Source organism: Bradyrhizobium sp. Kon58, from assembly GCF_055807455.1.
Genome location: NZ_JBVVOT010000006.1, coordinates 171,170 through 227,440 on the forward strand (window position 1 = coordinate 171,170; position 56,271 = coordinate 227,440).

At 64.2% G+C, this 56,271-nt stretch carries 52 protein-coding genes (2 of these 52 only partly in view); 19 read left to right on the top strand and 33 right to left on the bottom strand.

Translation table 11 applies throughout. From position 1 onward, the window contains the following. Nucleotides 1-1,004, top strand: the 3' portion of a protein-coding gene (locus tag AC0L20_RS13720; protein ID WP_473288944.1) for an MFS transporter. The gene continues 268 nt to the left of window position 1, outside the view; only the last 1,004 of its 1,272 coding nucleotides appear in the window; its start codon lies beyond the left edge, outside the window; the stop codon is at nt 1,002-1,004. Nucleotides 1,005-1,201: 197 nt separating this feature from the next. On the opposite strand, the gene AC0L20_RS13725 is transcribed toward AC0L20_RS13720, so the two are convergent. Further along, nucleotides 1,202-2,026 carry an NAD-dependent epimerase/dehydratase family protein gene (locus AC0L20_RS13725; RefSeq protein WP_473288945.1) on the bottom strand — a complete coding sequence of 275 codons (825 nt, stop codon included), beginning with the start codon at nt 2,024-2,026 and terminating at the stop codon, nt 1,202-1,204. 89 nt (nt 2,027-2,115) lie between these two features. Between AC0L20_RS13725 and AC0L20_RS13730 the strand changes: the two genes are divergently transcribed. Next, entirely contained in the window at nt 2,116-3,084 is a 969-nt protein-coding gene (locus AC0L20_RS13730) for an SMP-30/gluconolactonase/LRE family protein (protein ID WP_473288946.1), read from the top strand. 176 nt (nt 3,085-3,260) lie between these two features. Here the strand turns inward: AC0L20_RS13730 and AC0L20_RS13735 are convergent, their stop codons facing one another. Beyond that, nucleotides 3,261-4,691 carry an aldehyde dehydrogenase family protein gene (locus tag AC0L20_RS13735; RefSeq protein WP_018457078.1) on the bottom strand — a complete coding sequence of 477 codons (1,431 nt, stop codon included), beginning with the start codon at nt 4,689-4,691 and terminating at the stop codon, nt 3,261-3,263. A gap of 281 nt (nt 4,692-4,972) precedes the next feature. Beyond that, a complete protein-coding gene (locus AC0L20_RS13740; protein ID WP_473288947.1) occupies nt 4,973-7,336 on the bottom strand; it encodes a transketolase in 2,364 nt (787 codons plus the stop codon). 133 nt (nt 7,337-7,469) lie between these two features. On the opposite strand from AC0L20_RS13740, the gene AC0L20_RS13745 reads away from it, so the two are divergent. Beyond that, the gene (locus tag AC0L20_RS13745; protein WP_473288948.1) at nt 7,470-7,931 is read left to right on the top strand and encodes an Lrp/AsnC family transcriptional regulator; all 462 of its coding nucleotides are present in this window, start codon (nt 7,470-7,472) and stop codon (nt 7,929-7,931) included. Between the two features lie 4 nt (nt 7,932-7,935). Here the strand turns inward: AC0L20_RS13745 and AC0L20_RS13750 are convergent, their stop codons facing one another. The 11 genes from AC0L20_RS13750 to AC0L20_RS13800 form a co-directional block, all read right to left on the bottom strand. After that, nucleotides 7,936-9,015, bottom strand: a complete 1,080-nt coding sequence (locus AC0L20_RS13750; protein ID WP_473288949.1) for a zinc-binding dehydrogenase — start codon at nt 9,013-9,015, stop codon at nt 7,936-7,938. Between the two features lie 58 nt (nt 9,016-9,073). After that, nucleotides 9,074-10,015, bottom strand: coding sequence for a DMT family transporter (locus AC0L20_RS13755; protein WP_473288950.1), 942 nt, complete (start codon nt 10,013-10,015; stop codon nt 9,074-9,076). Between the two features lie 185 nt (nt 10,016-10,200). After that, entirely contained in the window at nt 10,201-11,040 is an 840-nt protein-coding gene (locus tag AC0L20_RS13760; protein WP_473288951.1) for an aldo/keto reductase, read from the bottom strand. Between the two features lie 45 nt (nt 11,041-11,085). Then, on the bottom strand, nt 11,086-11,988 hold the full coding sequence (locus AC0L20_RS13765) for an SMP-30/gluconolactonase/LRE family protein (protein ID WP_473289057.1): 903 nt from the start codon (nt 11,986-11,988) through the stop codon (nt 11,086-11,088). Between the two features lie 234 nt (nt 11,989-12,222). Then, entirely contained in the window at nt 12,223-14,928 is a 2,706-nt protein-coding gene (locus AC0L20_RS13770; protein WP_473288952.1) for a nitrate reductase, read from the bottom strand. A 15-nt stretch (nt 14,929-14,943) separates the two neighbouring features. Next, nucleotides 14,944-16,161: an NAD(P)/FAD-dependent oxidoreductase gene (locus AC0L20_RS13775; RefSeq protein WP_473288953.1), complete on the bottom strand. Its 1,218-nt coding sequence runs from the start codon at nt 16,159-16,161 to the stop codon at nt 14,944-14,946. Nucleotides 16,162-16,171: 10 nt separating this feature from the next. Further along, nucleotides 16,172-16,600, bottom strand: a complete 429-nt coding sequence (locus AC0L20_RS13780; RefSeq protein ID WP_106942933.1) for a globin family protein — start codon at nt 16,598-16,600, stop codon at nt 16,172-16,174. 119 nt (nt 16,601-16,719) lie between these two features. Beyond that, nucleotides 16,720-18,099 carry an MFS transporter gene (locus tag AC0L20_RS13785; protein WP_473288954.1) on the bottom strand — a complete coding sequence of 460 codons (1,380 nt, stop codon included), beginning with the start codon at nt 18,097-18,099 and terminating at the stop codon, nt 16,720-16,722. Nucleotides 18,100-18,436: 337 nt separating this feature from the next. Then, nucleotides 18,437-19,231, bottom strand: a complete 795-nt coding sequence (locus tag AC0L20_RS13790; protein WP_473288955.1) for an ABC transporter ATP-binding protein — start codon at nt 19,229-19,231, stop codon at nt 18,437-18,439. Nucleotides 19,232-19,242: 11 nt separating this feature from the next. Continuing rightward, entirely contained in the window at nt 19,243-20,139 is an 897-nt protein-coding gene (gene ntrB, locus AC0L20_RS13795; protein WP_473288956.1) for a nitrate ABC transporter permease, read from the bottom strand. A 60-nt stretch (nt 20,140-20,199) separates the two neighbouring features. After that, nucleotides 20,200-21,519 (bottom strand): CmpA/NrtA family ABC transporter substrate-binding protein, encoded by a 1,320-nt coding sequence (locus AC0L20_RS13800; protein ID WP_473288957.1) that lies wholly within the window; start codon nt 21,517-21,519, stop codon nt 20,200-20,202. A gap of 670 nt (nt 21,520-22,189) precedes the next feature. Here AC0L20_RS13800 and AC0L20_RS13805 point away from each other — a divergent pair. Then, nucleotides 22,190-23,029 carry a formate/nitrite transporter family protein gene (locus tag AC0L20_RS13805; RefSeq protein ID WP_354163151.1) on the top strand — a complete coding sequence of 280 codons (840 nt, stop codon included), beginning with the start codon at nt 22,190-22,192 and terminating at the stop codon, nt 23,027-23,029. Nucleotides 23,030-23,084: 55 nt separating this feature from the next. Next, nucleotides 23,085-24,821, top strand: a complete 1,737-nt coding sequence (locus tag AC0L20_RS13810; RefSeq protein WP_473288958.1) for a bifunctional protein-serine/threonine kinase/phosphatase — start codon at nt 23,085-23,087, stop codon at nt 24,819-24,821. 23 nt (nt 24,822-24,844) lie between these two features. Here the strand turns inward: AC0L20_RS13810 and AC0L20_RS13815 are convergent, their stop codons facing one another. Together AC0L20_RS13815 and AC0L20_RS13820 are read right to left on the bottom strand one after the other, a co-directional pair. After that, the gene (locus tag AC0L20_RS13815; RefSeq protein ID WP_473288959.1) at nt 24,845-25,519 is read right to left on the bottom strand and encodes an NAD(P)-dependent oxidoreductase; all 675 of its coding nucleotides are present in this window, start codon (nt 25,517-25,519) and stop codon (nt 24,845-24,847) included. Nucleotides 25,520-25,558: 39 nt separating this feature from the next. After that, nucleotides 25,559-26,428, bottom strand: coding sequence for an SDR family oxidoreductase (locus tag AC0L20_RS13820; protein WP_473288960.1), 870 nt, complete (start codon nt 26,426-26,428; stop codon nt 25,559-25,561). A gap of 102 nt (nt 26,429-26,530) precedes the next feature. Here AC0L20_RS13820 and AC0L20_RS13825 point away from each other — a divergent pair, with 102 nt between their 5' ends. Then, nucleotides 26,531-27,424: a LysR family transcriptional regulator gene (locus tag AC0L20_RS13825; RefSeq protein ID WP_473289058.1), complete on the top strand. Its 894-nt coding sequence runs from the start codon at nt 26,531-26,533 to the stop codon at nt 27,422-27,424. Between the two features lie 30 nt (nt 27,425-27,454). On the opposite strand, the gene AC0L20_RS13830 is transcribed toward AC0L20_RS13825, so the two are convergent. Beyond that, complete coding sequence (locus tag AC0L20_RS13830; RefSeq protein ID WP_473288961.1) at nt 27,455-28,372, bottom strand: intradiol ring-cleavage dioxygenase; 918 nt, start codon at nt 28,370-28,372, stop codon at nt 27,455-27,457. A 171-nt stretch (nt 28,373-28,543) separates the two neighbouring features. On the opposite strand from AC0L20_RS13830, the gene AC0L20_RS13835 reads away from it, so the two are divergent. After that, complete coding sequence (locus AC0L20_RS13835; protein ID WP_456765373.1) at nt 28,544-29,818, top strand: serine hydrolase domain-containing protein; 1,275 nt, start codon at nt 28,544-28,546, stop codon at nt 29,816-29,818. 49 nt (nt 29,819-29,867) lie between these two features. On the opposite strand, the gene AC0L20_RS13840 is transcribed toward AC0L20_RS13835, so the two are convergent. The 4 genes from AC0L20_RS13840 to AC0L20_RS13855 form a co-directional block, all read right to left on the bottom strand. After that, complete coding sequence (locus AC0L20_RS13840) at nt 29,868-31,187, bottom strand: TRAP transporter large permease (RefSeq protein WP_473288962.1); 1,320 nt, start codon at nt 31,185-31,187, stop codon at nt 29,868-29,870. Further along, nucleotides 31,184-31,699, bottom strand: coding sequence for a TRAP transporter small permease (locus tag AC0L20_RS13845; protein ID WP_456765374.1), 516 nt, complete (start codon nt 31,697-31,699; stop codon nt 31,184-31,186). Before AC0L20_RS13845 ends, AC0L20_RS13840 begins: the two co-directional genes overlap by 4 nt. An 84-nt stretch (nt 31,700-31,783) precedes the next feature. Next, the gene (locus AC0L20_RS13850; RefSeq protein ID WP_473288963.1) at nt 31,784-32,782 is read right to left on the bottom strand and encodes a TRAP transporter substrate-binding protein; all 999 of its coding nucleotides are present in this window, start codon (nt 32,780-32,782) and stop codon (nt 31,784-31,786) included. 369 nt (nt 32,783-33,151) lie between these two features. Continuing rightward, nucleotides 33,152-33,385, bottom strand: a complete 234-nt coding sequence (locus AC0L20_RS13855) for a hypothetical protein (RefSeq protein ID WP_007607722.1) — start codon at nt 33,383-33,385, stop codon at nt 33,152-33,154. Between the two features lie 138 nt (nt 33,386-33,523). On the opposite strand from AC0L20_RS13855, the gene AC0L20_RS13860 reads away from it, so the two are divergent. The 3 genes from AC0L20_RS13860 (at nt 33,524) to AC0L20_RS13870 (ending at nt 36,823) form a co-directional block, all read left to right on the top strand. Continuing rightward, the gene (locus tag AC0L20_RS13860; RefSeq protein ID WP_027568825.1) at nt 33,524-33,868 is read left to right on the top strand and encodes a DUF1236 domain-containing protein; all 345 of its coding nucleotides are present in this window, start codon (nt 33,524-33,526) and stop codon (nt 33,866-33,868) included. Between the two features lie 347 nt (nt 33,869-34,215). Continuing rightward, on the top strand, nt 34,216-35,673 hold the full coding sequence (locus tag AC0L20_RS13865) for a sensor histidine kinase (RefSeq protein ID WP_473289059.1): 1,458 nt from the start codon (nt 34,216-34,218) through the stop codon (nt 35,671-35,673). Nucleotides 35,674-35,686: 13 nt separating this feature from the next. Then, entirely contained in the window at nt 35,687-36,823 is a 1,137-nt protein-coding gene (locus tag AC0L20_RS13870) for a mandelate racemase/muconate lactonizing enzyme family protein (protein WP_473288964.1), read from the top strand. Here AC0L20_RS13870 and AC0L20_RS13875 read toward each other — a convergent pair. Further along, nucleotides 36,820-37,551: a cytochrome c biogenesis CcdA family protein gene (locus tag AC0L20_RS13875; protein WP_473288965.1), complete on the bottom strand. Its 732-nt coding sequence runs from the start codon at nt 37,549-37,551 to the stop codon at nt 36,820-36,822. The two genes, AC0L20_RS13870 and AC0L20_RS13875, sit on opposite strands and share 4 nt — an antisense overlap. A gap of 206 nt (nt 37,552-37,757) precedes the next feature. Continuing rightward, nucleotides 37,758-38,024, bottom strand: coding sequence for a hypothetical protein (locus AC0L20_RS13880; RefSeq protein ID WP_007593979.1), 267 nt, complete (start codon nt 38,022-38,024; stop codon nt 37,758-37,760). Between the two features lie 520 nt (nt 38,025-38,544). Between AC0L20_RS13880 and AC0L20_RS13885 the strand changes: the two genes are divergently transcribed. From AC0L20_RS13885 to AC0L20_RS13905, 5 genes are all read left to right on the top strand, one after another. Further along, complete coding sequence (locus AC0L20_RS13885; protein WP_473288966.1) at nt 38,545-39,591, top strand: LysR family transcriptional regulator; 1,047 nt, start codon at nt 38,545-38,547, stop codon at nt 39,589-39,591. Nucleotides 39,592-39,620: 29 nt separating this feature from the next. Then, a complete protein-coding gene (locus AC0L20_RS13890) occupies nt 39,621-39,992 on the top strand; it encodes a helix-turn-helix domain-containing protein (RefSeq protein ID WP_026233304.1) in 372 nt (123 codons plus the stop codon). A gap of 373 nt (nt 39,993-40,365) precedes the next feature. Beyond that, the gene (locus tag AC0L20_RS13895; RefSeq protein WP_473288967.1) at nt 40,366-41,715 is read left to right on the top strand and encodes a L,D-transpeptidase family protein; all 1,350 of its coding nucleotides are present in this window, start codon (nt 40,366-40,368) and stop codon (nt 41,713-41,715) included. Between the two features lie 111 nt (nt 41,716-41,826). After that, a complete protein-coding gene (locus AC0L20_RS13900) occupies nt 41,827-42,648 on the top strand; it encodes an enoyl-CoA hydratase (protein WP_473288968.1) in 822 nt (273 codons plus the stop codon). 144 nt (nt 42,649-42,792) lie between these two features. Continuing rightward, a complete protein-coding gene (locus AC0L20_RS13905; RefSeq protein ID WP_456765382.1) occupies nt 42,793-43,077 on the top strand; it encodes a hypothetical protein in 285 nt (94 codons plus the stop codon). A 33-nt stretch (nt 43,078-43,110) separates the two neighbouring features. Here AC0L20_RS13905 and AC0L20_RS13910 read toward each other — a convergent pair whose 3' ends face one another. The 3 genes from AC0L20_RS13910 to AC0L20_RS13920 all read right to left on the bottom strand — a co-directional run bounded on the left by AC0L20_RS13910 (nt 43,111) and on the right by AC0L20_RS13920 (nt 46,749). After that, a complete protein-coding gene (locus tag AC0L20_RS13910) occupies nt 43,111-44,190 on the bottom strand; it encodes an isocitrate/isopropylmalate dehydrogenase family protein (RefSeq protein WP_473288969.1) in 1,080 nt (359 codons plus the stop codon). Between the two features lie 135 nt (nt 44,191-44,325). After that, on the bottom strand, nt 44,326-45,393 hold the full coding sequence (locus AC0L20_RS13915) for an alcohol dehydrogenase (RefSeq protein WP_473288970.1): 1,068 nt from the start codon (nt 45,391-45,393) through the stop codon (nt 44,326-44,328). A 159-nt stretch (nt 45,394-45,552) separates the two neighbouring features. Then, entirely contained in the window at nt 45,553-46,749 is a 1,197-nt protein-coding gene (locus tag AC0L20_RS13920; protein ID WP_473288971.1) for a CaiB/BaiF CoA transferase family protein, read from the bottom strand. A gap of 196 nt (nt 46,750-46,945) precedes the next feature. Here AC0L20_RS13920 and glgA point away from each other — a divergent pair, with 196 nt between their 5' ends. After that, complete coding sequence (gene glgA, locus AC0L20_RS13925) at nt 46,946-48,361, top strand: glycogen synthase GlgA (RefSeq protein WP_473288972.1); 1,416 nt, start codon at nt 46,946-46,948, stop codon at nt 48,359-48,361. A gap of 129 nt (nt 48,362-48,490) precedes the next feature. On the opposite strand, the gene AC0L20_RS13930 is transcribed toward glgA, so the two are convergent. From AC0L20_RS13930 to AC0L20_RS13940, 3 genes are all read right to left on the bottom strand, one after another. Next, nucleotides 48,491-49,441 carry an oxygenase MpaB family protein gene (locus AC0L20_RS13930; RefSeq protein WP_473288973.1) on the bottom strand — a complete coding sequence of 317 codons (951 nt, stop codon included), beginning with the start codon at nt 49,439-49,441 and terminating at the stop codon, nt 48,491-48,493. Nucleotides 49,442-49,535: 94 nt separating this feature from the next. Beyond that, nucleotides 49,536-50,681 (bottom strand): patatin-like phospholipase family protein, encoded by a 1,146-nt coding sequence (locus tag AC0L20_RS13935; RefSeq protein ID WP_473288974.1) that lies wholly within the window; start codon nt 50,679-50,681, stop codon nt 49,536-49,538. Between the two features lie 69 nt (nt 50,682-50,750). After that, nucleotides 50,751-51,566 (bottom strand): 3-hydroxybutyrate dehydrogenase, encoded by an 816-nt coding sequence (locus AC0L20_RS13940; protein ID WP_473289060.1) that lies wholly within the window; start codon nt 51,564-51,566, stop codon nt 50,751-50,753. A 179-nt stretch (nt 51,567-51,745) separates the two neighbouring features. Here AC0L20_RS13940 and AC0L20_RS13945 point away from each other — a divergent pair, with 179 nt between their 5' ends. Further along, entirely contained in the window at nt 51,746-52,633 is an 888-nt protein-coding gene (locus tag AC0L20_RS13945) for a LysR family transcriptional regulator (protein ID WP_473288975.1), read from the top strand. A gap of 24 nt (nt 52,634-52,657) precedes the next feature. Here the strand turns inward: AC0L20_RS13945 and AC0L20_RS13950 are convergent, their stop codons facing one another. Together AC0L20_RS13950 and AC0L20_RS13955 are read right to left on the bottom strand one after the other, a co-directional pair. Continuing rightward, nucleotides 52,658-53,374: a peroxiredoxin-like family protein gene (locus AC0L20_RS13950; protein ID WP_473288976.1), complete on the bottom strand. Its 717-nt coding sequence runs from the start codon at nt 53,372-53,374 to the stop codon at nt 52,658-52,660. An 80-nt stretch (nt 53,375-53,454) separates the two neighbouring features. After that, nucleotides 53,455-53,739 carry a hypothetical protein gene (locus tag AC0L20_RS13955; protein ID WP_211397066.1) on the bottom strand — a complete coding sequence of 95 codons (285 nt, stop codon included), beginning with the start codon at nt 53,737-53,739 and terminating at the stop codon, nt 53,455-53,457. 242 nt (nt 53,740-53,981) lie between these two features. Between AC0L20_RS13955 and AC0L20_RS13960 the strand changes: the two genes are divergently transcribed. Together AC0L20_RS13960 and AC0L20_RS13965 are read left to right on the top strand one after the other, a co-directional pair. Continuing rightward, complete coding sequence (locus AC0L20_RS13960; protein ID WP_473288977.1) at nt 53,982-54,464, top strand: cupin domain-containing protein; 483 nt, start codon at nt 53,982-53,984, stop codon at nt 54,462-54,464. 99 nt (nt 54,465-54,563) lie between these two features. Then, on the top strand, nt 54,564-55,766 hold the full coding sequence (locus tag AC0L20_RS13965) for an MFS transporter (RefSeq protein ID WP_473288978.1): 1,203 nt from the start codon (nt 54,564-54,566) through the stop codon (nt 55,764-55,766). On the opposite strand, the gene ccoS is transcribed toward AC0L20_RS13965, so the two are convergent. Next, nucleotides 55,763-55,930 (bottom strand): cbb3-type cytochrome oxidase assembly protein CcoS, encoded by a 168-nt coding sequence (gene ccoS, locus AC0L20_RS13970; protein ID WP_007607689.1) that lies wholly within the window; start codon nt 55,928-55,930, stop codon nt 55,763-55,765. The genes AC0L20_RS13965 and ccoS overlap by 4 nt on opposite strands. After that, a protein-coding gene (locus tag AC0L20_RS13975; protein WP_473288979.1) for a cation-translocating P-type ATPase crosses the window boundary here: on the bottom strand, nt 55,930-56,271 show its final stretch. The gene runs 1,851 nt beyond the window's last position; the window shows 342 of its 2,193 coding nt (coding positions 1,852-2,193); its start codon lies beyond the right edge, outside the window — the gene reads right to left on this strand; the stop codon is at nt 55,930-55,932. Before AC0L20_RS13975 ends, ccoS begins: the two co-directional genes overlap by 1 nt.

Here is a 56,271-nt window from a genome sequence, read left to right on the forward strand (position 1 = left end):
GCAAGCGGCTGCTGTTGTTCTTCTACGCCGGCTTCACCCTCGGCACGGCGCTGTGCGCGATCGCGCCCAACTATCATCTGTTGCTGCTGGGGCGGATCGTGACCGGCCTGTTCGGCGGCGTGATCGGCTCGGTCGTGCTCGCCATCGTCACCGATCTGTTCACGCTGCAATTGCGCGGCCGCGTCATGGGTTTCGTGCAAACCGCCTTCGCCGCGAGCCAGGTGCTGGGCATCCCGGCCGGGCTTTTCCTCGCCAACCAGTGGAACTGGCACATCGCGTTCGGCGCGCTGGTCGGCCTGTCGGTGATCGGCATGGCCGCCGTGATGTTCCTGATGAAGCCGGTGAACGGCCATCTCGGGCTGAAGCAGGATCGAAACCCGTTCCGGCATCTGATCGCAACGGTCTCGCAACCGCGTTATTGGATGGCGTTTTCGGTGACGACCCTGCTGGCGACCGGCGGCTACATGCTGATGCCGTTCGGCAGCGCCTACACCGTGCACAATCTCGGCATCGACATCGTGCATCTGCCGACGATCTATCTCGTCTCCGGCCTGTTCAGCATTGTCATCGGCCCGCTGGTGGGACGCGCGAGCGATGCCTTCGGCAAATACCCGACCTTCGTCTTCGGCAGCGCGATGTCTATCGTCATGGTGCTGATCTACACCCATCTCGGCGTGGTGAGCCTGACGGTCGCGATCCTGGTCAACGTCCTGATGTTCGTCGGCATCTTCTCCCGCATGATTCCGTCGCAGGCGCTGATTTCCGCAATCCCCGAGCCGGCGCAACGCGGCTCCTTCAGCGCGGTCGGCGCGTCGCTGCAGCAGCTCTCCGGCGGGCTCGGCTCAGTGCTCGCCGCCGCGCTCATCGCGCAGGACGCCGACGGCACGCTCCGGCATTTCGACCGGCTGGGATACGTCGTCGTGACGACGGCGGTGATTTCCCTGATTCTGATGTATTTCGTGCAGAGGCCCATCGCGGCCCAGGCCGGCAAGCGCGTTGTTTGAGATGCCGGTTTTCTTTCGCCTCTCCCCGCTTGCGCGGAGAGGCCGGAATTCGCGCTGAAAGCGGGAATTCCGGGTGAGGGGGACTCTCCGCGAATCCGATTGTCACGACCCTTGCCGAGACGGCCCCTCACCCCACCCTCTCCCCGTAAGAACGGGGCGAGGGAGCGCACCTGCAGCGCGGCTATCCAATCGAGCTCCTACCGCTTATTCCAATCGATGATGCGGCTTGTGTCGCCATCGAACTCGTTGCTGCAGAACGCGCCGCCCTGATAGTGATCGCCGATCGGATCAGGCTTCAACTTGGCCTGCTCCGCCATCGCGTGCGCCACGTGGTCCTCGGAGCGCCCGGTGGGGCGGTAGCCGAACTCGTAGGCGCGGTGATTGTCCCACCACGCGCGCTCGTTCAGGGACACGCCGTAGAAGATCTCGAAATGAATATCGGGATGCTCGAGCCCGATCTGGCAGAGTTGCACCAGATCTTCCGGCTTCAGCCAGATCGAGATCCGGCGAAGGTCCAGCGGCACATCGCCGAAATTGCCGATGCGAAGGCAAGTCACCTTCAGGCCATGCTTGTCGGCATAGAGCGCGCCGACCGCTTCGCCGAACACCTTGCTGACGCCATAGCGGCCGTCGGGGCGCGGGGTCACGTCGGTGCCGATCTTGTGGTGGCGCGGATAGAATCCGACGGCATGGTTCGAGGAGGCGAACACCACGCGCTTCACGCCCTTGCGATACGCGGCCTCGAACAGATTGTAGCCGCCGATGATGTTGGCCTGGAGGATGTCGTTCCAGGGCCCCTCGACCGAATAGCCGCCGAAATGGATGATGCCGTCGATGCCCTCGCAGATCGCCTCGCACTGGGCAAGGTCGGAGAGATCCGCCGCCTTGAATTGCTCGTTGGGGCCGAGGTCGGCCGGCGGGCGGATGTCGCTGAGCAGCAGGTCCGGATAGATCGGCGGCAACAGTTTTCGCAGGCGCGTTCCAATCCCGCCTGAAGCTCCCGTCATCAAGATGCGCGACATGTCTTTCCTCGTCTTTGGCGACCGATTTGCCGTCAGGTGTCTCTGATGATAGCTGGATTGTCCAGAGGGAACGAAACGAGAGAACCGAGATGAATGAGGCATCGTCCCACACTCAAGGCTGGCGGCCGGCGACCTATTACCCCGATCCCGCGATAAAAGCACTCGATCCCCGCTTCGAAAAATACTGGCTGAAGCTCTCGGCGGTGGAGCGGCTGACGACCGGCCTGCGCTGGGCCGAGGGTCCGGTGTGGTTCGGCGACGGGCGCTATCTCCTGTGCAGCGACATTCCGAACCAGCGCATTATCAAATGGGAAGAGGAGACGGGCGCCGTCAGCGTGTTCCGCAAGCCCTCCAATTTCGCCAACGGCAACACCAGGGATCGCCAGGGCCGGCTCGTCACCTGCGAGCATGGCGGCCGACGTGTCACCCGCACCGAATATGACGGTAGCATCACCGTGCTGATGGACTCGTTCGGCGGCAAGAAGCTCAACTCGCCGAACGACGTCGTGGTGAAATCCGACGGCGCGGTCTGGTTCACCGATCCCACCTTCGGCCTGCTCGGCAATTACGAGGGCTACAAGGCCGAGCCCGAGATCGAGCCGAACGTCTACCGGCTCGATCCCGCGACCGGCAAGGCGACCATCGTTGCCGAAGGCGTGCTCGGCCCCAACGGGCTGTGCTTCTCGCCGGACGAGAAAATCCTCTACGTCGTGGAATCACGGGGCGTGCCGAACCGCAAGATCCTCGCCTATGACGTCTCGCCTGATGGCACCACGATCTCCAACAAGCGCGTCCACATCGACGCAGGTCCAGGCACGCCTGACGGCATGCGCTGCGACATCGACGGCAATCTATGGTGCGGCTGGGGCATGGGCGATCCCGAGCTCGACGGCGTGGTGGTGTTCGCGCCCGACGGCGTCATGATCGGCCGCATCGCCCTGCCGGAACGTTGCGCCAACCTCTGCTTCGGCGGCGTCAAGCGCAACCGTCTGTTCATGGCGGCGAGCCAGTCGATCTACGCGCTGTATGTGAACACGCAGGGCGCGGTGGGGGGATAGTTTTTGCCTGTCGTTGCAGCTCTTTCCTCGTCATTGCGAGGAGCACTTGCGACGAAGCAATCCAGACTGTTTCCGGGGAAAGATTTCTGGATTGCTTCGCTTCGCTCGCAATGACGAAAACAAAAACGCCGGAGCGGTTTCCCGCTCCGGCGTCATCTTCACCCAGGCGCTAAAGCCTACGCCGCGTTGAAGCCGGCGACGGCCTTCACTTCGAGGAAGTCCTCGAGGCCGTACTTGCCCCATTCGCGGCCGTTGCCGGACTGCTTGTAGCCGCCGAACGGCGCGGAGCGGTCGTTGGGCACGCCCTGCAAATTGACGTTGCCGGCGCGGATCTGACGGCCGACGCGCTTGGCGTCCTCGACGGACGCGCCCGTGACGTAGCCCGCAAGCCCATAGGGCGTGTCGTTGGCGATGTGCACCGCCTCGGCTTCGTCCTTGGCGCCGATGATGGTCAGCACCGGTCCGAAGATCTCTTCGCGAGCGATCGTCATGTCGGGGGTGACATCGGCGAAGATGGTCGGACGGACATAGAAGCCTTTGTTGACGCCCTCGGGCAGGCCCGGGCCGCCGGACACGAGCGTCGCGCCCTCGTCGATGCCCTTCTTGATCAGGCCCTGGATCTTGTCCCACTGGCCGCGGTTGACGACCGGACCGATGGTGGTGCCTTCGGCGCGCGGATCGCCCGCCTTGGTCTTGTCGGCGACGGCCTTCGCGATCGCGGCGACTTCCTTCATCTTCGAGGCCGGCACGATCATGCGCGAGGGCGCGTTGCAGGACTGGCCGGAGTTGTTGAACATGTGCATCACGCCGCCGGTCACCGCCTTGGTGAGGTCGGCGCCTTCGAGGATGACGTTCGGCGACTTGCCACCGAGCTCCTGGCTGACGCGCTTCACGGTCGGTGCCGCCCGCTTGGCCACGTCGATGCCGGCGCGGGTCGAGCCGGTGAACGAGATCATGTCGATATCGGGATGCTCGCTCATGGCAGCGCCGACCTCGGGGCCGAGACCGTTGACGAGGTTGAACACGCCCTTCGGCACGCCGGCTTCATGGAGGATTTCCGCAAAGATCAGCGCCGAGGTCGGGGTGAACTCCGACGGCTTCAGGATCATGGTGCAGCCGGCGGCGAGCGCGGGCGCGACCTTGCAGGCGATCTGGTTGAGCGGCCAGTTCCAGGGCGTGATCATGCCGACCACGCCGACCGGCTCGCGCAGCACCATGGCCGTGCCGACCGGTTCCTCGAAATGATAGTTCTTGAGCACGTCGAGCGTGGTCATGAGGTGGCCAAGGCCGGCGCCGGCCTGCAGCTTTTCGGCCATCGGCAGCGGCGCGCCCATCTCGTCGGAGACGGCGGCACCGATCTCCTTGAGCCGGCCCTTGTAGATCTCGATGACTTTGGTGAGCAGCGCGACGCGCTCGTCACGGCTGGTCTGGGAGAACGTCACGAACGCGCGCTTGGCGGCAGCGACGGCTTTATCAACGTCGGCCTTGGAGCCAAGCGCAACCTCGTACATCGCCTCTTCCGTCGCCGGGTTGACCACGGCGGTGGACTTCTTGACGGCGGGATCGACCCAGGCGCCGTCGATGTAGAATTGCATGCGATTGACCATAGTGAACCTCTTCTTGGGGCTTGGGGGGCGTTTCGGCAGGCATCCTTGCACGAAAGCGCCGGCAATTGAACCCGCCATGTGCGGGGCCAGCATTGCGGCGGACGGAGGGTATATGAGCCTATGGCGGGAGCGAGGCAAGGTGGTGGCCAAGGACGTCGTCCTGGCGAAAGCCAGGACCCATTACCACAGGAGCCAGTTAGTTTGCTCTGGCATCTACCACCTGTCGGTTGCAACAACTGCCGCGGCGTATGGGTCCTGGCCTTCGCCAGGACGACGGAGACTCAAACCGCCATCTTCCGATGCAGCACCGGCGCGCCGGTGGTGAGGCTTTCGGCCGCATCGATGATGGCGTTGGCGTCGATGCCGTGGTGGCGGTAGAGGTCGGCGATGGTGCCGGTCTGGCCGAACTGCTCGACGCCGAGCGCCTCGACGCGGTGGCCACGGACGCTGCCGAGCCAGCCCAGCGCCGCCGGATGGCCGTCGATCACGGTCACGATGCCGCAGTCGCGCGGCAGCGGCGCGAGCAGTTTTTCGATGTGACTGAGATGCTGCACGCCTCTACGATCACGGCGCAATTTCCGTGCGGCGGTCCACCCCGCATGCAGACGATCCGCGGACGTGATCGCGAGCAGGCCGATGTCGCGCCGGCTCTCACCGATGAAGCCGGTCGCCTCGATCGCTTCCGGCGCAATGGCGCCGGTATAGGCGATGATGAGTTCGGCATTGGGGCCCGGCTTGCGCAGCCAATAGGCGCCGTCGGTGATGCCCTGTGCAAGCTCCGGCGTCATGATCCGCTGCGCCTGCTCGATGCTGCGCGTCGAAAGCCGCAAATAGACCGAGCCGCCCTCGCCTGGATCGCGCTGCATGTGGTTGAAACCGAAAGCCATGATCACGGCGAGCTCGTCGACGAAGGCCGGCTCGAACGAGGCAAGCCCGTCCTGCGCCATGCCGATCAAAGGCGTTGCGATCGACTGGTGCGCGCCGCCTTCAGGTGCCAGCGTGATGCCCGACGGCGTTGCCGCCACCATGAAGCGGGCATCCTGGTAGCAGGCATAATTCAGCGCATCGAGACCGCGCTCGATGAAGGGATCATAGAGCGTGCCGACTGGCAGCAGCCGCTCGCCGTTGATCTGGTGCGACAGACCGAGCGCCGAGAGCATGATGAACAGGTTCATCTCGGCGATGCCGAGTTCGAGATGCTGGCCCTTGGGCGAGAAGTCCCAGTTGAAGGTGGATGGAATTTTCTCGCTGCGGAATAAGTCCGCCTTCTCGCCGCGCGCAAACAGGCCGCGCCGGTTCACCCACGGACCGAGATTGGTCGATACGGTGACGTCAGGCGATGTCGTGACGATGCGCCTGGCAAGCTCGCTGTCGCCGCGCGCGATCTCGTTCAGCACCAGCCCAAAACCCTGCTGGGTCGACATCTGCGGCGCCGGCTTGAAGGCGAGCTGCGACGGCACCTCGATAACAGGCGCGGTGAGCCGGCGGCCGTCCTGGTTGAACGGCACGCCCGCGAGGAAGGCGTCGAGCTCGGCGGCGTCTTGCGCGAGGCCCTCGTATCTGTCCCATTCGTGGCCGGGCCGGATGTTCTGGCTGTCGCGATATTTCTCCATCTGCGCAACCGTCATCAGGCCGGCGTGATTGTCCTTGTGACCCTGGAACGGCAGGCCGACGCCCTTGATGGTGTAGGCGATGAAGCAAACCGGACGATCGTGATCGACGGATTCGAAGGCGTCCAGCATGCTCGCCATGTCATGGCCGCCGAGGTTCGACATCAGCGCGAGCAGCTCCTCGTCGCTGCGCTTGTCGATCAGTTTGGTGATGGGGCCCTGATCGCCGATCTCGTCGTGCAAATGCTTGCGGAACGCCGCGCCGCCCTGGAAACACAAGGCGGCGTAGAGTGCGTTCGGGCAATTGTCGATCCAGCGCTTCAGCGCCTCGCCGCCAGCTTCCGCAAAGGCCTCGCGCATCAGCCGGCCGTATTTCACGATCACCACGTCCCAGCCGAAATTGCGGAACACGGTCTCGAACTTTTCCCACAGGCCTTCGCGGACGACGGCGTCCAGCGACTGCCTGTTATAGTCGACCACCCACCAGGTGTTGCGCAGCCCGTGCTTCCAGCCTTCCGCCAGCGCCTCGAAGATATTGCCCTCGTCCATCTCGGCGTCGCCGACCAGCGCAATCATCCGCCCTTCGCGGCGATCCTTCATCCAGCCATGCGCCTTGACGTAGTCCTGCACCAGCGAGGCGAACAGCGTCTGCGCAACGCCGAGGCCGACCGAGCCGGTGGAGAAATCGACGTCGTCGACGTCCTTGGTGCGCGAGGGATAGGACTGCGCGCCCTTGAAGCCGCGAAAATTCTCCAGCTTCTCGCGGCTCTGCCGACCGAACAGATACTGGATGGCATGGAACACCGGGCTCGCATGCGGCTTCACCGCGACGCGATCTTCGGGCTTCAGCACGTGGAAATACAGCGCCGACATGATGGTGGCGAGCGAGGCCGACGAGGCCTGATGTCCCCCGACCTTCAGGCCGTCCGCGTTCGCGCGGATGTGGTTGGCGTGATGGATGGTCCATGACGACAGCCACAGCGCCTTGCGGGCGAGCGCGGTCAACGTGTCGAGGCGGGCGGTATCAACGGGCATGGCAATGCTCCCGGAAAACAGGTGCCCGATGATACCCGTGCGGGAAGCGCCAAACTTCTCAATTTTTCGCGCAATACCAGCCAATATTGGGATAGCCTACCAATCGATCGGTAAAAACGACAGGTTCATCCCAATGCCCGCCCTCGACGCCATCGACCGCAAAATCCTCAGCTACCTCCAGAACGACAGCCGGCTGACCATGCAGGAGCTGGCCGACAAGGTCGGGCTGTCGGTGTCGCCCTGCCACCGCCGGGTCAAGCTGCTGGAGGAGCGCGGCGTCATCTCGCGCTACATCGCGACCGTCGACCAGAAGGCGCTGGGGCTGCATGTCAGCGTCTTCATCTCGATCAAGCTGGCGCGGCAGAAGGAGGAGGATCTCAACCGCTTCGCGCGCTCGATCTCGAAATGGGACGAGGTGCTGGAGTGCTATCTGATGACCGGCAACCGCGACTACCTCCTGCGCGTGGTCGCAGCCGACCTCGCTTCCTACGAGACTTTCCTGAAGACCAAGCTGACCCGGCTCGACGGCATCGCCTCGATCGAGTCCAGCTTTGCGCTCAGCCAGGTGAAATATTCGATCGCGCTGCCGGTGTAAGGCCTCACCGCCAAGGCTGCACGATGATCTTGGTGTGGACTTCGGGATTGGCGAGATCGGCAAACGCTTTCGCGACGCCGTCGATGCCGACTTCCGCAGTTACCATCGCCGCCGCATCCACCTGCCCTTCCGCGATCAGGCGCAGTGAGGCTGCGAATTCGTCCGGCGTGTAGCCGAGCACGTACTGAACGTTGAGCTCCTTCATGATGCCGAGCATGGGCTCGCTCCTGTCGGTCTCCATGCACACACCGACCACGACGATCCTGGCATCGCGCGGCGCGCCTTCGAACACCTGCTGCAAGAGACCGGGCACGCCGACGCATTCGAAGATGATCGCGGGCTTCAGCGCGGGCAGCATCGCCTGGAACGGCGGGCGCGCCGCCTTTTCCGCGTCCGACATTTGCGCATGCTCGGCCCAGGTCGCATAGGGCTGCGACACCCTTGGATCCACGACGATATCGGCACCGAGTTTTGCCGCAAGCGCGCGCCGCGCCGGCGAATAGTCAGCGGCGACGATCGGATGCAGGCCCTTGAGCTTCAGCGCCGCAATCACCGCCAGTCCGACCGGTCCGCAGCCGATCACGAGCGGCACCTCGCCGCCACGGATGTTGGCCTTGGCGACGGCGTGAACGCCGACCGCGAGCGGTTCGGTGAGCGCGGCATGCTCCGGCGCCAGACCGTTGGGCACCTCGAGCAGCAGCGCTTCGCTCAGCAGCATCGCCTCGGCATAGCCGCCAATATTATCATTGGAATAGCCAATGCCCTCGATGCCCTGCGGCGTCACGAGGGCCGGCAGCGAGCAGACGCGCGTGCCCGACTTCAGCTTGCGCACAGTGCCCGGGCCGTAATCGACGATCTCGCAGCAGAACTCATGGCCGAACACGACGTCGCGGGCGAGATCCATCGGCTTGCGGCCGCTCTTTCGCGCCATCTCCACCATGCGATGGGCGTGCTGGCGCGCGTGCAGGTCCGAGCCGCAGATGCCACAGGCGAGCGTCTTGACCAGCACCTGGCCGGGGCCCGGCTTTGGCTCCGCCATACGGTCGACGACAATCTCACCGTTCCTGAAAATCGCAGCGCGCATTCGGCTCCTCCCGGCTTGTTGAGCCATTGATAGCACGAAGCGGACGCGTGAACTTGCGTCAGGGGTTCGGGGACCGCTCTTCCATGATCAGGAGCTGGGCGCGGCGGATGCGCTCGCGATGGGCGATGTAGAGGCCGCTGGCGACAATGAAGGCCGCACCGGTGACGGTCCAAACATCAGGCACTTCGCCGAACAGGAAGAAGCCCAAAATGCTGACCCAGAGCAACTGCGTGTAGGAGAACGGCGCCAGCACCGAGGCATCGCCGTAGCGATAGGCCAGGACGATGATCCACTGGCCGACGGTGGAGGCGACGCCGATCACGATGCCAAGCCCGATCGCGGTCCAGGTTGGCGTGACCCAGACGAACGGTACCATCGGAGAGAGGATCGCAACGCCGGTCAGCGCCGAATAAGCCATCGTGGTGAGGACGGCTTCACGCCCGCTCATCATGCGCGTCAGGATCAGCGCCGCGGCCCAGCAGAATGCCGAGACGATCGGGAAGAACGCGGCGGCGTGAAACGCGCTGGAGCCCGGGCGCAGGATGATCAGCACGCCGGTCAGGCCGATCGCGGTCGCGATCCAGCGGCGCATGCCGACCTTCTCGCTCAGGAAAACGATCGAGAGCGCGGTGACGAACAGCGGCGAGACGAAGCCGGTCGCGGACGCCTCCGCGATCGGCAGGAAGCTCAGGCCGGTGATGAAGAACAGCGAAGAGCCGAGCAATGCCGCGCCGCGCATCAGCTGCAGGCCGAGGCGCTCGGTGCGCATGGCATGAAGCGGCGAGCCCGGCAGCATCACCGGCGTAAACATCAGCGCAAACGTCACGAAGCGGATCCAGGTGATCTCGATCGACGGCAGGCTCGACGACAAATATTTCGCGGTGACATCGGAGCAACCGAGAAAGATCGTCGACAGCAGCACCAGCGCGATGCCCTTGAAGGGATGATCGACGCGCGCGGGCGCGCGGCGCGCCTGCGGCTTCTTTTCCGGCATAGGCATGGGAATACTGTCGAGCCTTGCGGCTGCGGCGGGCGGCGGGGTCACGGCTGGAACCTAGGAATGCGAATCGGGAATGATCGTAAAAAACGATAATTGCGCCGCTTTCACAACTTCCGAAAACAGGATGCCGATATGCGCTCACGTCCGCGCGCGTCAAGACTCCATTAAGAATAGGCGTTTGTGCACTACAGCATAGGCAGGCCGCGCGGCTTCGGACCGCGCGGAAACGCCGCATCGAGCGCCGCGATCTCGTCTTTCGTCAGCACGAGATCGCCGGCCGCGGCATTTTCGCCGGCATGTTCCGCGGACGACGCCTTCGGGATCGCGAACACCGTAGTCGCACGGGTGAGGAAGCTCAGCGCGACTTGGCGTGGCGTCGCGCGACGCGCCTCCGCGATGCGCGCCAGCACCGCGCCGCCCTTGCTGCTGCTTTCAGGGAAATCATCGTGGCCGAATGGCGAATAGGCGACCACGGCGACACCATGCTGTTCGCACCACGGGATCACCGCGTGCTCGATCGCGCGTTCCTTCAGATGATAGAGCACCTGATTGCAGGCGATGCGGTCTTCGCCGGCGGCGTCGAGCATCTCGTCGAGATCATCGGCGTCGAAATTGGAAACGCCCCAGGATTTGATCTTGCCGGCCTTCACCAGGTCCTCGAACGCGGCCACGGTGTCCTCCAGCGGATACGAGCCGCGCCAATGCAGCAGATAGCAGTCGAGCCGATCGGTCTTCAGCCGCTGCAGCGAGCGCTCACAGGCGGTGACGGTTCCGCGGCGGGAGGCGTTGCTCGGCAGCACCTTCGACACGAGGAACACCTCGTCGCGTCGGCCCGCGATCGCATCGGCAATGACGAGCTCTGCATCGCCATACATCTCGGCGGTGTCGATGTGGGTCATGCCGAGATCGAGCCCGCGCTGAAGCGCCGCGATCGCGCGCTTGCGATCGCCATGGTCGAGGTACCAGGTGCCCTGCCCGATGACGGCGACGCTGGCGCCGGTTTTGCCGAAGGGTTTTGTGTTCATAATCGCTCCGATGCCGCTCGTTCGCTCAGGCAACCGCCATCGCGCTCAAGAGTTCAATACGCCGATGTCGGCGACCAACACGCTACCGGTCGCGGACTCCGTGATATAGAGCCGATCTTTCTTCGTGCCACCGATCGCGACATTGGTGCAATTCGGCCCGGCACACGATTTCACCCGCGCAATCAATTCGCCGTTGGGCGCGAACACGAAGACATGGCCGAGCGAGGCGTGACCCACGAACAGCCGGCCCTTGGCATCCATGGTCAAGCCATCGGGGCCACTGGTACCGAACAGCGAGCAGAAGCGGCCGACCTTCGACACGCTGCCGTCCTTCATGAACGGCAACCGCCACACCGCGTTGTCGCGCGTCATCGCGACGAACAGCACGGTCTCGGTTGGATCGAGCACCAGACCATTCGGACTGATGCCGGTATCGATCAGGCAATCCAGCCGGCCGCCTGGCGTCAGGCGATAGACGCGGCCGCTCGGGTCATGCAGGCCGGTCTGTCCCTGGTCGGTGAAATAGATGTCGCCGTTGGACGCGAGATGCAAATCGTTGCAGCCGCGGAAGGACTCCGAGTTGCGCGAGGTCAGCACCGGCGCCATCCGCCCTGCCTTGGCGTCGAACTCCATGATGCCGTTCCTGTAGTCGGCGACCAGGATACGGCCGTCGGCCGCGATCTTCAGCCCGTTCGGCCAGCCCTCATATTCGACCGCCAGCGACCATTCGCCATCAGGCGCAATGCGGAATATCCGGCCGAAGGGAATGTCGACGATGTAGAGATTGCCATCCCTGTCGAACGACGGCCCTTCGATGAAGGAGTCCGTCGGCACACCCGGCCGGTTGGCATCGGCCCAATCCGTCCGCTCGCCCTTGCGGCGGAATTTGTCGGGCATGGCGGAGAATATTCTGGTCTCGATCAGGCGCGGCGGCGTTTCCAGGTACATCATTGTTTTTTTTATCGTTGTTGATGGGAGAGCGCGGCACCATAGGGCACAATGGGGCCTGCGTCGATTGGGCGGAGGCATAGCGCCCCACCCTCGCTGTCATTCCCCGCGAAAGCGGGGAATCCAGTACGCCGTGGCCTTACCGCTTGATCACAGGCGTCTCGGCGTACTGGATCGCCCGGTCAAGCCGGGCGATGACGGCGGAGTATGCGGCGACGAGCGAGAAAGTCGCCTCTACCCCGCCGCGCCTGCGCGCTTGGTCTGCTTCGCCGGCGCCACCTCGGTCGTCGCGATCAGGCGCTTCAGCTCGGGGATGCAGGAGCCGCAATTGGTGCCGGCCTTGAGCTTTGCGCCGATCTCGGCGGCCGTGCGCGCGCCTGCGACGATGGTGTCGCAGATGGTGCCGCGGCCGATGCCGAAGCAGGCACAGACGACCGGACCGGTCGAAGCCGCGCCCTCGCTGGACTTGCCCGACAGCAGCATACGCCGCTGCTCGTCGGTGACGTGGTCGGCGACGAACAGGCTCTTCACCACCTCCCAGTCGCCGGCATCATGCGCGGGGCCGACGAACAGGCAGGTTTCGATGCGGTCGCCGGCAAACGACGCCGCGCGGTAGACGCCGCCGCCGAAATCGCGATAGTCGGCGACGTCCTCGCCGGCAACGCCACCGAGCCAGGCCGGCCAGCGCGACAGATCCGCATTGTCGGCGAAGAGATAGCCGAAGCCGCCGGTAACAGTGACGCGGGTCCACATCAGGTTCGGCGGCAGCTCCAGCTGCTTGCGCGACAACGCAAAGCCGCGGAAGACGTATTCATAAGGCATGATCGCGGCTGGTGTCGCCTTGGACTCCGGCTGCCCCGAGAACGGATCGGTGAACGGTGCAACCAGCGCCCCGACGCGACCGTGTGAGGCGTTCATCGCACTCCAGTGGATCGGCGCGAACAGCGTGCCGCGCTGCTGGCGGTCGCTGACGACGGCCTTGAGAGTGCACTGGCCATAGTCGGTCGTGATGCGGGCATAGCCGTCATGGACAATGTTGTATTTGTTGGCATCGTCGGGATGAATCTCGACGAACGGCTCGGGCAGATGCGCGCCGAGCCGCTGGCTGAGGCCCGTGCGCGTCATTGTGTGCCACTGGTCGCGGATGCGCCCGGTATTCAGCCGCAGCGGCCGCGACGGTCCGGTCTCGCCACGCAGCGCCGGCACTTCCGGCGCGACGAAGCGGCCCTTGCCGTCGTTGGTGAAGAAGCCGCCGGCCGCGAAGAAGCGCTCGCCGGGCGCCTCGCCTTCGCGCGCGGGCCACTGCACGGGCTTCAAGGCGTCGAAGCCCTCGTCGGAGAGCGAGGTCAGCGCGCCGATATCGAAATCGCGGCTGCCATCGTTCTCGAACGCCGAGAGCGCGGCGTGCTCGCGAAAGATGTCGGCTGCGGATTTGTAATTAAAACTGTCGCCGAAGCCGAGGCGTTTTGCGGTTTCGCTCACGATCCACCAGTCCGGCCGCGCCTCGCCGGGCGCCGGCAGGAACGAGCGCTGGCGCGAGATGCGGCGCTCGGAATTGGTCACGGTGCCCGACTTCTCGCCCCAGGCCAGCGCGGGCAGCAGCACGTGCGGGCCGGCATCGACCGTATCGTTGGAGAGCACGTTCTCGGAGACCACGAAGAGCTCGAGCTTCTTGAGCGCCTCGCGCACGAAGTCCGCGTCGGGCAGCGACACCGCGGGGTTGGTGCCCATCACCCACAGCGCCTTGACCTCACCGCGGTTGATGGCTTCGAATAGCTGCACCGCCTTCAACCCTTCATGGGTGGCGATGCGCGGCGCCTTCCAGAACCGCCGCACGCGATCGATGTCCGGCGGCGTGAAGTTCATGTGCGCGGCGAGCTGGTTGGCGAGGCCGCCGACCTCGCGGCCGCCCATCGCGTTGGGCTGGCCGGTGAGCGAGAACGGCGAGGCGCCGAGCTTGCCGATGCGCCCCGTTGCGAGATGGCAGTTCAGGATTGCATTGACCTTGTCGGTGCCCTGCGCCGACTGGTTGACACCTTGCGAGTACAGCGTGACGACGCGGGGCGTGTCACGGAACATCTTGAAGAAGGTCGCAACGTCCTGCTCGGAGAGGCCGGTCGCCAGTGCGGTGCCGGTGACGCTGCCGGCGATGCTGCGCGCGCGCGCCAGCGCGTCGTCAAAGCCCGACGTGTTTTGCGCGATGTAGTCCTGATCCAGAGCGCCATTGTCGGCAAGGTGAACGAACAGGCCGGCGAACAGCGCCGTGTCGGTGCCGGGCTTGAGGCCCAGGAACAGATCGACGTCGGTCGCGGTGTCGGTGCGGCGCGGATCGATCACGATCATGCGGGCGCCGCGCTCCTGCCGGTTCTTCAGCATGCGCTGGAACAGCACGGGATGGCACCAGGCGGCATTCGAACCGACGAACACCAGAAGATCAGCCTGATCGAGATCCTCGTAGCAGCCGGGCACGGTGTCGGCGCCGAAGGCGCGGCGATGACCGGCGACCGAGGACGACATGCAGAGCCGCGAATTGGTATCGACGTTGGCCGTGCCGACAAAGCCCTTCATCAGCTTGTTGGCGACGTAATAGTCCTCAGTCAGGAGCTGGCCGGAGAGATAGAATGCGACCGCGTCGGCGCCGTCGCGCGCGACGATATGCTGCATGCGGTGAGCGACGTGATCGAGCGCATCGCTCCAGGCGACGCGTTCGAGCACGCCCTTGCAGCGGATCATCGGATAGAGCAGCCGGCTTTCCAGCCCGACGGTCTCGCCGAGCGCCGAGCCCTTGGAGCACAGCCGGCCGAAATTGGCAGGATGATCGGGATCGCCCGCGATCGCCGCGCCGCCCTTGCCGTCCGGCGTCGCGAGCACGCCGCAGCCGACGCCGCAATACGGACAGGTCGTCTTGGTGGCACGGAGCGTGGGATCGATCGCCGTCATATCAAGCCGCCTCAATCAAGCCGCTTTGGAAGGACGCGCGAGCGCGCGGCCGAACATCATGTCGGCGCGGATCGTCGCCACCTTTTCGCGGTTGCGGATCAGTTCGAGATACCAGAGCGCATCAACGGTATCGCCGATCAGCAGGGCGCCGGTGAGCCGGCCCTCGGCGATGACGAGCTTCTTGTAAGTGCCGCGCCTGCGGTCCGACAGCACGAGGCTCTCGCTGCCCTCCCCGCCCATGAAGTCGCCGGCGGAGAACACGCTGACGCCCGACACCTTCAGATTGGTCGAGACCACGCTGCCCTGATAGGCCGCGGGACGGCCGGAGAGATGCCGCGCCAGCACCCGCGCCTGCTCGTAAGCAGGCTCGACGAGGCCGTAGCAGGTGCCGCGATGCTCGGCGCATTCGCCGAGCGCGTAAATATCTGGTGACGCCGTCTGCATCTCGTCGTTGACGACGATGCCGCGGTTGACGGCGATGCCGGCGTCCTTTGCCAGCGCGATGTTGGGCCTGATTCCGGCGGCGAAGATCACGGCATCGGCCTCGATGCGGCTGCCGTCGGCAAGCTCGACCGCTTCGACATGGCCCTCGCCGTGGATGCGCGCTGTGGATGCATTGAGCAGGATGCGAATGCCCTTGCGCTCGACCAGCGTCTTGAGCAGGTCGGCGGCCGGCGCATCGAGCTGGCGCTCCATCAGCCGATCCATCAGGTGCAGCAGTGTCACGGGCGCTCCGGCCTTGGCGAGGCCATAAGCCGCTTCAAGTCCGAGCAGACCGCCGCCGACCACGACGACGCGCTTCCTTGCGGCAGCGAGCGTCAGCAGCAGATCGACGTCGCGGGTGTCGCGGAAGGTGTGCACGCCGGCGAGATCGGCGCCTGGCACGTTGAGCCGCAGCGGCGTCGAGCCGACGGCGAGCACGAGCTTGGAATATTCCATGCTCTCTTCGCCTTCGATCTTGAGCTCGCGTCGGCCGGTGTCGATCTCGGTAACGCGATAGCCGTAGCGCACCGTGACGCCGCGATGGCGCCACCAGTCGGCAGGCCGCAGCTCGATCTCGTGCGAACCGGTCTCGCCGGCCAGCACGGAGGAGAGCAGAACGCGGTTGTAAGCGAGCCGCGGCTCTTCACCGATCACGGCGACCGCGTAGCGGCCGAGCGAGGTCTTGGCGAGCTCATCGACCAGACGCGCGGCCGCCATACCGTTACCGACGATGACCAGCGGTTCACTCACAACGCATCTCCTATTCGGCGGCCTGCGACTGTGCGCCGTAGGCCTCGGAAATCATGTAGCCGGACAACACGCCGTAGGCGTCAGTCCAGGCGGTAGCGAGTTCGGGCGTCCAGGCTTCGCCGAGGCCCTTCTCCAAGGTCCACAGCAAGGTCGCGCCGACCACGGGGTAGTGCTCGGCCTTGGCGCCGTAGGCGACGTGACGCTTCGCAAGCGCCGAGGCCGCGGGAAGAATCGAGTCCAGGTTCGACAGACCGCCAACGACGGCGGCGAGCATGCCCATCAGCTTCTTGCGCTGCTCGGTCATGTCCTCGGGAAACATCGCGCGCACGGACGGTGCGACTTCGAACAGGCGATCGTAGAATAGCACCGCGGCTTGCGCGGAAATCGGCGCGACCTTGGCGAAGCTCTGCTGGACGAGGGTGATCTGTTCGGGCGTCATGATGTTCTCCTGCCTGTTGGGTTTGCCTTGGTGCGCGCCATTGCGAACCAGGTTCATTGTCAAACTGTCGGGCAATGCTTCTCCCCGCGTACGGGGAGAAGCGAGATTCGTACCAAGTGTTAGACACGCGCTCCGGCGAGGCTTGCCGCGCCTTCACCCTGCGGGCTGCGACGCAGATAGAACCACCAGGTCAGCGCGAGGCAGGAGGCGTAGAAGCCGAGATAGATCGCGAGCGCGAGCTGCGGCCCGCCGGTCAGGGCGATCGACTTGCCGAACCCGGTCGGGATCAGATAGCCGCCGACGGCGCCGACCGCGCCGATGAAGCCAACCGCAGCACCGCTCTCGATGCTCGCCGTCTTCAAGGCGGCCGCGCGCTCCGCATCGCCCTTGCCGCGCACCCTGAACAGATTCTGCTCGCGGAAGATCGAGGGGATCATGCGATAGGTCGAGCCGTTGCCGATGCCGGTCGTCACGAACAGGACCAGGAACATCGACAGGAAGCCGATGAAATCCTTGTGCCCGACGAAGTAGAGCACGCCGATCGTCGCGCCTGCCATCACGATGAAATTCCAGAATGTGATGACCGAGCCGCCGATCCTGTCGGCAAGCCAGCCGCCGAGCGGCCGCGACAGCGAGCCGACCAGCGGTCCCAGGAACGCGATCGCAATTGTGACTTGCGGGAACTGGGTCTTGATCAGCAGCGGAAATGCCGCCGAGTAGCCGATGAAGGAGCCGAACGTGCCGATATAGAGATACGCCATGATCCAGGTGTGCTTGCGCTTGACCACGGCGAGCTGGTTCTTGATCGACGACTTGGCCGTGCTCAGGTTGTTCATGAAGAACACCGCGCCGAACACCGCGATCGCGATCGGCAGCACCCACATCAGGCCGGCGTTCTGCAGGAAAACACCGTCGACAGGGGTTGCCTGGAACAGGTTGATGACGGCGAGCGTCATCAGGATCGGGGTCAGGAGCTGCACGCTGGAGACGCCGATATTGCCGCCGGCCGCATTCAATCCGAGCGCCCACCCCTTCATCCGGTCGGGGAAGAAGAACGAGATGTTGGTCATGCTGGAGGCAAAATTGCCGCCGCCGAGACCGGCGGTCGAGGCAATCAGGAGCATCAGCCAGAACGGCGTGTCGGGCTGGCCGACGAAATAGGCCAGCGAGAGCGTCGGAATGAACAGGATCGCCGCGCTGAAGATGGTCCAGTTGCGACCGCCGAAGGTCGTCACCGCGAAGGTATAGGGAAAGCGCATCAACGCGCCGATCAGCCCGGGCACCGCAACGAGCTGGAACAGCTGGTCGGTGGTGTAGTGGAAGCCCGCCTGCGGCAGCTTGGTGGTGACGATGCTCCAGATCAGCCAGACCGAGAAGCCGATATGTTCGGCCACGATCGACCAGATCAGGTTGCGTCGCGCGATGGTCTTGCCGCCCGCATTCCAGAACGCCTCATCTTCGGGGCGCCAGTCAGAAATCCAAGTTGGATTCTTCGTCATTGAGTATCCCTTCCAGGCTCACCGCTGCGTCGTTGCAGGCTCAGCCTCCGGCCACGGAGGCGCGCTCCGAGGCTTCACCCCGGTGGCGAGTTGCGATGCTGATTGATGATGTTGAGGGACGTCGTCGTTGGCGTCGCAGTTGGTGTTTCAATTTCCGTGCCAATCGGACGCATTCCGGAAACGCAAGAGATTCAGGAGCTTGTTCGTAGTGCTCCGAATTTTCGCAGGACTATTTCGCACGCAAATTTTGCGATTCGCTCAATCCCTGTGCGGCGCACAAGGATTGAGCTTGATGATTCAAAATTAGGCGTTGCGTCAGCATCCGTTGGTGACGCGTTTACGCGGCCTCGACGAAGCGGTGACGCTCATAGAGGAATTCGAGCACGCGCTGCCGGCACTTCAGGTAAGTGGTGTTGGTCGCGAGCTCGAGCCGCTTGCGCGGGCGCGCCAGTGGCACCTCCAGCACCTCGCCGATGCGCGCGCTCGGCCCGTTCGTCATCATGACGATACGATCGGACAGCAGCACCGCCTCGTCGACGTCGTGGGTGATCATCAAAATGGTGTTGCCGAGCTTCTGATGCAGCGCCATCACCGAATCCTGCAAATGCGCGCGGGTCAGTGCGTCGAGCGCGCCGAAAGGCTCGTCGAGCAGCAACACTTTCGGCTCCATGGCCAGCGCGCGGGCAATGCCGACGCGCTGCTTCATGCCGCCGGAAATTTCCGAGGGCCGCTTGTCCTTGGCATGGGCCATCTGCACGAGGTTGAGATTGTGCATGACCCAGGCGTCGCGTTCGGCGCGTTTCTTGGTCTTGGCGAAGACCTTGTCGACGCCGAGCCGGACGTTCTCGTACACGGTCAGCCACGGCAGCAGGCTGTGGTTCTGGAACACCACCGCGCGATCCGGCCCCGGCGAGTTCACCTCGCGGTTCTCCAGCAGCACGCCGCCGGTGGTGGCGTTGGTCAGGCCTGCGATGATGTTGAGCAGGGTCGACTTGCCGCAACCGGAATGGCCGATGATCGAGACGTATTCGCCCTTCTGGATGGTGAGATTGATATCCTTCAGCACCTCCGTGGAGGCCGCGCCGCGGGTAAAAACCTTGTCGATGTGGTCGAGCTTCAGATAAGCGGTCATGTGCTTCCCCTTCAGTTCAGCGCGGTGCCGCGGGTGACGATCTTGCCGGCGCCGGCGATCAGGCGGTCGAGCACGAATCCGATGATGCCGACATAGAACAGCGCCAGGATGATTTCGCTGATATGCGAGGAGTTCCAGGCATCCCAGATGAAGAAGCCGATGCCGACGCCGCCGATCAGCATCTCGGCCGCAACGATGGCGAGCCAGGACAGACCGATGCCGATGCGAAGCCCCGTGAAGATGTAGGGCGCGGCGGCCGGGATCATGATCTTGACGAAGAATTCGAGCGGGTTGAGCTGCACCACCGCGGCGACGTTGCGATAATCCTGCGGGATGTTGCGGACGCCGACCGCGGTGTTGATGATGATCGGCCAGATCGAGGTGATGAAGATGACGAAGATCGCAGACGGCTGGCCGTCGCGGAACGCGGCGAGCGACAGCGGCAGCCAGGCCAGCGGCGGGATCGTGCGCAGCACCTGGAACAGCGGATCGAGCCCGCGCATCGCCCAGACCGATTGCCCGACCAGCACGCCAAGCGCGATGCCGGCAATCGCCGAGAGCGAATAGCCGAAGGCGACGCGCTGCAGGCTGGCGGAGAGATGCCAGAACAGCCCCTTGTCGATACCGCCATGATCGAAGAACGGATCGAGGATCAATTCCTTGGTATCCTTGAACACCTTCGACGGCGGCGGCAGTGCCGAGCCGGCGCGGCGGCAGACCAGCTCCCACACCAGAAGCAAGAGCGCGATCACGACCAGCGGCGGGATGACGCGCACGGCAGTCTCCCGCGCCATCCGCGCGTAAGTCTCCGAACGCGGCGGCCGCTTCGGCGTCATCGCGACGACCGGCGCGGCAGCGCTCGCGGGCTTCGCGGTCTCAACCTCGATCTTGGTAGCGGGCATGTTCATCGCAATATCTCTCCGGCTGCAAAAGACGGTGCGGCCGCCCGCAGGCGGCCGCTGGCTCCATCAGACTTCGACGCGTTTGATCGCGAGCGACTTCAGATAGGCAGCCGGATTTTCCGGATCGAACACCTTGCCGTCGAAGAACGTCTCCTTGCCGCGCGAGGTGGAGGTCGGGATCTCCGCGCTTGCGATGCCGAGCGTCTTGGCCGCGTCGCGCCACATGTCTTCGCGGTTGACCTTGGCAATCAGCGCCTTGGTGTCGAAATTCGCCTCGTACTTGCCCCAGCGAATGTCCTCGGTGAGGAACCAGAGGTCGTGGCTCTGGAAGGGATAAGAGGCGAAGTCGCGCCAATACTTCATGATGTGCGGCGAATTCTCGACCACCTTGCCCGGAAGGCCGTAGTCGAACTTGCCGGCGGTGCGGTCGAGTACGTCTTCGACGGGGCAGTTCATCCACTGCCGCTTGCCCATGATGGCGGCAAGCTCGGCCTTGTTCTCGGCCTTGTCCGACCACTGCTGCGCTTCCATCACCGCCATCAGCAGAGCCTTCGCGGCCTTCGGATATTTGTCGACGAAGGCTGCGCGCATGCCGAAGGATTTTTCCGGGTGCTTGTTCCAGAGCTCGCCGGTCGTGATCGCGGTGTAGCCGATGTTCTGGTGGATCAGTTGCAGGTTCCAGGGCTCGCCGACGCAGAAGCAGTCCATCGTGCCGACCTTCATGTTGGCTACCATCTGCGCCGGCGGCACCACGATGGTCTCGATGTCCTTGTCCGGATCGATGCCGCCGGCGGCAAGCCAATAGCGGAGCCAGAGGTCGTGCGTGCCGCCGGGGAAGGTCATCGCGGCCTTCACGGGCTTGCCCGAGGCCTTCTTCTTCTCCAGCGCCGCCTTGAAGGGCGTGGCGTCGACGCCGAGTTTCAGGTCGGCATATTCACTGGCGACGGAGATGCACTGGCTGTCGAGATTGAGCCGCGCCAAAATGTACATCGGCGTCGGCTGGTTGTTCTGCGTCACCTTGCCGGCCGAGATCAGATACGGCATCGGGGTCAGGATATGCGCACCGTCGATGCCGTTGCCTTCGGAGCCGAGCACGAGATTGTCCCGCGTGGTGCCCCAGGAGGCCTGCTTCTGCACGTCGGTGTCGGGCATGCCGTATTTGGCGAACAGGCCCTTGTCCTTGGCGACGAACAAGGGGCCGGCATCGCTCAGCGCGATGAAGCCAAGCTTTGCGCCCTTGACCTCCGGTCCGGCGTCCTGCGCGAAGGCGCCGGCGGGGAAATTCAGCTTCACGGCGGCCAGGAGTGCGGCGGTCGAACCGGCGGCCTTCAACAATTGACGGCGGCTGAGGCCAGTGTCCGACGGCCGGCGGGTGCGCTTGGTCATAGGCGGTATCGTCCTTTGCGTCGTTGCAGAATGATTGTGTCAGTGCACACGAGCAGCCCGTCCGTCCGGCGACGCCTGAAGCAGCGCATGCGAACGCGCGACGGGGAGACCCCCGTCTGGTGGCGTCGGCAATTCGGATGAGAAGTCTCGCGGGACGGCTTCAATGGCGTCGGCTTGGAACTATTCAAGCTTCATGCCAAGCGTGACGAAGCCGAAAACAAATTAATATCAATAGCTTGTGGGCGCCGCGCCAGTCTGTCGCAGGCCTGTCCCGCTCGTGAAATTTGCGGCCTGCCCAACATTTGTGCGGCGCACAAGTCTTGTGCAGCCGCTCAAGCAACAGGCCACTCGGCCCGCAAAAGCCGGGTCAGGAAAAGTCGTATCTTATTGATATCGCTGGTTTCTTATAGGCCACGCGCCCGGCACGCAATTTGCATTTGAGTTCGCGTCAACGAAGACTGCGGCTCGACCGCAATGCTGCAGCCTCAGGCGGCTGCAGCACGGAAGCTCATCTGCTTCGCGGCTCTCCCGGCTTCATCCTCGTGACGCGATTCCCAGAGCTTCCAAATCTCTCCGGCTTACGCGCGGCAACCAGCCCGCACGGCCAATGATGTTCAGTCGCGCTCACGCAGAGTGTGTCGATCTCACAAGGAAGCAAAAGGAACCATTGATGTCGTATCTCGCGCCTTCGGAATTCGTCACCAAGATGGTGGATGCGGGCGAGTCCAAAGTCTTCATGTCCACCCGCGATACCATCATCCGCGCCTATATGGCCGGCGCCATCCTCGCGCTCGCCGCCTGGTTTGCCGTCACCATCAACGTGAACACGGGGCAGCCGCTGATCGGCGCGCTGCTGTTCCCGGTCGGATTCTCTATGCTCTATCTGTTGGGCTTCGACCTTTTGACCGGCGTGTTCGTGCTGGCGCCGCTGGCGCTGATCGACAAGCGCCCGGGCGTCACCTTCGGCGGCGTGCTGCGGAACTGGGGCCTCGTCTTCGTCGGCAATTTCGCAGGCGCCCTGACGGTGGCCTTCATGATGGCCTTCGTCACGACTTTCGGCTTCACACAGGATCCGGACAAGGTCGGCACGGCGATCGGCAATATCGGCGAAGGCCGCACGCTCGGCTATGCCGCGCACGGCGCAGCCGGCATGGCGACGCTGTTCATCCGCGGAATGCTCTGCAACTGGATGGTCTCGACCGGCGTCGTCGGCGCCATGATCTCCACCTCGGTCCCCGGCAAGGTCATCGCGATGTGGATGCCGATCCTGGTGTTCTTCTACATGGTGTTCGAACATTCCGTCGTGAACATGTTCCTGTTCCCCTCCGGCCTGATGCTGCACGCGAAATTCTCGATCATGGACTATTTGATCTGGAACGAGATCCCGACCGTGCTCGGCAATCTCGTCGGCGGCCTCGCCTTCACCGGCATGACTCTCTATGCCACGCACGTCTTGACCCAGCCGAAGCGCCAGGCGGGCAAGGCCTCGTCGCCCCGTGTCGCCGCCTGATACGTCTCGACAGGAGAGCCTCGCCCGATCAGGGTGAGGCTCCCCTTTGCCGGTGATGACGATGACCCGCGGACTTCAGATCTCGGTCGGCCAGCATTCCGACAAGGGTCGCAAGCCCATCAACCAGGATTTTCACGGCGTCCTCGTTCCGGACGAGCCGATGCTCAGCCTGAAGGGCATTGCGGCCGTCCTCGCCGACGGCATCTCGAGCAGCACGGTGAGCCAGATCGCCAGCGAGTCGGCGGTCAAGAGCTTCCTGATGGATTATTACTGCACGTCGGAATCATGGACGGTCAAGACCTCCGCCCGTCGCGTGCTGGACGCGACCAATTCCTGGCTGCACGCGCAGACGCGCAAGAGCCAATATGCCTATGATCGCGACAAGGGTTATGTCTGCACCCTGAGCGCCATGGTCATCAAGGCGACCACCGCGCACATCTTCCACATCGGCGACTGTCGCGTCTACCGCGTGGCGGGCAAAGCGCTCGAGCAGTTGACCGACGATCACCGGATCATCGTGTCCTCGGAACAGACCTATCTCGGCCGTGCGCTCGGCATCAATCCGCAGCTCGAGATCGACTATCAGAGTTTCGAGATCGAGACTGGCGACACGTTCCTGCTGGCGACCGACGGCGCCTATGAATTCGTCGACGCGCGTTTCATCACGAGTGCGCTCAGCGAGCATGCAGCAGAGCTCGACGGAGCGGCGAAGGCGATCGTCGAGGAAGCCTATCGGCGCGGCAGCGACGACAACATCACGGTCCAGATCCTCCGCATCGATGCGGTGCCGCAGCGCGAGCCAGCCGGCATCTTCAACCAGACCTCCCAGCTGCCGCTTCCCCCGCTGCCGGAGCCGCGGGCACTCTTCGATGGCTACAGGATCGTCCGCGAAATCCACGCCAGCAGCCGCAGCCACATCTACCTTGCCGTCGACGCGGTGACCGAGGAGCCGGTCGCGCTGAAGCTCCCGTCGATCGATTTGCGCGACAATGCCGCATACCTCAAGCGCTTCCTGATGGAGGAGTGGATCGCGCGCCGGATCGACAGCCCGCATGTGCTGAAGCCGTTGTCGCAGTCGAAACGGCGCGGCTATCTCTATGTCGCGACCGAATTCGTTGAAGGTCAGACCTTGCGGCAATGGATGACGGACAATCCACGCCCCGATCTCGAAACCGTCCGCGGACTGGTCGAGCAGATCGCCGCGGGCCTGCGCGCCTTCCACCGCATGGAAATGCTGCATCAGGACCTCAGGCCCGACAACATCCTGATCGACAAGACCGGCACCGCGAAGATCATCGACTTCGGATCGGTCAAGGTGGCAGGCGTCGCGGAGGCAGCGCCACAGGACGAGGCCGACGAAATTTTGGGAACGGTCCAGTACACGGCGCCGGAATATTTTCTTGGGCAAGGCGGCTCGCCGCGCTCCGACATGTTTTCGCTGGCCGTGATCTGCTACCAGATGCTGACGGGAAAGCTGCCCTATGGCACCCAAACCGCGAGGATCCGGCGCAAGGCGGACGTGCGGAGGCTCAAATATCGCGCGGCCGACGACGACAGCAACGTGCCTGCCTGGGTCGACGGCGCGCTCAGACGTGCGCTCCATCCGGATCCCTACAAGCGGCACGAGGATCTGTCCGAATTCGTGTTCGAGCTTCGCACGCCCAATCCGGCCTATCTCGACACGCGGATCACGCCCCTGCTGGAGCGCAGTCCGCTGATGTTCTGGAAATTGACCACGGCGGCGCTCGCCTGCGTCGTCGTGGTCCTGCTTGCGATGTTGCACGCGCGCTGATCAGGAGTGTCGCCACGCAAGCGTCACCACGTGATGAGTGGAGAGCGACGCAGCCAGGTATCGGCGCGCACCTGATCGAGCACGAATGTCGCGACGTCTTCGCGCGCAATGCTGCCGCCATGGAAGGCCGAAAGATCCGTCAGGGCCCGGACCGAGCCGCGGCCGGGCTTGTTGTTCAGGATCGAGGGGCGAACCAGGACCCAGTCCAGCCCGCTCTCTCTGACGATGGCTTCCTGCCGGTTCTTGTCGGCGTACACCTTCTTCAGGAGAAGCGGAAAGATCACATTGTCGGCGACAAAGCCGCCGTGCCCGGCACTGTCGCCAGCGCCCATTCCCGTGATGCAAACCAGCCGCGAGACCTGCTCGGCCTTCATCGCGCTCACGAGCGCGCGCGTCGCGGTGGAGAGAAGCGTCACCTCGCGGAACGGGCTCACCGGTGTACCCAGCGCACTGACCACGGCCTCACGGCCTTTGAGGGCTTCGCGCAGGGCTGTTTCATCGCGGGCATCTCCGACGATGAGCTTCGCCCCCGTGATGTCACGTGCCTTCTCGGCGGAACGCACCAGCACGGTGACGTCGTAGCCTCGCGCCACCGCCTGGTTGACGATCAGGCGACCGGTGGCACCGGTCGCGCCAAGCACCAATATCTTCGTTGCGCCTTCCGGAGCCGCCGGAACAGTCGCGGTTGAAGGGATCATGATAGCATTCCTCGTTGTCGTGATGGGGACGTGCCCGTGTCAGGCAGTGGCCGCGATCTCGGCGACGAAGTCGCGATAGGAGCGCAGCGGGCGGCCCAACAGCGCGGTCAGCCGCTCGACGTCGCCGGCCTCGGGGACCATTCCCTCGGTGAGGAAACGCTCGCTCATCAACCGCATGTCGTAGGCCATCCAGCTTGGCATGAACTGCCGGAGATTCTTCTCGAAGCCGGCGGTATCGTCACCAGGATAGGCGATCGTGCGGCCCAGCACCTCCGACCAGACGGCGGCGGCTTTGGCGCCGGTCAGCGTATCAGGACCGACGAGATTGATGCGGTCGAGCGCAAGCGGCGTTGCGGCGCGCTCGCGACGGATGAGCTCGATGGCCGCGATCTCGCCGATGTCGCGCGCATCGATCATGGCGAGCCCCCTGCTCCCGATCGGCATCGGATAGATGCCGTATCCGGTCACCACGTCCTTGATCGTGACATCGTTGTTCATGAAGTACGCCGGGCGCAGGATGGTGGCGTTGAAGCCCATCTGCTCGATCATCCGCTCGACGCCGAACTTGCCGGCAAAGTGTGGAACGTTGACGTAGCGATCGCTGTGGATCACCGAGAGGTAGACGACCCGCTCGACGCCAGCCTCGCGGGCCACGTTGAGCGCGATCAGCGCCTGCGTGAATTCATCCGGCACCACCGCGTTGAGCAGGAACAGGGTCGAGACGCCCTTGAACGCGCTGCGGAGCGCGTCGACGTCGAGCAGGTCGCCCTGCACGACGGTGACGCCTGCCGGGAGGTTTGCCTTGGCAGGCTCGCGGGCGAGAGCACGGACATCGGCGCCGCGCTTGACGAGCTGTTCGACGACGTGGCGGCCGATGGTGCCGGTTGCACCGGTAACGAGGATGGTCATGGGGATCACTCCGGGTTGGGTCAGAAGACATCCGGGAAATTAGTGATCCACAAAAGAACCGATAGCCGCTATATTTGGACAGACTGTCTCACCGGTGGAACAATGGACCTGCTCGCACTCGCCGATTTCAATCTCGTTGCCCGGCACGGCGGGTTCGGACGGGCCGCACGGGCCGCCGGCCGCCCGAAAGCCACCCTGTCCCGGCGGGTCGCCGAGCTGGAGGCCGCCCTCGACCTCCGCCTGTTCGAGCGCGGCGCGCGCACCCTGAAACTCACGCAGGAAGGGCGCGCCCTTTACGAGCGGACGGGAGCCTTGCTCACCGAGCTCGACGAGACGGCGACAGCAATCGCGTCGGGTGGGGACAAGCCGCGGGGGCGCTTGCGGATTAGCGCGCCTATGCTGTTCTCGCAGACTGCGATGGGAAACCTCGCGGCCGGGTTCGCGCTCAGATACCCGGAGGTCCGTCTTGAGGTCACGACGGAAGATCGCTCCGTCGACATGGTGGAGGAAGGCTATGACCTCGTCATTCGGGTCAATCCCGATCCGGATGACAGCCTTGTCGGACGAATCTTTCTGCGCGATCGGCTGGTGGTGGTGGCGAGCCCGAATCTGAAACGGCCGAGGGACAATCTCGCTGTGCCGGCTGTCATGCGCGGAGCGGGCGACCGGAAAACAAGCTGGGACGTGACGGTGCCAGGCGGACAATCGCGCATCGCGATTGACCCCGTCCTTCGCCTGTCATCGCTCGTCATGGTCCGCGATGCGGTCCGGGCGGGCGTCGGCGCCGCCCGCCTTCCGGTATCACTGGTCAGTCACGACGTGACTGCCGGCACGCTGGTGCATTGGGGCGACATCGAGGGACCGGAGATCGCATTGTGGACACTCTATCCATCGCGCCGGCTCCTGAGCGCGCGCGTATCCGCCTTTCTCGACTACATGAAAGAAGCCTTTCCGATGGGGACGCCTGACGAGCTGGCGGCCTTCATCGGGCGATGAGAGGGCGGGCGCGCTGCTCGCGCCTGACGGTCAGGCGTGCTCTTCCGCCTTCGTCCCCAGCGGCTTCGGCGCCATGCCGCCGCCGGGCTTGAGGTGGAATTCGTAGCTCATCAGATGCCACTGCCCGTTCGCCTTGCTGCCGTCGGGCATCGCCGCATCGTTGCGCGGCTCGACCTTGGCGACGAGGTCGTCCTTCACGCCGAACACCACGTCGGAATCCAAATATTTGTCGCCGTCCATGAAGACGTGGGTGATCAGCGGCTCGTAGCCCTTGGCATTGACCAGGAAGTGCACATGCGCCGGACGCATCGGGTGGCGGTTGGTCTGCACGATCATCTCGCCGACCGGGCCGTCGGTCGGGATCGGATAGCTGCACGGCAGGATAGTGCGGAAGAAGAAGCGGCCATCGCTATCGGTGATGAAGCGCGCCCGCGCCGAGGCGCCGACCTCGTCATAGTTGGGCTTCTGCGAGTCGTAGAAGCCGTCATCGTCAGCGTGCCAGACGTCGACGGGGACATTCGCGAGCGGCTTGCCATTGAGATCGGTGACACGGCTCTGCACGAACATCCGTTCGCCGGTTTGATTGTTCGGAGAAATGTCGGTGCCATGCGCCGTCACCTTGTGCTCGCCGACATAGAACGGCCCGAGCACGGTGGTCTGGGTGGCGCCCTCGCGCTCGCGATGGTTGACCGCGTCGACCAGCATGGAGACGCCGAGCACGTCGGACAGGAGGATGAACTCCTGGCGGGTGTCCGTGCATTTCTGGCCGGTGCGGGTCAGAAAATCGATGGCGTATTCCCATTCCGCGAAGGTGAGGCCGGTCTTGCTCACGTAATCGTGCAGCGACTTCACCAATTCCTGGAGCAGGAATTTCGCGCGCGGGTCGGGTGTCTGGTCAAAGCTCCGGACGACGGCTTCGGTGAGTTCGGTTTCGTTGAACTGGGTCATGGTGCGTTTGCCTGCGTTTTCTCATTGGCCCGTTGGGGATCTTTTGGGCTGCTTGGAGGCGTTCCGAAGTGAAGCCTACACCAAACAGCCGGCCGGCGTTAAGCGCGACCGGCTTGGAATGAGACCGCCTTTTCGGCTATCAACGGCGGACAAAACTGCCCGGAGGAACTGATGCTCGCCCCCACCCCCGCCTCGCCCGAATCCGTGGGCATGTCCAAAGCCGCGCTCGACCGTGTCGATGCGCATCTGAAGAGCCGGTACATCGATGCCGGTCGCTTCCCGGGCACGCATCTCCTGGTCTATCGGCGTGGCAAGATCGCCCACAGTACGGTGCAGGGTTTTGCCGACGTCGAGCGCAAGCTGCCCGTCAAGGACGACACGATCTATCGCATCTATTCCATGACCAAGCCGCTCACCAGCGTCGCCTTCATGATGCTGGTCGAGCAAGGCCTCGTCGCGATCGATGAGCCTGTCGCCAAGTACATTCCGGAATGGAAGGATCTCGGTGTGTTCGTCGCCGGCACTGCGCCGTCCTTCCTGACCCGGCCGCCGTCGCGGCCGATGCTGATCGTCGACCTCCTGCGCCACACCTCCGGCCTCACCTACGGCTTCCAGCAGCGCTCGAACGTCGATGCCGCCTACCGCGCTGAAAAGATCGGCGAGGTCGAGAAATCCGGCACGCTCCAGACCATGATCGAGAGCCTTGCCAAAATCCCGCTGGAGTTCTCGCCGGGCGAGGCCTGGAACTACTCGGTTTCGACCGACGTGCTCGGCTACCTCGTCGGCAAGATCTCCGGCGTACCCTTCGAGCAGTTCCTGAAACAACGCATTCTCGATCCACTCGGCATGACCGACACTGATTTTCACGTGCCGGCTTCCAAGGCCCACCGGTTCGCCGCCTGTTACTCGGCCGACCCGGGTGGCGGCATGACCTTCCATGCCGGCCAGCGTCGCGAGGGACTGACCTTGCAGGATGATCCGACCAAGAGCTCGTTCCTGTCACCGCCGTCCTTGATCTCGGGCGGCGGCGGGCTGTGCTCGACGACGGCCGACTATCTCACCTTCTGCCGCGCGCTGCTCAACGGCGGCGAGCTCGGCGGCGTCAGGCTGATCGGGCCGAAGACGTTGGCACTGATGACGGCCAACCACATTCCGGGTGGACGCGCGCTGCCGGAAGTGTCGCGCTCGTTGTTTGCGGAAGCTGCCTATAACGGCATCGGCTTCGGCCTCGGCTTCGCCGTGACCATGCGCCCGGCCGAGACGCTGGTCGCCGGCAGCCCCGGTGAATACAATTGGGGCGGCGCGGCCACGACGTCGTTCTGGATCGACCCGGCCGAAGAACTGATCACCATCTTCATGACGCAGGTGCTGCCGTCGAGCGCCTACCCGCTCCGGCGCGAGCTGCGCAGCATGGTCTACGCCGCGATCACCGAGAGCAATCTCTAGACAAAATGCACCGATCCCGCGGCATCAGAGCCGCGGGATCAAGCTTCGCTCATTTCAACATCTCCGGCACGATCAGGCGCGGCAGGAACAGCGACACGCCGGGCCAAATGATGAGCGCCGCCAGCACGAGCAGCATGGGGATCAGCATGATCACCGTGTCCTTCAGCGCATAGCGCAGCCGCACCCCGGCGATCGAGCAGGCGATCATCAAGCACAGGCCATAAGGCGGCGTCACCAATCCGAAGGCCAGCGAGACGATCGAGATGATCGCAAACTGCACCGGATGAAGGTCCACCGATTTCGCCAGCGGTTCGAGAACGGTACCGACGATGATGATCGCCGGAATGGCGTCGAGGAAGCAGCCCACCACCAGAAAGCAGAGCGCAATGAAGAAGCCGGCCCCGATCGCGCCCATGCCCCAGGTCGAGACGTTGGCCAGCAGCTCCTGCGGGATCCTGTAATAAGCCAGCAGCCAGCCGAACGCGCTCGCGGTGCCCACGCAGAACAGCGCGACACCCGCGAGACGGCCGGTGTCGAGCAAGGCCTTGTAGAGCTCGCGCGCGCCGGTTTCACGGTAAAAGAATGTCGATAGCGCCACGGAATAAAGCACCGCGACGCAGGCGGATTCGGTTGCGGTGAACCACCCCAGCAGAATGCCGCCGACAATGATGAACGGCGTCAGCAGCGCCGGTATCGAGCGCCAGATGGCGCAGCACATCTCCCTCCAGGTGTCCTTCGGGTAGGTCGGGTAACCTCGTCGCACGGCATAGATATGCACTGTCGCCATCTGCGCTCCCGCGATCAGCAATCCCGGCACGATGCCCGCGAGATACATCGCGGCGATCGAGGTCGAGATCAGTCCGCCCCACACGATCATCAGGATCGAGGGCGGGATGATGACGGCGAGCACGGCCGAGACCGCGGTAATGGCGATCGAGAACGAGAGGTCGTAACCCTCCTTGGTCTGGGCATCGATGAAGATCTTGGACTGGCTCGCCGCATCCGCGGTGGAGGAGCCGGAGATGCCGGCAAAAAAGACCGACAGCACGACGTTGATCTGCGCCAGCGACCCCGGCCAGTGCCCGACCATCGAGCGCGACAGCGCGACCAGCCGGTCGGTGATGCCGCCGATGCTCATCAAATTGGCGGTGAGCAGAAAGAACGGCACCGCCAGCAGGATGAACGAATTGTAGGCGTTGAAGGTTTCCTGCGCGAGCGTCATCAGCGACAGATGCGGCTCGATCAGCAGGATCGGCACGCAGGCAAGGCCAAGCGCGAAGGCGACCGGCACGCGTATGATGAGCAGGCCGACGAAAGTCCCGAACAGGACCATCGCGGCCTGTCCGGCAGAAAGAACATTACCGCTCATTGATTGGCCCCAACCAGAATCCGCATCTCGTCGACAATCTGTTCACCGGCGAACACGATCCAGGTCACGCCGGCAACCGGCCAGGCGACGTGGATCAGCCAAAGCGGCAGATCGGCCAGCTCCGACGTCCTGTTCCAGGCAAAGCGGGTGAACTCGATGCCGGCGGACACGAACACCAGCGCCAGCGCCAGCACGCCGAGCCGCGCGAGAATCCGCACCATGGCTTCGCTTCGGCGTGACAGGTCAGGCCAGACGTCGACTTCAAAATGCTGCGACTCTCTGATGCCGACCATGGCGCCGATCATGATCGTCCAGATGAACATGAACCGCGCCATTTCCTCGGTCCAGATGTAGGACGGAATCAAAGGCGTGTAGCGCGAGATGATCTGCAACGTGACCGGAATGACCAGAAGGCCGACAGAGGCGGCGAGCAGGATTTCCAGCAGTTTTGCATAGGCCGCCGTTGCTCGGCGCCATGGCGACGGGTTCGGTGGCATCGATATTTCGGTCATTACGACTCCGGGGGATCACAATCACGCAATGGGGCAAGCCGTCCGGCTTGCCCCGACGTCCTGTCGCGTGGGCGGCGACAGTTCTCAGACCACGTTGATCTTCTCGAAAATGCCTTCCGCGCCGATTTCCTTGGCGTAGGTGGCCATCACGGGGTCGGCGAGCTTCTTCATGGCGTCCCGCTCCTCGAAGGGAACGCGCTTGAGCTTGCCGGCCTTCTCCAGCGTGTCGAGCTTGACGACCTCTTCGCTCGACTCCAGCTGACGGCCGTAGTCGCCGGCCTCCTTGCCGGCCTTCATGATCGCGTCCTGCAAGTCCTTGGGCAAGGTCTTCAGCGTCTTCACCGAGAAGCAGATCGGCCGGATCGACACGGCGTGTTGGGTCAGGTTGAGATGCGGAGCCACTTCGTAGAACTTCATCGCCTCGACGCCGGCCGCCTCGTTCTCGCCGGCCGCTATCACGCCATTCTGGATCGCGTTGTAGATTTCGTTATAGGCGATCACCGTTGGGCTCATGCCCACGGCCGCAAAGGTCTTGGACCAGATCGGCGCGCCCTGCACGCGCACCTTAAGTCCCTTAAGGTCGGCGAGAGTCTTGAGCGGCTTGTTGGCGAAAATGTTGCGGATGCCACCGCCGGAATAGCCGATCAGAACGACCTCGGCCTTGGCCGCGACTTCGTCGGCGATCGGCGCCAGGATATTGGCTTCGACGACCTTGTTCATGTGCTCGATGCCCTTGAACACGAAGGGCGCGTCGATGAACGGGGCCGCCTTGGCGAAGGTCGACATGTGAGCCGGCGAGACGATGCCGTAATCGACGGCTTTGCCCTGCGACATGTACTCGAAATACTGCTTTTCGAGGCCGAGCGAGGAATTCCTGTGCAGCGTGAAGTTGACAGGCTTGCCGTAGTACTTCTTGACCAGCTCTTCGAACCGGAGCAGTGCCCGGTTGAAGGCGTGGTCGTCGTTGAACTGGACCGCGCCGTTCAGCGTAATCGGCGACTGCGCCCGGATGATCGACGGCATGCCGATCGCAGCCGCCGCAGTGGTCGCACTGATCCCAGCGAGAAATGATCTTCGCTTCATCGTCTCCCCTCCCTTTGATGCTCCGGCCCTGTCGCCGGGCCGTGAGCGCAGCCGGTATGCGGCTTGCGAGAGAGAAGCGTATGGAAAACGTCGGCGCGACGGAAGTCATTTCGCGTGCGCGGGAGGTCCTCTTCGTCGCAGGGCCACCCTTTTTTTCGCGAACTGCTGCACTGCAACTTGCTGCGCGGCAACTGGGGGCCTTCGACCCTCGCAGGCGACAGACGGCTTGCGGACCTGTGCGCTGCACGCACAGACCCGCTCGCCTTCCACTGTGCCTTAATGCAAATGGCCGATCAGATAGATGCCGCCGCCGATCACCAACACGGCCGGCACGGCCCAGAGAATCAGAACTGGCATTTGTCATCCTCCTCAGTTGGACGTGCAGACCTTGACGGTCTTCATGCCGCTTTCAGCCTCGGTGCGCGACTTGTAGATCGTGCCTGACGGGCTGACGACGGTCATGGACGTGTCCGTCGGCTTCTTGTCGACGATCGTGCACTTCTTGGTCTTGACGTCCTGCACGACGTAGAACTCGTCGGCCGCGAACGCCGGCAGGGATATTGCGGCAAGCATCAGTGCTGCAGTTACTATCTTCAACTTCATTTGTCGTCCTCCTCCAGAGCCCGAGCCGTTCAGCCCGGTCAGCTACAAACGGGAAAAAGAGGCAATTTGTTCCCTGAGCCGGGAACGCAGTCAGTGATGAGGGGTTGTTGCGGCGCATATTCAAACGAGGAGAACGAGATGAAGAAGTTGTTCCTGCTTTCCGCCGCGGCGGTCCTGATGTCGACCGGTGCTTTCGCGCAATCGACCGTCGTGACGACGACCGGGACCGGCCACGCGGCGGCCGTTCAGATCGAGCCGCAATACCGAACCAAGATCAAATCCTACGTCACCGAGCACCGCATTCGCCCGGTGACGACGAAGGAAAAGATCGTGGTCGGCGCGGCCGTGCCGAGCGATGTCGAGCTCGAGGCCGTTCCCGCAGACTGGGGTCCGTCGCTGACCAAGTATCGCTACGTCTACTCCGGCGATCGCGTGATGCTCGTCGATCCCGGCTCGCGCACCGTCGTTCAGGAAATTGATTGATCCAGGTGCAAGGGGGGCCGCCTCGAAGGCGGCCTCCCTCTCTGGGAGTTGACGTCATGAAATCGTATCGAGAGGCCCGGATCGCCGGGCTCAGCCTGGCGGCCGTGTACGCCATGTGCCTGCTGCTGACCGCAATCAGCATGAGCTGAGGCGCAGCCGCCGACTGCGCTGCAAATCTTGTCCCTGGGCGGGCTCGTCCGGACGCGAAAATTATGGCGCGGCGCAAATCCCGCCCTTATGGTCTCCCAAAATCATAAATCCGGCGCTCCCTTGCGCTGGAACCGGGACGCCTGCGTTTGTCAAAGCTCACTTTGCCGGTCCGGCTCGCTCTTCTGGTCACGGGAACGATGTTGCCGCTGATCGTCTTCGCGGTCGGTATTGCCGTTTACAATTACAAGCAGGACCGCAACGACGCGACCCGCCGCGTGCTGGAGAACGTGCGCAGCATGCGCCTCGTGCTGGATTCCGAGGTGCAGCGGATGACCGGCGGCCTGCAAGTGCTTGCGCTGACGAATTCGCTGCGCAACGACGACTTCCAGAACTTCCGCCGCATCGCCCTCGGCTTCGTGGACCAGTACGGCAAGGGCGGCCTGGTGCTGATCTCCGATCGCAAGGGCCGACTGTTGTTCTCCTCCGCGACGGACGACACCGCCAGCCTGCAGCCACGCGGCCACCTGGAGATCATCGAAAAGGTGTTTGCGACCAAGTCGCCGCAATATTCCGACCTGTTCACCGGCGCGATCAACAGCCGGCAGGTGCTCACGGTCGAGGTTCCGGTGCTCCGCGACGGCGAAGTGATCTACGACCTCTGCTTCAGCCCGCCGGTCAGCATCTTTCAGGATCTGGTCGAGAAGCAACGGCCCGACCGGGAGTGGACGGTTTCCCTGCTCGACACCAGGGCCATCGTGTTCGCGCGCACGCCGAACCCTACGGAGACGTTCGGCAAACGGGCTACCGGCACACTGTATGAGAGTATGTTGCGCACGCCGGAGGCCGCGCTCTCGACGGTTTCGCTCGACGGTATTGCGTTGTCCACCGTCTATACGAGGTCGCGGCTGACCGGCTGGACCATCGTGGCCGGCGTCGCCGAGAGCTCGCTGATCGCTCCGCTCTGGCGCAACATCGCGATCACCAGTTTTATCGGCGGCATCCTGCTGCTGACCGGCCTGACCTTCGCGGTCAGGATGGCGACCACGATCGCGCGCGGCGAGATGCTGCACGATCTCCTGATCGACGAGCTCAACCATCGCGTCAAGAACACGCTCGCCCTGATGCAGGCGATCGCGGTGCAGACCTTCCGCAGCGCCAGCCGGGACGAGCGGACGAAGTTGGAGGGTCGGCTCGGAGCGCTGGCCGAGGCGCATAATTTGTTGAGCCAAGAAAAATGGGCAGGCTCCGAGCTGCGGGACGTGATCACCCGCGCGCTCCAGCCGTTCCTACTGAACAATCCAGAGCGCATCCGCATGGCCGGACCCGCGGTGCCGCTGTCGCCGCGGCTCGCCGTGGTGCTGTCTATGATCGTGCACGAGATCGCCACCAACGCTGCAAAATACGGTGCGCTGTCCAACGAGACCGGCCGGGTGACGCTGGAGTGGGAGGTCCTTGCCGAGGCGCCGAAGCCGCGGCTGCGCCTGATCTGGACCGAGATTGGCGGACCGCCGGTGACGGCGCCGGTGCAACGCGGCTTCGGCTCGCGCCTGATCGAGCGCAGCGCACGCGACCAGCTCGGCGGCGAGGCAACGGTCGACTTCCTGCCGCGCGGCGTGGTCTGCACGGTGATTTGCGCGCTGGACGAGGCGCGATGAGCGGAGGCCGGCAATGAAGATCACAAGGGTTCGCACGCACATTCTCGAAGCAAAGCTGTCACAGCCTTTTGCGTATTCACGCGCTTGGTACGACACGCGCACCGCGATGCTGGTCGAGATCGAGACCGATAACGGCCTTGTCGGCTGGGGCGAATGCTACGGCCCGGCACGGATGACGGCGGCGGTGGTGCAGAGTATCGCGCCGTGGCTGATCGGCGAGGATCCATTGAGCACCGACGTGCTGTGGCAGATGGTCTACGCGCGCTTGCGCGATCACGGCCAGAAGGGCGTCGTGATCCAGGGGATGAGCGGCATCGACATCGCGCTATGGGACATCAAGGGCAAGCATTTTGGCGTACCCGTGCATCAGCTTCTCGGCGGCGCCGCGCGCAAGCAGGTTGCGGCCTATGCGACCGGTCTCTACCGGCGCAAGTCAGGCGATCCGCTGACCTATCTACCAGAGGAAGCGGCGGGTTATGCTGCCGAAGGATTCCGCGCCGTGAAGCTGAAGGTCGGTTTCGGCATCGTGGAGGATGCCGCAGTCACCCGCGCGGTGCGCGAGGCGATCGGCCCCGATGTCGCGCTGATGGTCGATGCGAACCACGCCTATGACGCTGTCGCGGCGATCCGGCTCGGCCGCCTGATCGAGCGCCATGACATCGGATGGTTCGAGGAGCCGGTGCCGCCGGAGGACGTCGCGGGCTATCGTGCGGTGAAATCCGCGCTCACGATTCCGGTCGCCGGCGGCGAGTGCGAATTCACGCGCTTCGGCTTCCGCGATTTGTTCGCCGCGCACGCGCTCGACATCGCCCAGCCCGACACCTGCGCGGCAGGTGGTTTGAGTGAATGCAAGAAGATCGCCGACATGAGCGAGGCGTTCGGCATCCGCTACAATCCGCACGTCTGGGGCACCGGGATTGCGATCGCGGCCTCGCTTCAGCTCCTCGCCGTGCTGCCGTCGCACACGCCGACCTCGCTGTCACCGCTCGAGCCGATGCTCGAGTTCGACCGCACCGAGCATCCGATCCGGCAGGCGATCCTCAAACAACCTATCGAGCACAAGAACGGCATCATGCAGGTGCCAGATGGTCCGGGCCTCGGCATCGAGATCGACCGCGAGGCGCTGGCGCGGTTTGCGGCGGACGCCTAACCGATCGTCTGCAACGCCGGGAACGTCTCGAGCAGCCAGATGCTCACATTCGAGACCGCGCCGGTGAGGAATCCAATGCCGGTGATCACCATCAGGACGCCCATGGCGCGCTCGACATTGACGAGATGGCCCTTCATGCGCGCGAACAGGGTGGAAAATTGCTCGATCATCAGGGCAGCGATCAGGAAGGGAATGCCGAGGCCGGCCGAATAGACCGCGAGCAGGCCGGCGCCCTTCGTCACCGTCGCTTCGGCGGCGGCGACCGAGAGGATCGCGGCGAGAATCGGGCCGATGCAGGGCGTCCAGCCAAAGGCAAAGGCGAGCCCCATCACATAAGCACCCCAGAGGCCGACGGGCTTGGGCGCGGTCAAGCGTCCCTCGCGCATCAAGAGGCCGATACGCGTCAGGCCCAGGAAATGCAGGCCCATGACGATGATGACGATGCCGGCGAGGATCGAGAGTTCGGCGGACCAGGCGCGGATCAGCCCGCCGATCAGCGAGGCGCTGGCGCCGAGCGCCACGAACACCGTGGAGAAGCCGAGCACGAACAGGAGCGCCGACATCATGATCGCGCGTTTGGAGACTGATGCGGGCTCGTTGCTTTCGACATGCTCGATCGTCGCGCCCGTCAGATAGATCAGGTAGGGCGGGACCAGCGGCAGGACGCAAGGGGAGAGGAAGCTGACGAGGCCGGCAATCAGCGCCGCCGGGATCGAAACATTTTGCATGATGCAGTCGGAGCCATCTCAGGCGCCGGCGCGGCGCGCGGGGAGTGCGCGCGGCCCGGAGCCGAACCGGCTCTGGTGTAGCCGATGCCAGCGAATGCGCAACAGAGGCGCACAAAACCAGGGCTCCTCCCGATGCCGTCTGTGATCACAGATGCGGCATCGGGACACGCACAAATCTCGCCAAAAAGCGAGACTTGGCGGCGCGGCTACTTCACCACGCGGAGCAGCGGACGCCGGGGCTGGTCCTGCGTCTGCTTGGAGGGAGGCTGCGGTTCGTTGGTCGCCGTCCGCAGCATTTCGTCGCACAGTGCCTTGAGGTCGGCACTGTCAATTCCTTTGAGTTTCATCCGCACGTCCAGGATGACAATGGACAGCAGCTCGGCCGACTCGCGGCTGTTGCTCTCGTTGAGCACCCTGCGGCACTCTTCGAGCGTTTCCAGCACCGACTGCAACTGTTCGTCTGAATGCGACACCGGCGTTCTTCCCGCTAATTCGGCCTGTGAGACGTGGTTGTGACGACCTCTTTGGCCCCCATGGAGCGTCGAGGATAACACGAGGCCGCTGCGCCCCCGAATATGATTTCAGTGTGTTGCTGCCTAGAAACCGCGGTTCCCGCGAGTATTGCTTCGCGCCGCGGGCCGGCGTCGACTCGCTCAGTCGCAAAACGCTCAATCTTAAAACGCTCAATCTTAAAACGCCTGGCGTGCAGCAATTGATCCATCGCGGAAGGCGGCACCGGCTCTTGCGCAAGGACGTTCATTGCGGACAGCGCCGACGATCCCGCAGCCATGTCACGGCCCACAACGGAACTCACGCCACACCCCTCATACGGGCGATGGTTTGCCCGATTCCCAGCCCTTGTTCCCGCCCTGGCAGCACCCGAATACCACCTGCGGCGTAGTAAGGATGACGTTCAAAACTCGTCGTTCCCCAACCCGCCGTGGTTGTGGTTTGCCCCAGATTCTGCCAGTTTAGCGACCCGAAGGGACTTGTATGCACTCCTTGGCGGAAAGGGGCGTTCCTCAGGAGGAACGCCCAAAGACAAACATCAGCGGCCTGTCGGACTGGGATGCGGCGCGCATTTTCCTGGAAGTTGTCCGATGCGGAAGTTTCCGCTCGGCGGCCGAGCGCCTGTCGCTGTCGATCAACGCCGTCCGCCGCCGGATCGATGATTTCGAACGCCAGACCGGCACCACCCTGTTTACCCGCGACGTCCACGGCACCCGCCTGACCGACGAAGGCGCGCTGGTGGTCTCCGCCGTCGAGCAAATGGAGGCGGCCGCGTTCGACGTGCTGCGCACCAGCGATTCGACGACGAACGCCCTGGCCGGCGAGGTCCGCGTCGCCATCACCGAGGGACTTGGCACATTCTGGCTCGCCCCGCGACTGGTCGAATTCCAGCAGGCGTATCCGAAGATCCTGGTCGATTTGCATTGCGCGATGCGTTCGGCCGACGTCTCTCGCCACGAGGCCGACGTCGCCATTCACCTGTCGCGGCCTGCGGCGCTCGACGTCAAGCTGGTGCGGCTCGGCCGCATGCATCTGATGTTCTGGGCCTCCGAGAAATACATTTCGAAACATGGCGCGCCGCGTTCGGCGATGGAGTTGATCAAGCACCGCCTGGTGCTGCAGTTCGCCGACCAGCTCGATGCCAAGCAAACTTTCGAGAGCTTCTTCCCCGGCGTTCCGGAGCGTGACCTTCTGGTCATGAAGACCAACGTCTCGAGCGCCAATTACTGGGCGGTCGCGAACGGTGCCGGAATTGGCGTATTCCCGAGCTACGCCGTTGCGCTTGGCGGGAAGTTGATTCCACTGGAAGTCGAGCTGAACAGATCGCTGGATATCTGGTTGTCCTACCATCCTGGTAGCGGCCGGATTCCGCGCGTGCGGCACATGATTGACTGGCTGATCGAAGCCTTCAATCCGGCGCGTTTCCCGTGGTTTAAGGAAGAGTTCGTGCACCCGCATGAATTCAAGGACGAGTATATGGGCGAACCCCTGACCCAGCTCTTCGGGGGGTTTTCAACCGAAGACCGATGAGAAAAAAGATGAAGACAGCGGCGAAGAGAATGAAGCAGCGCAGTGCCGGCAAGCCGGACATTGAGCTGGGCAAGCGAATCCGTCTGCGGCGCGTCGAGATGAAGGTCTCGCAGGCCGAGCTCGGCGAGAAGCTCGGCGTCAGTTTCCAGCAGGTCCAGAAGTACGAGAAGGGCGTCAATCGCGTCGGCGCGGCCCGGCTTCAGCAGATCGCCACCGCCCTCGATGTGCCCGTGACCTTCTTCTATGACGGCGACAACAAGGCGCGCGAAGTCGAGAGCCTGCTCTTCCTGGACTCGGCCTTCAGCCTCCGCCTGCTGCGCGCCTACAGCAAGATCAAGGACCAGACGGTGCAGCGTCAGCTCGTCTCGCTGATGGAATCGATCGCAGCGAACGAAGCCTGAGCCGATCGGCGTTCGCGCCTTTCCGCCGATGTTCAATCCGCCGCGTCACGGGGCGCGGCTGGATTGGACGAGACCCGGACGAGATACATCCGGCCCGCGCTTGCGCGGACTTCTCGGGGCGGCATGACCGCCCCTTTTTGTTGACCATTTTTCCCGCCGTCGCCCCCGCTTTTCGCGAACCCATTCCTGCCCTGTCGCGACCCAATCCAGAGACCGCCGTCCGACGTGCCGGGCTCGCGATGCGCCGTGCTTAAGGGAGCCGCAACCGGGAGGCGCTAGCTTCCCGCCGATTTCTCGAATCAGCACAGCGAACCGGAAATTGCCGATGCGAGCGCCCGTCCGGGCCTCGCTCTCATGGGGAAGATTGGGACACATGTCGAAACGCCATGCGATGATCATTGCCGTCGGCATGCTTGCGAGCGCCTCTGCGCTTGCTCAGACCGAGACGATTGGACAGGCCGGGCCCAAGCCGGCGACTGCGGCTGGAACGGTGCCGGCCGCCGCCAATCCGGCCCACGCAGCCGCACCGAAAACGGCCGCGCCAGCGTCCGCTTCGACGGCAGAGAGCCGCTCGGCCGCGGCGCTCGCGCTGACGCACGAGCCCACCTATGACGAGGGCTCCGCCCAGCGCATCAAGGATGCGGCGCTGAGCTATTCCGATCTTGCCGTGCGCGGCGGCTGGCCGGCGATCCCGGCAGACGCCAAATTCGCGCCCGGCGCCCAGGGCGCCAACGACGATATCCTGCGCAAGCGGCTGATCGTCTCCGGCGATCTTGCCGCCGACAAGGCGAGCGGCGCCTTCGACCAGGATCTCGCCGACGCCGTGAAACGCTTCCAGGCCCGCCACGGCCTCGCGCCGACAGGAACGATGACGCCGCGCACGATCGCGGCGATGAACGTGCCGGTGCAGAAGCGCATCCGGCAGCTGGAGGCTTCGCTGCAGCGGCTCGAGAACATGAATTTCGGCTTCGGCCAACGCTATGTCGTGGTCAACATCCCCGCCGCCTTCGCCGAAGCGGTCGAGAACGACGTCGTGGTGCGGCGTTATCGCGTGATCGTCGGCAAGACCGAAAAACCCTCGCCGACGCTGACGGCCCAGATCAGCAGCGTCGTCCTCAATCCGACCTGGACGGTGCCCTCCTCGATCGCCAAGACCGAGATCTCCGCGCATATGCGCAAGGATCCCGGCTATCTGTCGCGCATGCACATGGAGGTGCTCGACGCCCACGATAATCCGATCGACCCGAATTCGGTGGACTGGTCGGGCACGCATACGCCGAACTTCACCGTGCGCCAGCACAACGGCACGTTCAACGCGCTCGGCGCGGTCAAGATCGACATGCCGAATTCCTATTCGGTCTACATGCACGACACCAACCAGCGCAATCTGTTCAGCGATGATTACCGCTTCGATTCCCATGGCTGCTCGCGCGTCGACAATGTGCGCGATCTCGCCGCCTGGCTCTTGAAGGACCAGCCGAAATGGAGCCGCGCCGCGATCGACGCGGAAATCGCCAGCGGCCAGCATCTCGACGTCGCCATGGTGAAGAAAGTCCCGGTGGCCTGGATCTATCTCACGGCGTGGATGACCAAGGACCAGACCGTCCAGTTCCGCAACGACGTCTATAACCAGGACGAGCAGCTGCTGGAGGCGACCGCCGAAGAGGCGGCCTTCTTCAGCAATGCCGGCAGCCACCCGCTGACCGCGCACATGACGAGATAGTCCGCGCCATGCAATCGCGGCACAGGCGGCTGCAAAGCCACGTCCGTTGCCGCGGTTGACCCTGGCCTCGCCGCGGCCGAACATTGCGCCTCGCCAACGAAAGCGAGCGCGATGTCCGACATGTCCAGCACGACCGAAATTCCCTACGCCGACGGCAAGATCCTCAAGCACACAGCCGGTGGCGTCGGCGTGATCACCTTCAACAATCCCGACAAGCGCAACGCGATGTCGCTGGAGATGTGGGAGGGATTTGGCGAGGCGCTGACAGCCTTGCGAGACGACGCGGCCGTGCGCGTCGTGATCCTGCGCGGCGCCGGCGGCAGGGCCTTCGTGTCGGGCGCCGACATCAGCCAGTTCGAGAAGACGCGCCATAACGCCGCCGCTTCCGAGGAATATGGCAAGCGCAGCGCCGCCCAGCGCGCGCTGCTCGCCGATTATCCCAAGCCGACCATTGCCTGCATCCAGGGCTTCTGTCTCGGCGGCGGCATGCAGGTGGCAATGCTGGCCGACATCCGCATCGCCTCCCATGGCAGCCAGTTCGGCATTCCCGCGGCAAAACTCGGCATTGCCTATGGCTACGACGGCTTGAAGCACTTGGTGTCGCTGGTCGGGCCGTCCTGGGCACGGCTCCTGATGTATACGGGCATGCGCATCGATTCCACCGAAGCACTGCGCATCGGGCTGGTCGAGCGCGTGGTTCCGGAAGATCAGCTCTGGGGCGAGACCATGGCCATCGCCGAGACGATCTCGCAAAATGCACCACTCGCGATCAAGGCCGCCAAGCTCACCATTGCTCAGGTGCTGAAGGACGAAAGCGCGCGCGACATGGAGGCAATCAGCGCCGTCGGCACGGCATGCATGGACAGCGCCGACTTTCGCGAGGGCCGGCAGGCCTTCATGGAGAAGCGCAAGCCGCAGTTCCGGGGACGGTGATTCCGTTATTGCCACGAAGCGCAGCAACGACGGCAGCCAACGTGAACATGCATTCAGGAAGATTAAATTCCCACGCCCCTGCAACACCATAGCAACCAGCTGATTTGCTGGAAGTTCTCTCGCCATCAAACGAGGGAGATTGCGATGAAACTCAAATTAGCTGTTGTTGGTCTGGCTGCCCTGGGCGGCGCAGCGCTCATATCGGGACAGGCACTCGCAGCGATGCCGAACGGCATTCCGCAGGCCGACCGTATCGCGAGCGGCCCGGCAGCCAACGTCGATCAGGTGCGCTGGGTGTGTAACCCGTGGGGTCGCTGCTTCTGGCGTCCGAATTATTACGGCGCCTACGGCTTTTACGGCGGCCCGCGACGCTTCTACGGCGGGCGTCCGTGGGGCTGGGGCGGCCACCGCCACTGGCGTCGCTGGTGAATTGCGAGGGGCCGCGAGGCCCCTCTTCCTTGACTACAGCGCCGCGAGCACCGCCTTCGTAATGTCGGCGGTGCCGTTGCTGCCGCCGAACTCCATCGGCTTGAGGCCGCCGGCGTAGACCTTGTCCACAGCGCGCTCGATTTGCTCGCCGGCCTCGGCCGCGCCCTCGACACCGTGCTTGTCGGCGAGCCAGTCCAGCATCATTGCAGCCGACAAGATCATCCCGGTGGGATTGGCCTTGCCCTGCCCCATGATGTCCGGCGCGGTGCCGTGGCAAGGCTGGAACACGGCATATTTGTCGCCGATGTCGGCCGACGGCGCCATGCCGAGGCCGCCGATCAGGCTCGCGGTGATGTCGGAGACGATGTCTCCGAACATGTTCTCCATCACCATCACGTCGAAATCCCAGGGACGCTTCACCAGCATCGCCGAGCAGGCATCGACATAGAGCCGGTCGGTCTTCACCTCCGGATGACGCTTGGCGATCTCGTCGAAGATGCCGCGGAAGAACGCAAAGGCCTTGAACACGTTCGCCTTGTCGACGCAGGCCAGCATCCCCGGCTTGCCGCGCGCCTTGCGCCGCTCGGCGAGGCGAAACGAGAACTCGAACAGGCGCTCGGACGTCTTGCGCGTGATCACCATGGTCTCGCGCGCCTCCTCATGGGTGACGACGCCCTTGCCCATCGAGGCGAACAGGCCTTCGGTGGACTCCCTGATCACGACGAGATCGATGCCGCGCTGGTCGACGCCGACGATCGGGCTCGGCACGCCCGGAATGAGCCGCGCCGGGCGCACACCGGCATAGAGATCGAAGATGAAGCGCAGCTCGATCTGCGGCGCGATCTCGGTATTGTCGGGATAGCGCACCGACGGCAGGCCGCAGGCGCCGAGCAGGATCGCGTCCGCCTCCTCGCACAGCTTGATGGTGGTATCGGGCATCGACTTGCCGGCGGCGAGATAATGATTGGCGCCCGCCGGCGCCTCGGTGAAGCGGAAGCTCAAGCCGGATTTCGTCTCGATCTTGCGCAGGACTTCGATGGCCGGCGCCATGACTTCGGGACCGATGCCGTCACCGGCGAGCACGGCAATGTGGAAGGCGTTATTTGCGGACATGGAAGTTCCTAAATGACGAAAGGTGTGGCCTCGTCATTGCGAGGAGCTCTTGCGACGAAGCAATCCAGACTGTGTCCGCGGAGGGATTTCTGGATTGCTTCGCTACGCTCGCAATGACGGCGGAGAGAGCGTTGGTTACGGCGTCAGCACCGTGCGGCCAACCACCGCGCCCTGCTGCAACTGCACCAGCGCGTCGTTGGCTTTGGAAAGCGGCTGCCGCGTCACCGGGATCGGCGCTATGTTCTTCGCTCGCACGAGATCGAGCAGCTCCTGCGTCTCGCGCAAATTGCCGACATAGCTGCCCTGGATCGTCACCGCCTTGATCGGGATCAGCGGCAGCGCCCAGGTGGCACCGCCGCCGAACAGGCCGACGATGACGAGCTTGCCGCCCTTGGTCAGGCAGTCGAAGCCGAGTTGCGTGGTGGCGGCGTTGCCGACGAGATCGAGCACCGCGCGGATGGGACCACCGGCTTTCTTGGCAAGCTGCTCCAGCGCGTCGGGCGCCTTGGGATCGACGGTCGCGAGCGCGCCGGCTTGCTCCGCGGCTTCGCGCTTCTTCGCGTCGATGTCGACCATGATCGCGCCTTTGCCGCCCATGGCCTTCAAGAGCGACAGCGCCATCAGGCCAAGTCCGCCGGCACCGAACATCACGATCGGCGTGTCGAAGTGCTGCTCGAGCTTCTTCAGCGCGCTGTAGGTGGTGACACCCGAGCAGGCGTAGGGTGCGGCCGACGCGGGATCGAGGCCTCTCAGATTGAGCAAATAGCGCGGATGCGGCACCAGCATGTGGTCGGAATAGCCACCATCGCAATAGACGCCGAGCGAGCGCGGCGTCAGGCACATGTTCTCGTCACCGGCGAGACAAGTCGCGCATTTGCCGCAACCGATCCAGGGATAGACCAGCCCGACATCGCCGATCTTCACGTCGCCTTGGTCCGACGACTTCACGTCCGGGCCGAAGGCGAGGACCTCGCCGACGGTCTCGTGCCCCATGGTCAGCGGCAAATTGATGCCGCGGTCCTTCAGCGACAGCGGCTTGCGGCCGTGGCCGAGATCGTAGCCGCCTTCCCAGATGTGGAGGTCGCTATGGCAGACGCCGGCGGCCCTCACCTTGATCAGCACCTGCGTGCCGGACGGCTGCGGCGTCGCCTCGTCGAACTCCTGCAGCGGCGCCTTGAAATCGGCGACCTTGAAACTCTTCATTGGCGTCCTCCCGGATACTTTTTTGTCGCCGCCACCATGCCACGGGCGGCAGGACGAGACAAACTCGACCCTGTCTAGTTGAGGCTGACGGATGATGGCAAGCCGGCCATGCGCAAAGCCGCGTTGCTCGCTGCACGAAGCTGTCCGTCAACCTTGCCGTCAGGTTTGCGCGGCTGTTTTGGCGAACGGAATTGGTCCATCGCCGGTGAGCCCGATCTCCGCGCGCAGCCGGTCGGTGTGCTCGCCAAGCACGGCCATCGTCTTGCCCGGTGTCGTGTCGGCACCGGTCATCCGGAACGGCAGATTGAGGACCTGGAACGAGCCGCCTTCATCCTCGACAGACGAGAGCGCCTGACGAAGCGCGAGCTGCGGATCGGCCAGTGCTTCGGACACAGTGCGGTAGGCCGAGGCCGGCACGCCCGCCGCACCTAGCGCGACAAGACAGACATCGGTCGAGAGCTGCCGCGACCAGGCCTCGACACCGTCCATCAAGTCGGCCCAATGGTCGCGACGCGCGGCGTAGGTGGAGAAGCGCAGATCGGAGATCCATTCGGGGCGGCCGATCACGCCCATCAGTCCCTGAAACGTCTTCTCGCTGGCAACCGTGATCATGACATAACCGCTCGCCGTCTCGGTCGGCCCGAACATCGGGCGTGGCGGCGGCTTCACGGTGAACTGCGAGTTCTGCAACTCGATCAATGTCAGCGTCAGCATCGATTCCAGCATGGAGACGTCGATGTGCTGGCCGAGCCCAGTCACCGTGCGCTGGTAGAGCGCCGACGCGATCGCGCCGAACCCGTAGGTGCCGGTGACGACGTCGGCATGGTAGATGCCGCAATAATCCGGGCGGCTGCGGCCGGGCTGGTAGGCGAGATGCGCCATGTCGTAGCCGGATGCCGCATGGATCACCGGCGCGTAGGCCGGCAGCTCGGCCGACGGGCCGCTCTGGCCGTAGCCGGAGATCGAGCAGTAGATCAGCTTCGGGTTGACGGCGCGCATTCTGTCATAGTCGAGCCGCAGCCGGTGCATCACGCCGGGGCGGAAGTTCTCGACCAGGATGTCGGCGGTCGCGGCCAGCCGGCGGACCGCCTCCTTGCCCTCTTCGGACTTGAGGTCGAGCACGACGCTCTTCTTCCCGACATTGAGCTGGCCGAACACGGTGCTGCAGCCCTTGCGCAGCGGCGGCCGGGTTCGCATCGTCTCGCCGCCGTCGGTCTCGATCTTGATGACCTCGGCGCCCATGTCCGCTAGCATCCGCGCACAATGGGGACCGGCAATGGTGGTCGAAAAATCCAGGACCCGGAGGCCGGCGAAGGCCTTTGTCGTCGTCCCCTCATGCTTATCTGATAGCTGCATGCCTGCTCGCGTCCTTGAGTCACTTAGGAACTTATCGAAGTTCTCTGTTGTTCGTGCGCCGACCCTAGAGGGCGGCGGCTGAGTAGGAAAGTCTTTACCGAACAGACGCGTCTGGCGGGCGGCCTTGGGAATTCCAGGGGCAACTGGACCCGTTCTTGCATAGCAGCAATCGGGCTCCGGCAGAGGGCAGCAGTTCTTGAGGGTCTTGTTCGTTACGACAGAGATGGACGACTTTGTCCGCGTCGGCGGACTCGGAGCCGTTTCCGCTGCACTCCCCCGAGCCCTCCGTCCTTTCGCCGACATCCGGGTCATGCTGCCTGGCTATCGCGACATCATCGAACAACTCACGCATATTCAGATCGTTGGCCGCTGTCCGGCGTTCGCGGAGATGCCGGCCTGCTCGCTCGGCCGGGCCGCGACCAAGGACGGCCTGCCGGTCTATGTCCTGTTGTGCTCGCAACTCTACGACCGGCCCGGCAACCCCTATGGCGACGAGTCCGGGCGCGACTGGCCCGACAACGACATCCGTTTCGCGCGCTTTGCCTCGGCCGCCGCTGAGCTCGCGATGGGCACGCTGGACAAGGATTGGGCAGCAGACCTGATCCATGCCAATGACTGGCAGGCTTCGCTCGTGCCGGCCTACCTCGCCTGGCGCGGCTCCAAGCTGCCGTCGATCCTGACCATTCACAACCTCGCCTATCAGGGCCTCTTCCCGAAGGACTCGCTGCGGCGGATCGGCGTACCGGAGAGCTCCTTCCACATCGACGGCGTCGAGTTCTACGACCAGCTCTCCTTCCTCAAGGCCGGGCTGGTCTACGCATCGCATCTCACGACAGTCAGTGGCACCTACGCGCGGGAGATCACCACGGATGAATTCGGCTGCGGTCTCGAAGGCCTGCTTCGAGTCCGCTCCGACGCGGCCGAACTCACCGGCATCCTCAACGGCATCGACGAGAGCTGGGACCCCCGTTCCTGCGCCCAGCTTGCCCAGCAGTTCGGCGCCGGCGACTGGGTCGGCAAGAAGGCCAATGCAGACTATGTGCGCAAGCAGTTCGGGCTTGCGGTATCGCGCGGCCCGATGTTTGGCATCGTCGCCCGGCTGGTGCACCAGAAGGGCATCGACCTGGTGCTGGCGGCGGCCGATGAGATCGTCGATGCCGGCGGGCAGATCGTGGTCACCGGCTCCGGCGAGCCGGCGCTCGAGCAGGCGCTGATCGACGCGCATCGCCGGCGCCCTGACGCGATCGGGGTCGTGATCGGCTTCAACGAGGCCCAGGCGCGCCGCATCTTCGCCGGTAGCGATTTCACATTGATGCCGTCACGCTTCGAGCCCTGCGGGCTCAGCCAGATGTACGCCCAGCGCTTCGGCTCGCTGCCGATCGGCCACCAGACCGGAGGCCTCGCCGAGACCATTACCGACGGCGAAACCGGCTTCCTGTTCTCAAAACCCTCGCACGAATCCTTCCTCGGCGGCGTCCGCCGGGCGTTCTCCGCCTTCGTGGCACAGGACCAGCTCGACACCATGCGTCGCAGTGCGATGGGACGCTCGTTCTCCTGGAGCATCCCGGCTGGCAGCTACAACGCGCTGTACCGGAAGCTGGCGGCGGTGTGAGGCACGCGCGTTTCCTCGTCATTGCGAGCGTAGCGAAGCAATCCAGACTGTTTCCGTGGCAGCAGCCTGGATTGCTTCGTCGCAAGAGCTCCTCGCAATGACGGTGGTTTGTGGCAACGGCGGAGGACTTCACCCCTTCCCGCGCTGATCCATCTGCGGGCGGCCGATCCAGGCACGGTTGAGGCAGCGGATCATCCAGTCCGGCTGCGGCTCGCCGCGCAGCCGCGCTTGCGCTTCCTGGTAGGGACCGACATAGCGCAGCCGGTCTGGCAATCTTGGATAGACCCGCCGTATCCATCGCAGCGCGTTCTCGACGGATCTGGTGTCACGCTCGTCAAGCTCGAATCCAAACCCCACACGCAGGCGTTCCGGAAGCAGGCTTGCCGTGAGCGCGCGATACCAGCGCGGCGGACGCAACCACGGGCGCGCTCCACCAAAGATCTGCGCGGCGATCTCGCGCGCCGCCGGACTGACAGTGAGCGTATCCGATTGCGTCATTGTCGCGGTGTAGGCCGCAAAGCCCGACCAGTCCGCGGGCAGATCGTGCGCCGTCAACCCGAACAGAGCACCGAACAACCGACTCTCGGTCCAGTAGCGTTCGCGTTCCTCCGCCGAGAGCGGTGGCAAAACCAGATCATGCGCCATCAGCGCGGTCTCGACCAGCGTGGCATGAACCCAGCGCAGCGACGGGATGTCATTGGCACAGTAGCGCGAGCCTGCCGCGAACGGACCGACGGTCTCCGGCATCTCGCCGACGATCATGCTGTGGCGCCGGTGCAATTGCCGCGACGACAACAGCGCGCGGTCAAGCGAGCCGAACACCATGGCAAAGACAATGTCGAAGGTGCGGTGAAATCGTCCGATCGGATCAGCCAAGGTCCGCGAATGCTCGGCAATGGCGGCGGCGACCCAGGGATGCGCCAGCTGCAGCAACAGCGCACGACCGGCACCGAGAAAGATGACGGCCTCGCGGTCGATCTGCCAGGTCACCGTGTCAGGGCCGAACACGCCGGCGACCGGTCCTGCCATATCAGCACGAACCTGATCGAGGGCAGATTCCAGATCTCTCTCAGCGACCAATTGCAAGGCCTCGCGACGAAGACAGCGGGCGACAATAACCCGGACCGCCCCCTCGTGAAATCGTCACTGCGAGAAACAATGACGGACGAAGCCCTCACTCCGCCGCAATCGGCATGATGTCCATATGTTCGTGCAGCACCACGCCCGCGAGGGGATCGAACTCGCCAACCCACGGCCTTCGCTCCAGCACTGACTTTGTGTGCGAATAGCCGGCATCCCAGCGCCGCATGATGCCGGACGGACTGAAGTCGATATCCTTGGTGTGGTTCTCACGGTCGAGCTGCGGCGCAAGCAGGCGCACGACATGCATGCGTGTCGGGCAACCATAGCTCGCCAATTCACGAACCGCCGGATCGCTGCGCTCGCTCTCGGGCAGTCGCGCGGCGAGCTGGTTGATGACGTGGCGCAGGCGATGGGCTTGCTGCTGGCGCGTGATCTGGCTCGCGATCCGGCTGGAATACTGCACGTCCTTGTGCCGGTTCAAGACCTCCGCCATCGTGGTTGGCTCGGCGCCGACGGGATTCCACAAATGCACGGCGAAGATCAGCGAATTCTTGCGCGGATTGTCGTCGAAGACCGCCTCGGTCGGCGTGTTCGACAGAATGCCGCCGTCCCAATAGAGCTCGCCGTCGATGCGCACGGCCGGAAACGCCGGCGGCAGCGCGCCTGACGCCATGACATGCTTCACCGTCAGCTCGCCGTCGCGGCTGTCGAAATAGCGCATCTGGCTGCTGCGGACGTGGGCGGCACCGACAGTCAAGCGTGGCGCGCAGCGATTGATCCGGCCGAAATCGACGAGCTCAAGCAGCGTCCGCTCAAGCGGCGCCGTCGAATAGAAGCCGGCGTGATCGGCTCCGAGCGGATAGGAATCGCCCGCATGCGCCAATGGATTCGGACGGAAGAAGCCGGGAATGCCGTGGGTCACGGTCGACCAATAGGCGAGCTTTTCGTTGAAGTCGGGAAACGCGGTGCGCAGATTCCAGACTGGATTCTGCTCCATCCGTTTCCAGAACTCCTTCAGGCGCTGCAGCCGCTGGTCAGGCGCGTTGCCCGCAATGAGGCAGGCATTGATGGCGCCGATCGAGGTGCCGATGATCCAGTCCGGCTCGATGCCGGCCTCGTGCAGCGCCTGGTACACCCCGGCCTGATAGGACCCGAGCGCACCGCCGCCCTGAAGCACAAGCACTACCTGGCCGGGCAGATCCTTCGACGCGCTGGTATCGCGCTTCACACCGTTCATATCCTGCTCCCTGAGAGCCCGTATCCTTGCCATGTTCGTTCCTCGCGATCGTTTGTTACGCACTCGCCTTCAATGCGCGGTCCAGCCTCCGTCCACGGGCAGCGCAATACCGGTGATCGTGGCCGCCGCGTCGGTGGACAGAAATACGCTGAGCGCACCGAGCTCCTCGACGATCGAGAAGCGCTTGTTCGGCTGTTGCGCCAGCAGCACGTCACGGATCACCTGGTCGCGCGAGATTCCGTGCGCCTTGGCCTGCCCATCGATCTGCGCCTCGACCAACGGCGTATAGACATAGCCTGGACAGATCGCGTTGCAGGTAATGCCCTCTTCTGCCGTCTCCAGCGCGGTCACCTTGGTGAGCCCGACGATGCCGTGCTTGGCCGCGACATAGGCCGCCTTGAACGGCGAGCCGACGAGACCATGCGCGGAGGCGATGTTGATGATCCGGCCGAACTTGTTCTGTCGCATTGCGGGCAGCGCGAGCCGCGTGGTGTGGAAGGCCGACGACAGATTGATCGCAAGGATCTGGTCCCATTTCTCGACCGGAAACTGCTCCAGCGGCGCAACGTGCTGGATGCCGGCATTGTTGATCAGGATATCCAGCCGGCCGGCCTGCGCGACCGTCGCCGCGATCATCTCGGCGATCGAATTCGGCCTGGTCATGTCGGCCGGCGAAAATCTTGCCTTGACGCCGAACTCCGCCGCAATCTGCTCGCGCGTTCGGTCGAGCTCGACCGCCACACCAAGGCCGTTCAGCACGATGTCGGCGCCGGCCGCGGCAAGCGCCCGCGCGATACCGAGGCCGATGCCACTGGTTGAGCCCGTGACCAGGGCAACCTTGCCCGCGAGCGCCCGGGCGGCGGACGTCTGCGGCTTGACGGACATATTCACTGGCAAAATCCTCCGACACGGTGACTGGTGTTGAGCCGACTGTGAAGCATCGCCCGGGTTGACGGAAATGCCCGTTGGCTTCCGAAACCATGCCCGTGCGCTATTGCGGCCGGGATGTCATTCTCCGCTCCGATCGGCTAGCCTCCGCCTGGTCTTGCTGGAGAGCCGATCCAATGGAAATGCACCAGGTCCGCTATTTCCTCGCGGTGGCGCAGCTCTTGAACTTCACGCGTGCCGCCGAGGACTGCAACGTGACGCAGCCTTCGCTGACGCGCGCGATCAAGCAGCTCGAGGCCGAGCTCGGCGGCGATCTGTTTCGCCGCGAACGGCCCGCGGCGCAATTGACCGAGCTTGGCCAGCGCATGCATCCGCTGCTGAAGCAGTGTTTTGATGCGGCCATCGGTGCCCGCTCGCTGGCCTCATCGTTCCGGAGCGGCGAGATCGGCGCGCTCCGCGTCGCGCTGACGCATGCGATCGATCTGTCGCTGCTCATTCCTCATCTCAATCAGATCAAACGGCAGTTCAACCGGCTCGAATTCCGCTTCCTGCGCGGCTCGAGTCGTGAAGTGGCCGAGTTCTTGAAGAAGGGCGAGGCCGAGCTCGGGATTGCCGCCGACATCGACGAGGCCTGGGAGCGGCTCGATGTCTGGCCGCTGTTCACCGAGAGCTTCGAGCTCGTGGTCAGCGACGGACACCGGCTCGCAGGCCGCAGCAGCATCGAACTGGACGATCTGCGCGCAGAGCAGCTGCTGAGCCGGACGTTTTGCGAGCATTCCGCCCGTATCTCGGCGAGCCTGCGCGAGCACGGCATCGCGGTCGAACAGGGTCACGAAATCTCGAACGAACGCGACCTGATCGAGCTGGTCGAGGCCGACATCGGTGTCGCCATGCTGCCGCACACCTCGCCCGTTCCGGAGACGCTGACGCGCGCTGCGGTCGCCGGGCTGGACGCCCGTCGCACCGTCAGCCTCTACGGGGTGGCCGGCCGGCAGCGTACGGCGGTGGCCAATGCCGTGATGCGCATGCTGCGTGGTGCGGATTGGCGGGAGATTGCGGGTTAGCAGCGACGCTCGCTGCTGACCCTTTTAGGCTTCCCTGCTCGCGTCTTCCAACGCTTCAAGCAGATCATCGATCTCCATGCGCTTGCGGAAGTCCGGATCGACGAAGCGGGCTTTCACCAGACCGTCGCGGCCGACGACGAACACGGCCGGGATCGGCAGCATCCAGCCATCATTGCCGTGGAATTTCGCCATATCCTGGTAGGACAACAGGCTCTGGATCTCGGCACCGAGCCAGATCGCGAGATTGAGCGACAGCGCATAGCCGTTGTCGAGATCGGTCAGGATCGGAAATGGCGCATCAGCTTCCGCCTTGAGCTGCCGGGTGTATTCCTGCGTCTCCGGCATGATCGCGACGATGCGCGCACCCATGGACTCGATGCGATCCAGCGCCTGGACCACCGCGCGGACATTGAGCCGGCAATAGGGGCACCAATGGCCGCGGAAAAACATCACGGCAACCGGGCCGCTCTCCAGCAGTGAGGCCAGCGCGACGAGACGCCCGCTCTCGTCCGGCAACATGAACGGCGGCATCGCCTCGCCCGGACGCGGCGCGGTGTCGCCGCCGCCGTTTCCATTCAATCTGGCCACCAGATGGTCGACTGCCTCGCCATAGGCCGGGAAGACGTCGCGGCTGGCGTCGGCATAGGCGCGGAGCTGCTCGTTCAGCGTGCCATCCATGTCACGGCAGCGCTGGAAGGCGAGTTTGAGCCGCTCGGCATCGGCCGGCGAGAGAGAGGTCATCTTGCGCTCCAGCGTTCAGGGGACGAATATTAGGTGCCCGATCCGGCCGCCCGCAAGGGGCGGCCGTCATGCGCGCGTGATCAGTTGACGTAGAAATTGCCGGTCGGGTCCAGCCGCCCCGAGGTGGAATACAGCGATCCGTTGTCCATGAAGAAGACGGTGTTGTCGGGGACCTTCTTGGCGCTCTTCATCATGGCCTCGTGGTTCTTCTCCGCCGGGGCCATGGCCATCGCCGACATCTTGCCGGGACCGCCATACATGTAGGCCATGCCGGCCTTGAAGTCCCATGTGGCCTCCGAGAAGGCCGATGTGGCGATGACCGCGAACGCAGCCGTGGCAATCAAGGTCTTGGACAATTTCGTCATGAGATGCTCCTCCGGATTGACGTGAACGCCCGCCAATCGGGCGCGCCGCCATCGAACGCCAATCGCTCGGGAAGCGGAAATGCCGATCCCCAATCGGTTCGATAGCGAGCGCGTATCGGGCCCGATAGCGCCGGTCTATCGCAGCGAGAGCGAAAGAGCATTTCAGAACGAGCACTCTTTCGACGAAAGTCCCGACATAGCCGGCGACCAACGCGGTTGCGGCCAACACAGGAGACGTTCCGATGTTCAAGCATCACACCTTGTCGCGCGCGGTCTGGCCCGGCCTGGCCATCCTCGGCGTACTGACACTCTCGGCGCAGCCAGTCTTCGCCGGCGAATGCCCGGCCGACAAGATCAAGCCGAACGCGCAGCAGATGGTCGACTACAAGCCGGTCGGCGTCACCGACGTCACGCTCGGCGCCATCGACCTCGGCAAGCAGCCGGCACACATTGAAGGTCGCGAGCTGCGCTTCCGCAAGCTGACCATCGAGCCCGGCGGCATCGTGCCCTGGCACAGCCATGACGACCGCCCCGCCCTGATCTTCGTGCAGCAGGGCGAGATCGTCGAACACGCCTCCAACTGCGTCGATCCGATCGTGCACAAGGCCGGCGACATCCGCCCCGAGCTCTCCGGCACCTCGCACTGGTGGAAGAACCTCGGCAAGGAAACGGTCATCCTCTATGTCGGCGACGTCCGCAAGGACCCGCACGACCACAACATGTAACGGGTGCGCGACCCCAGCGCACGCGTGACGGAATGTGGCGCCCGCGATCCCCATGCTGCCCGCATGCGGGCGCCACATTCATCACAAAGGAGGCCTGCCATGACCGATCTGTCCGCGCCGATCAAGCCGACCGCGATGACGATGGACGCGCATTCGCCGGGTCTAGCGCTTCGCTCCCTCGTCATCGGCCTCACCGCCTTCCTCACCGTCGTCGATCTGTTCGCGACGCAGGCGATCCTGCCTTCGCTGACACGCCATTACGGCGTCACGCCGGCGGCGATGAGCTTGGCGGTCAACGCCAGCACGTTGGGCATGGCCGTCGCAGGCCTTGTCGTCGGCTTTCTCAGCCCTCACATCGACAGGCGGACCGGCATCCTGCTCAGCCTGACCCTGCTCGCAATTCCGACGAGCCTGCTGGCGACTGCGCCCAATCTTGCCGTCTTCACCGGCCTGCGGGTCGCGCAGGGCCTCTGCATGGCATCCGCCTTCGCATTGACATTGGCTCATCTCGGCGAGCAATGCAGCGCAATGGATTCCGGCGGCGCCTTTGCCGCCTACATCACGGGAAACGTCGCCAGCAATTTCGTCGGCCGGCTGGTCTCGGCCGCGATCGCCGATAGCCTTGGCCTGGCATGGAATTTCTATTTCTTCGCGGCCCTCAATCTGGCCGGTGCCGCCCTGGTCTATTTCACCATTGCGCGCGTACAGCCGACGCGTGCAACGACACCGACGGCGTCGGCGCTTGGCGCGACGATCGCGCAGTGGCGGGATTCACGGCTGCGTGCCGCCTACGGCATCGGCTTCTGCATCCTGTTCGCCTTCATCGGCACCTTCACATTCGTCAATTTCGTTCTGGTTCGCCCACCGCTGTCGCTGGGCATGATGGACCTCGGATTTGTTTACTTCGTCTTCCTGCCGTCGGTGGTCACGACGTTGCTGGCCGGCAAAGTGGCGTCGCGCCTCGGAACGCGTCCGACGATCTGGGGCTCGCTCGCGATCGCCGGGATCGGCCTGCCGCTGATGCTGGCCCCACACCTGGGCGCGGTCCTCGCCGGGATGGTTCTGGTCGGAATCGGCACCTTTTCCGCGCAAGCGGCTGCGACAGGATTCGTCGGACAGGCTGCGGCTGAAAACCGCGGCATCGCCAGCGGCACCTATCTCGCCTGCTATTTCTGCGGCGGGCTCATCGGCACCGCCGTCCTCGGCCGGCTGTTCGACGCGTATGGCTGGCATGCCTGCGTGGCCGGGGTGGGCCTGGCGCTCGCGGCCGCGGCCCTGCTGACGCTCGCCTTGAAGCGCTAGCGCTTGGCCGGTGCCTCCTGCGGCGGCTCGTCGTCGGCGATGGCGCGCCAGGCGGCGCCGTCGAGATCGTCGTACTGGCCGCTCCGGAGCGACCAGAGGAAGGCGACGAGACCGGCGAGACCGAGCATCAGCGCCAGCGGCACCAGGATGACCAGGATTTCCATCACACGATCTCCCGCGAGGCGCCGCGCGCACGCAGCGAATTCAGCATCACCAGGATCGACGATCCGCTCATGGCGGCAGCCGCGATCAGGGGTGTCACGACGCCGCTGATCGCCACCGGTACCGCGAGGACATTGTAGCCGATCGCAAGCCAGAGATTTTGCCGCATCAAGTGCAGCGCCTTGCGGGACGCGTCGATGGCGGCGACGACCGGGGCCAGCGGCCGGCCGAGGAAGACGAGATCGGCGGTTGCCTGGCTCAAATGCGCGGCCGAAATCGGCGACATCGAGACGTGGGCCGCCGCCAACGACGGCGCATCGTTCATGCCGTCGCCGACCATCAG

Bases quoted from the DNA above. Each gene is read 5' to 3' on its own strand.
- AC0L20_RS13725 (WP_473288945.1), bottom strand. From the start codon at position 2,026: ATGTCGCGCATCTTGATGACGGGAGCTTCAGGCGGGATTGGAACGCGC.
- AC0L20_RS13730 (WP_473288946.1), top strand. From the start codon at position 2,116: ATGAATGAGGCATCGTCCCACACTCAAGGCTGGCGGCCGGCGACCTAT.
- AC0L20_RS13735 (WP_018457078.1), bottom strand. From the start codon at position 4,691: ATGGTCAATCGCATGCAATTCTACATCGACGGCGCCTGGGTCGATCCC.
- AC0L20_RS13740 (WP_473288947.1), bottom strand. From the start codon at position 7,336: ATGCCCGTTGATACCGCCCGCCTCGACACGTTGACCGCGCTCGCCCGC.
- AC0L20_RS13745 (WP_473288948.1), top strand. From the start codon at position 7,470: ATGCCCGCCCTCGACGCCATCGACCGCAAAATCCTCAGCTACCTCCAG.
- AC0L20_RS13750 (WP_473288949.1), bottom strand. From the start codon at position 9,015: ATGCGCGCTGCGATTTTCAGGAACGGTGAGATTGTCGTCGACCGTATG.
- AC0L20_RS13755 (WP_473288950.1), bottom strand. From the start codon at position 10,015: ATGCCTATGCCGGAAAAGAAGCCGCAGGCGCGCCGCGCGCCCGCGCGC.
- AC0L20_RS13760 (WP_473288951.1), bottom strand. From the start codon at position 11,040: ATGAACACAAAACCCTTCGGCAAAACCGGCGCCAGCGTCGCCGTCATC.
- AC0L20_RS13765 (WP_473289057.1), bottom strand. From the start codon at position 11,988: ATGTACCTGGAAACGCCGCCGCGCCTGATCGAGACCAGAATATTCTCC.
- AC0L20_RS13770 (WP_473288952.1), bottom strand. From the start codon at position 14,928: ATGACGGCGATCGATCCCACGCTCCGTGCCACCAAGACGACCTGTCCG.
- AC0L20_RS13780 (WP_106942933.1), bottom strand. From the start codon at position 16,600: ATGACGCCCGAACAGATCACCCTCGTCCAGCAGAGCTTCGCCAAGGTC.
- AC0L20_RS13785 (WP_473288954.1), bottom strand. From the start codon at position 18,099: ATGACGAAGAATCCAACTTGGATTTCTGACTGGCGCCCCGAAGATGAG.
- AC0L20_RS13790 (WP_473288955.1), bottom strand. From the start codon at position 19,231: ATGACCGCTTATCTGAAGCTCGACCACATCGACAAGGTTTTTACCCGC.
- ntrB (WP_473288956.1), bottom strand. From the start codon at position 20,139: ATGAACATGCCCGCTACCAAGATCGAGGTTGAGACCGCGAAGCCCGCG.
- AC0L20_RS13800 (WP_473288957.1), bottom strand. From the start codon at position 21,519: ATGACCAAGCGCACCCGCCGGCCGTCGGACACTGGCCTCAGCCGCCGT.
- AC0L20_RS13805 (WP_354163151.1), top strand. From the start codon at position 22,190: ATGTCGTATCTCGCGCCTTCGGAATTCGTCACCAAGATGGTGGATGCG.
- AC0L20_RS13810 (WP_473288958.1), top strand. From the start codon at position 23,085: ATGACGATGACCCGCGGACTTCAGATCTCGGTCGGCCAGCATTCCGAC.
- AC0L20_RS13815 (WP_473288959.1), bottom strand. From the start codon at position 25,519: ATGATCCCTTCAACCGCGACTGTTCCGGCGGCTCCGGAAGGCGCAACG.
- AC0L20_RS13820 (WP_473288960.1), bottom strand. From the start codon at position 26,428: ATGACCATCCTCGTTACCGGTGCAACCGGCACCATCGGCCGCCACGTC.
- AC0L20_RS13825 (WP_473289058.1), top strand. From the start codon at position 26,531: ATGGACCTGCTCGCACTCGCCGATTTCAATCTCGTTGCCCGGCACGGC.
- AC0L20_RS13830 (WP_473288961.1), bottom strand. From the start codon at position 28,372: ATGACCCAGTTCAACGAAACCGAACTCACCGAAGCCGTCGTCCGGAGC.
- AC0L20_RS13835 (WP_456765373.1), top strand. From the start codon at position 28,544: ATGCTCGCCCCCACCCCCGCCTCGCCCGAATCCGTGGGCATGTCCAAA.
- AC0L20_RS13840 (WP_473288962.1), bottom strand. From the start codon at position 31,187: ATGAGCGGTAATGTTCTTTCTGCCGGACAGGCCGCGATGGTCCTGTTC.
- AC0L20_RS13845 (WP_456765374.1), bottom strand. From the start codon at position 31,699: ATGACCGAAATATCGATGCCACCGAACCCGTCGCCATGGCGCCGAGCA.
- AC0L20_RS13850 (WP_473288963.1), bottom strand. From the start codon at position 32,782: ATGAAGCGAAGATCATTTCTCGCTGGGATCAGTGCGACCACTGCGGCG.
- AC0L20_RS13855 (WP_007607722.1), bottom strand. From the start codon at position 33,385: ATGAAGTTGAAGATAGTAACTGCAGCACTGATGCTTGCCGCAATATCC.
- AC0L20_RS13860 (WP_027568825.1), top strand. From the start codon at position 33,524: ATGAAGAAGTTGTTCCTGCTTTCCGCCGCGGCGGTCCTGATGTCGACC.
- AC0L20_RS13865 (WP_473289059.1), top strand. From the start codon at position 34,216: ATGTTGCCGCTGATCGTCTTCGCGGTCGGTATTGCCGTTTACAATTAC.
- AC0L20_RS13870 (WP_473288964.1), top strand. From the start codon at position 35,687: ATGAAGATCACAAGGGTTCGCACGCACATTCTCGAAGCAAAGCTGTCA.
- AC0L20_RS13875 (WP_473288965.1), bottom strand. From the start codon at position 37,551: ATGCAAAATGTTTCGATCCCGGCGGCGCTGATTGCCGGCCTCGTCAGC.
- AC0L20_RS13885 (WP_473288966.1), top strand. From the start codon at position 38,545: ATGCACTCCTTGGCGGAAAGGGGCGTTCCTCAGGAGGAACGCCCAAAG.
- AC0L20_RS13890 (WP_026233304.1), top strand. From the start codon at position 39,621: ATGAAGCAGCGCAGTGCCGGCAAGCCGGACATTGAGCTGGGCAAGCGA.
- AC0L20_RS13895 (WP_473288967.1), top strand. From the start codon at position 40,366: ATGTCGAAACGCCATGCGATGATCATTGCCGTCGGCATGCTTGCGAGC.
- AC0L20_RS13900 (WP_473288968.1), top strand. From the start codon at position 41,827: ATGTCCGACATGTCCAGCACGACCGAAATTCCCTACGCCGACGGCAAG.
- AC0L20_RS13905 (WP_456765382.1), top strand. From the start codon at position 42,793: ATGAAACTCAAATTAGCTGTTGTTGGTCTGGCTGCCCTGGGCGGCGCA.
- AC0L20_RS13910 (WP_473288969.1), bottom strand. From the start codon at position 44,190: ATGTCCGCAAATAACGCCTTCCACATTGCCGTGCTCGCCGGTGACGGC.
- AC0L20_RS13915 (WP_473288970.1), bottom strand. From the start codon at position 45,393: ATGAAGAGTTTCAAGGTCGCCGATTTCAAGGCGCCGCTGCAGGAGTTC.
- AC0L20_RS13920 (WP_473288971.1), bottom strand. From the start codon at position 46,749: ATGCAGCTATCAGATAAGCATGAGGGGACGACGACAAAGGCCTTCGCC.
- AC0L20_RS13935 (WP_473288974.1), bottom strand. From the start codon at position 50,681: ATGAACGGTGTGAAGCGCGATACCAGCGCGTCGAAGGATCTGCCCGGC.
- AC0L20_RS13940 (WP_473289060.1), bottom strand. From the start codon at position 51,566: ATGTCCGTCAAGCCGCAGACGTCCGCCGCCCGGGCGCTCGCGGGCAAG.
- AC0L20_RS13945 (WP_473288975.1), top strand. From the start codon at position 51,746: ATGGAAATGCACCAGGTCCGCTATTTCCTCGCGGTGGCGCAGCTCTTG.
- AC0L20_RS13950 (WP_473288976.1), bottom strand. From the start codon at position 53,374: ATGACCTCTCTCTCGCCGGCCGATGCCGAGCGGCTCAAACTCGCCTTC.
- AC0L20_RS13955 (WP_211397066.1), bottom strand. From the start codon at position 53,739: ATGACGAAATTGTCCAAGACCTTGATTGCCACGGCTGCGTTCGCGGTC.
- AC0L20_RS13960 (WP_473288977.1), top strand. From the start codon at position 53,982: ATGTTCAAGCATCACACCTTGTCGCGCGCGGTCTGGCCCGGCCTGGCC.
- AC0L20_RS13965 (WP_473288978.1), top strand. From the start codon at position 54,564: ATGACCGATCTGTCCGCGCCGATCAAGCCGACCGCGATGACGATGGAC.
- ccoS (WP_007607689.1), bottom strand. From the start codon at position 55,930: ATGGAAATCCTGGTCATCCTGGTGCCGCTGGCGCTGATGCTCGGTCTC.